This window comes from Streptomyces sp. NPDC050211 (assembly GCF_040656035.1).
Classification (GTDB): domain Bacteria; phylum Actinomycetota; class Actinomycetes; order Streptomycetales; family Streptomycetaceae; genus Streptomyces.
Window position 1 is genome coordinate 170,413 of sequence record NZ_JBFALC010000005.1, and the last position, 57,542, is coordinate 227,954.

The following is a 57,542-nucleotide window of genomic DNA, read 5'->3' on the forward strand; positions in this document are numbered from 1 at the left end:
CGTTGAGGGCCGAGTTGAGGCGTCCCGCGAGGGTGTCGACGGAGATCTGGCCGTTCATCGCGGCCGGCATGACCTGGTTGATCAGGGCTTCGAAGGCGTCCCACTTGGCGTAGGGGGTGAAAGGAGTCACCGAGAAGTGCTCCAACTCGGCCTGCTGCACCTGGAGGACCCGCTTCTGGTAGTCCTCCTTCTGCGGCATCAGCGGGCGCAGCGACTTGAGCGTCGGTATCCCCCAGCCGCCCTCCGCGCGCGCCTTGGCCGGCGCTTCGCCGAAGAACCACTCGAAGACCCGCCAGGCGGCGTCCTTGTTGCGCGCTTTCTGCGGCATCCACAGGCCGGTGCCGGACTGGCAGGCACTGACCCGTGGGCCGCCCTCGAAGACGGGAGCGGGGGCAAGGCGGGACACCGCCGCCACCTTCGGATCTTCGTTGATCATGCCGCCGAGCCAGTAGCCGCTGCCGGACATGGCCATGCGGCTCGCGACGTAGGTGGGACCGTCCCAGGCATCGGGGTTGGGCTGGATGAGAGTCGGCCCGACCCTGGTCTTGGCGTACTCCACGTACCAGGTCAGGGCCTTGCGGGCCTCGGGGGTGGTGAAGTCGACCCGGCTGAAGTCCGCGGAGAAGAGGCTGCCTCCGGCGGTGGCCGTCAGGCTCGTCAGGAGGCCGGTGAGGTTCACGCCGTTGTAGCTGCCGCCGTACACGGTCGTCTGGCCGTTCTTGCGCTGGACCAGGCGCTTGGCATTCTCCAGCCATTCCTCGTACGTGATCGGCTCGGTGTCGGAGGGGTGGTCGACGCCCCTCTTGTCGAAGAGCGCGGTGTTGTACCAGAACATCGAGTCCTGGGAGAAGTCCTTCGCCATGCCGTAGCGGGGGCCCTTGCCCTGGGTCGTGCCGTCGTACCGCCACACGTCGTTGGCCGGGTCCAGGTCGTCGGTCCTGAGGATGGTCGACTTGGCGAAGTACGGGTCCAGGTCCTCTGCCACACCCCGGGCGGCGAAGTACGGCGCGTCCAGGGCGCCGAGGCCGCGGACGAGGTCCGGCGGATTGCCGCTGGTGAGCATCGCGATCAGCCGGGTGATGTCGTTCTTCACCACGGTGATTCCGATGCCGAGTTCCTTCCGGGCCTGCTGGATCAACTCCGTGGAGATGTCGTCGAGTTCGACCATCATCGTGATGCTCTCGCCACCGCCGGGCGCGGCTCCCGCGGTCGACAGGGCGCAGCCGCTGAGGGCCGCCGCTCCGGCCGCGGCACCTCCTGCGGACAGGGCGAGGAATCGGCGGCGGCTCAGGGAGGCACCGGGACGTGGGTGCATGGGCGCACCACCTCTCGCGTTGTGTCGGTCGTTAGACAACCGGTTGTCGAGCAATGGGGCAGAGCTTCTTCCTGTCCGGAAACCGCGTCAAGACTCTGGGCGAACTTTCGAAAAGACTGTGTAACCTGGGCGACATGAGGTGGGGGGTCGGAGGGGCACTCCGGAGCGCTCAACTGCCGGGAAATGGGCAGGTCATAGCCCCTCTAGGGCGTTGAGGCCGTTGCCTTGAGCCAGGTTGGCGCGAGAGACGGGAGAGTGCCGCGCCGCTGTTCACTGGGTGACCGGAGAGTGCGCGCGGGACGGCTTGATCATCGTCGTCGGCGGGGTGCGGCAGGGTGATCTTCGATGGAGGTTCCGGGAACCGGTTGCCGTGAGCGGGTTCCGGTGCAGAAAATGGAGTAACCGATTTCTGCGTTTCTGCCGCCTCGTCCTGTTCTGCATGCGTGTACGCCGCAGAAACGTTCCGGAGGAAGTCCGTATCCTCCACTCCGTCCAACTGATTGACCCGCCGTTCTCGGCGGATCTACCGTAGAAGACGCTTTCTGAAAACGTTTCTACCAGCATGTCAGGAGAGCCATGCCCAGCCCGCACCCGCCGAGGGCCGTGTTCGCGATGGATCCGGTGCACCTCCCCCTGCTCTTCCCGCCGCCGCTGATGGCCCGGCTGAAGCAGGCGTCCGACATCGACCCCGCCCTCGTCGTGCAGGACCTCACCGACCCGAGGACCGCCGGCGCCCTCGCCCGGGCCGAGGTGCTGATCACCGGCTGGGGCTGCCCCCACCTGGACGCCGACGCGCTCGCGGCCGCACCCGAGCTGCGCACGGTCCTGCACGCCGCGGGCTCGGTCCGTTCGCTGATCGGTGACGCCCTGTGGAAGCACGGGGTCGCCGTCTCCAGCGCGGTGACCGGTAACGCGCTGCCGGTCGCGGAGTACACGCTCGCGATGATCCTGCTCGCCGGGAAGGACACCTTCACGCACCGCGAGCGCTTCCGCGCCACGCACACCTACCCGACCAACGAGGAGACCGCCTCCACCGGAAACGTCGGCCGCCGGATCGGCGTCATCGGCGCCTCGCGCGTGGGCAGACGGCTGCTGGAACTGCTGCGGCCGTTCGACTTCACCGTGCTGCTGCACGACCCCTACGTCAGCCCCGCCGAGGCCGCCGAACTCGGGGCCGAGCTGCTGTCGTTGGACGACCTCCTGCGGCACAGCGACATCGTCAGCCTGCACGCCCCCGACATCCCCGAGACCTACCGGATGCTCGACGGCGACCGGCTCGCCCTCATCCGGGACGGCGGCGTGCTGATCAATACCTCGCGCGGCGCCCTGGTCGACCCCGAGGCGCTCACCGACGAGCTGGTCTCCGGCCGGCTCCACGCCATCCTCGATGTCACGGAACCCGAGCCGCTGCCGGCCGGATCCCCGCTGTACCGACTGCCCAACGTGTTTCTCACGCCGCACATCGCCGGGTCGCTCGGGAACGAGTTGGAGCGGCTGGGGCGGATTGTGGTGGAGGAGATGGAGCGGGTGGTTGTGAGGGATGCGTTGGTGCATGAGGTGCGGGTGGGGGATTTGGGGCGGGTGGCTTGAGGGTGGGGGGCCTTGCGGGGGGCGGTGCTTTGGTGCCGAGGAGTCTCGCGGGCGGCGGTGCATTGGGGCCGAGATGCCCTGCAGGCGGCGGTGCGTTGATGCCGAAAAGCCTTGCAGGCGGCGGTGCGTTCACGCTGAGAGGCTCTGCAGGCGACACGTTCACGCCGAAAAGCCCTGCAGCTGGCGTGCCGAATATCTGGCTCGGTCGCCTCCGGGGGCGCTCACTGCCGGTGTCGAGACGGCGATCGTGCTCGACGCTTCGCGCCTCCGCGCGTTCGCCGTCTCGACACCGGCGCGCCCCCTGCGGCTCCCTCGCGGCCGGCGCGTTGGACCAGTGGAGGTTGGTGGGCCCTTGCCCGGGGTTGGGCGCTGGCTCGCTGGGCCAGAGTAGGCATGGGATACGGTTTCTGTACCGGCGTCTGGCAGGTGCTGGGCGTGGGTGGGACGGGGTTATGACGGTGAAGGAGCCGCAGGGGTGAGTCAGCGCAGGGCGTCTGCCGACGTCGGTCGGGCCACCATCCGGGACGTGGCGGAGCGTGCGGGTGTTTCGGTCGCGAGTGTGTCGCGCGTGCTGTCCGGCAACTACCCGGTGTCCGAGGATCTGCGTCGGCGTGTGATGAAGGTGGTCCGGGATCTGGACTACGTCACCAACGCCCATGCCCGTTCGCTGGCCGGCGGCGGTACGCCGACGGTGGCCATCCTGATCGACAACATCACCGGTGCCGCGTTCGCCCACGTGGCCAAGGGAGTCGAGGGCGCGGCCACTCTGCGCGGCTGGCTCTCGCTGGTCGGCACCACAGGGAACGACCCCGAGCGGGAACTTGCCCTGGTCAACCTCATGCGCCAGCAGGGCGTCGCCGCGGTGGTCCTGCTCGGCGGTGCCTACGATCACGACGAGTACCAGCTGCGCATGGCCCGTTTCGCCCGCTCCCTCGACGCGGCCGGCTCCCACCTCGTCCTGGTGGGCCGACCGTCCCTGGAGGGCGACGTGCCGGCGACGACGGTCGACTACGACAACGAGGGCGGCGCCTATGCGATGGCGAGCCATCTGCTGTCGGCCGGTCACCGCAAGGTCCTCGTCCTGCCCGGCGACGCCGAGTTCAGCACCGCCCGGGGACGGTTGAGGGGGGCCCAGCGCGCCTTTGAGTCGTACGGCGTGCCCTTCGACCCGGGCATGGTGCGGCACGGCCCGTACGACTACCAGCACGGGTACGGGGCCGTGGAGGCAAGCCTGCGGGAAGGACTGGACTTCACGGCCGTGCTCGCCGGGACCGATGTGGTCGCCGCGGGCGCGATGCAGGCCCTGCGCGCGGCCGGGCTCAGGGTTCCCGAGGACGTGTCTATCGTCGGCTACGACGACATCCCGCTCGCCTCCCAGCTCACACCCCAGCTGACCACCGTGCACGTGCCGTACGAGGAGATGGGCCGCGTCGCGCTACGGGCGGTGGCCGACCGGCGCGAGGGCAACGCGAGCCGCGGCAAGGGCAGCGACGGCGACCATCTGGTGCTGGGCACCCATGTCGTCGTACGCAACTCCGTACAGCCGCCTGCCCGGCGCGACTGACAGACGTTACGTAAACGTTTTCCGTAGCTTTTGCCGAGTCGTGTCCGGGGCCTCGAAAACGCTCTCAATGGTCGCCCCAGGGCGGGGCTTAGTGCCTCTGAGCTGGACGGATGTCCTCTTGTCCGCGATCACCCCGCGCGCGTCCAGGCATAACTTCCCGGACCAACCGGCGTAACAAAATTGCCGCACCCCTCTTGCTATGTGCGCAGGCGTCGGCCTACCGTCCCTGCAACCGCTTACTACAGCTTCCGCTTGGCCGACCCCCCGCAACCGCGAGCCGCTGGTTTCCGGCCGCCGTTCCTGGCCAGCCCCACCGAGCCGCCGCCGTTCTGCAAGAACGCCCTCATCCGAAGGATCACGGTCAGATGAACTTCACCATCCCCCGGAGAAGGTTCGCCTCCGCCGCCGTCGCGGGAATCGCCCTCACAGGTCTGCTCGCCGCCTGCGGCGGGTCCGGCTCCGGGGAGGACTCCTCGGACTCCTCCGGTCCGGTCACCCTCGACTTCTGGGGCTGGGCCAACGGCCAGGAGGCCATGGTCAAGGCGTTCAACGCCAGTCACAAGGACGTCCAGCTCAAGTACACCAAGGTCACCGACCAGCTGACCATGCAGAAGCAGCTGACCAACGCGGTCAAGGCGGGCAACGCGCCCTGTCTGGTGCAGAACACCGGTGAGTACGTGACGAGCTGGGTGTCCCAGGGCGCGCTCGCCGACATCACGGAGTACGTCGAGGGCGAGAAGGACAAGTTCAATCCTGGGTCCTGGACGACCGCGCAGGTGCAGGGCAAGTTCTACGGCGTCCCCACCAGCTCCTCGCCGAACTTCACGATCTACCGGACCGACATCTTCGAGAAGTACGGCATCGAGCCCCCGGCGACCTGGGACGACTTCATCGCCGCGGGCAAGGAGCTGAAGAAGCACAACGTCAAGATCACCAACTACGCCGGTGAGGACCCGAGCACCCTGGAGGTGCTGGCCATGCAGGCCGGGGCGCACTGGTACTCGATCGACGGCGACGCCTGGAAGGTGGACTTCCAGGACGAGGGCACGCTCAAGGCCGCGAAGGTGATCCAGGAGGTCATCGACAACGACCTCAACTCGAAGCTGTCGTTCGCCGACTACGCGGCCGTGCAGCGCAATTACGACAATGGCGGCACCGCCACCCGGCAGATCTCGACGTGGCAGATGGCCGGCATGGTGCAGAACTTCACCAAGTCGTTCGGTGACTGGGCGCTCTCGCCGTGGCCGACGTTCAAGGGCGAGGCGGCCAAGACCCCGGCGGGCACCAACCTGACCGCCAGCGTGACCCTGGTGACCGAGGACTGCAAGAGCCGCCAGCAGGCCGCGGAGGCGGCGCTGTGGATGTCCACCGACACCACCGCGGTCAAGACGATGGCGAGCCCGGAGACCGGCAACGGCGTGATGCCGGCGCTGGCCGACAGTGACACGTACGTTCCCGAAGCGATCTCCGAGAAGCTGCTCGGCAAGAACTACGAGCCTGCGCAGACGGTCGTCAAGGACAGCCTGGGCGCCGTCACCACCGACTGGACCTTCGGCCCGAACTGGACCGCCATGTTCACGGAGATGCAGGCCGGCTGGGCCAAGGTCGTCAGCAAGGAGCAGAAGGTCACCGACCTGCTCGCGCACATGCAGGAGTGGACGGTCAACGACCTGAAGTCCCGCGGTATCAGCGTCAAGGGCTGAGGCACTTCCACATGATTCGCTCCCAGCGCTGGAAGGGTGCCGCGTTCACGGTGCCCTTCCAGCTCGGCTTCGTCTTCCTGTACCTGCTCCCCATCGGTTACGCCGTCTACCAGTCGCTCTATCGCGAGCAGCAGTCCGGGCTCGGACTCGGCGGCGCCACCGAGCAGTTCGCCGGCTTCGACAACTACCGGCAGGGTCTGACCGACTCGGCGTTCATGGGATCCGTCCTGCGGGTGGTGCTGTTCGCCTGCGTACAGATCCCGGTGATGCTGCTGATCAGCCTGGTGCTGGCGCTGCTTCTGGACGCGCTCACCTCGAAGGTGGCCGGCCGGTTCCGGATCGTGCTGCTCGTGCCGTACATGATCCCCGGCGTGGTCGCGGCCATCGTCTGGATCAACCTCTACAGCCCCGAGGTCGGCCCGCTGACCCCGCTCGGCGAACTCTTCGGCTTCGACTGGAACTTCTTCGCCCCGTCGATGGTCTGGCCGGCCATCGGCAACCTGCTGACCTGGCACGGCATCGGCTACAACATGGTGATCATCTACTCGGCGCTCCAGGGCGTGCCCCGTGAACTGTTCGAGGCGGCGCGGCTCGACGGCGCCTCCGAGTGGCGGATCGCGAGCAGCATCAAGATCCCGTTCGTGCGGGGCGCGCTGGTCCTGACCGGCATGCTGTCGATCATCCAGATGCTGCAGATCTTCAACGAGCCCGCGCTGTTCCGGAACGTCACCCCGCAGACGGTGAGCGACACCTTCACCCCGATCATGATCATCTACAACCAGGCGTTCAACGCCGGTAACTACCACTACGCCGCGACGCTGTCGGTGCTGCTCGCCCTGATCCTCGGTGTCGCCTCCTTCCTCTTCTACAAGCTCACTTCGAGGGAGGTGGACTGATGGTGCTGACTGACAAGGCCACGAAGGACACGAAGGAGTCGACGGGCCGTCCCGTCCGGCGCCTGAACCGCCCGGACTCCGCCGCCCGCACCCGCGGCGGCCAGCGGTTCCTGCTCGTCGGGCTGATCATGGCCAGCATGTACAGCCTGTTCCCGGTGTGGTGGCTGATCGTCGCCTCGACGAAGGACCGCACGGGCCTGTACCAGTCGAACGGCCTGTGGTTCTCGGGCTGGCACCTGTGGGACAACCTGGAGCAGCTGTTCACCTACGAGGATGGCATCTTCCTGCGCTGGACGGCCAACTCGTTCCTGTACGCGGGCCTCGGCTCGCTCGGCGGCACGCTGCTCGCCCTGGCGACGGGCTACGGGCTGGCCCGCTTCGAGTTCCCCGGGCGCAATCTGGTGTTCGCGGCGGTGGTCGGCTCGTTCCTGATCCCGATCGCCCTGCTCACCCTGCCGCTGTACCTGCTGTTCTCGGAGATCGGGCTGGTCGACACGCCCTGGGCGATGCTGATCCCCTGCCTGATCAACCCCTTCAGCGTCTATCTGGCCAAGGTGTACACCGAAGCGACCATCCCGTACGAACTCCTCGAAGCCGCCCGCATCGACGGCGCCGGCGAGCTGCGGATCTTCTTCAGCATCGTGCTGCGCATGATGACGACGGGCGGGGCCACGGTGTTCCTGCTCGCCTTCGTGAACACCTGGAACGCCTTCTTCCTCCCCCTCACCGTGCTGCGCGGCGAGGAGAACTGGACCCTCAACCTGGGCCTGTACAACTGGTCCGGGAAACGCCTGGAGTCCGGCGTCGACCTGACCAGCCTGGTGCTGACCGGCGCGCTGCTGTCCATCGTTCCGATGGCGATCATGATGGTCGCGATGCGCCGCTACTGGCGGACCGGCGTCACCTTGGGAGCCCTCAAGTGACCCTGCTGCACAACCCGGTGATCCGCGGTTTCGCTCCCGACCCGTCACTTGTGCGCGTCGGCGACTGGTACTACGTGGCCACCAGTTCCTTCGAATGGTTCCCGACCATCCCCCTCCACCGCTCCCGGGACCTGGCGCACTGGCAGTACGCGGGCCATGTCCGGGGCGCGGTCCCCGGCGACTCACTGGCCGGGGTGCCCGACTCGGGCGGCGTCTGGGCGCCGTCCCTGAGCTGGGACGGGGAACGGTTCTGGATGACGTATGCGATCGTCCGGTCGGTCGGGACGCCCTACTTCGACCTGGACACGTACATCACCACGGCCGCGGAGATCGGCGGCCCGTGGACGGCACCGCGCCGGGTGGCGAGCCACGGTTTCGATCCGGCGCTCTTCCATGACGAGGGGCGGCTGTGGCTGCTCAACCTGCAGAGTGACCATCGCCCCGGCGGCAGGCGCTTCGCGGGCATCGTCCTGACCGAGCTGGACCGGGACACCCTGGCGCCCGTCGGCGGTACACATCTGCTGCTCCAGCACGAACGGCTGGTCGAGGGGCCGAAGTTGCTCAGGCGCGACGGCTGGTACTACCTCGTGCTCGCCGAGGGCGGCACCGGGTTCGAGCACGGGGTGCTGGTGGCGCGCAGCCGTTCCGTGACCGGGCCGTACGAGCTGGACGACCGGCCGCTGCTGACGTCACGGGACGATCCGTCGCTGCCGTTGCAGAAGGCCGGACATGGGGAGCTGGTGCAAACGCCGGGCGGGGACTGGGTGTTGAGCCATCTCGCCGCGCGTCCGTTGCGGACGCCGGACGGGCTGCGCTGTCCCCTCGGCCGCGAGACGGCGATCCAGCCGGTGACGTGGGACGCGAAAGGCTGGCCGAGGCTGCGGCACGGGGGGCATCATCCGGCGGTCGAGGTCGATGTGCCGACACTCGCGGACGAGGCCGAACCCTCCGTGCCCGCGCAGCCGGTCCTCGATCCCCAACTCGCCGCTGGCGACGAGCCGTTGGGCTGGCCCTGGAGCTCTCCGCGTGGATACCCCGATCCGTCCTGGGCCGACACCGCCGTACGCCCCGGCTGGATCCGGCTGCGCGGACGGCATGGTCCCGAGTCGCGGTGGGCGCACAGCCTGCTGGCCCAGCGGGTCACCGAGCACCGCGCGGAGGCCGAAGTCACGCTGGAGGCACGGCCGTCGAGTTTCACGCAGGGCGCCGGGCTGGTGCTCTGGTACGACGCCGAGGCCTATGTCGCCCTCGACCTGACCTGGGCGGAACCGGAGGGTGAGGGGCAGCACGGCCAGCAGTGGCGGGACGGGGGCCGGACGGTCCTGCGTCTGGTGGAGCGGGATGAGGACGGTATCGAGCAGAAGGCCGTTGTCGACGCGACGACGCCCGTCACTCTGGGAGTGACCGTCGAGGGAGCCGAGGCCCGCTTCTGGTACGCACGCGACGGCAACCGCATTCCGATCGGGCCGCCACTGGACTTCGGCAAGCTCTCCGACGATCACGGTGCGCGGCTGCGTTTCACCGGCGTGATGGCCGGGATCCACGCGTGGGACCTCGTGGACGCGGAGTTCACCGCCGACTTCACGGGTTTCCGACTGGCCTGCACGCCCGACTGACCCCTCGCTGCCCTCCGTTCGAAGTTTCGAAAGCCCTTGCCCTCAGATCCCGCCGAAGTCCGGCCTCTTCCCGCAGAACTGTGGTGAACCTAGGGTAGGAAGCGCTTACTGTTTCGCGCTGACTGTTTCTGCGCTGGTCGAAACTTTCATGGCCCGCGGGCGGGCCGGAGAGGCGGATCCCGATGGGCCGTACAGGGAGTGCGAGCGTGGCGGCCGGGCCGACGCTGGCCGTGGTCGCCCGGGAGGCGGGCGTGTCCGTGCCGACCGCTTCCAAGGTCGTCAACGGCCGGGAGGACGTGGCACCCGAGACCCGCCGCCGGGTCACCGAGGCGCTGGACCGGCTCGGTTATGTGCGCAGACCGAGGTTCGACACGGCGAGGGTGTCCGGGATGGTCGACCTGGTGCTGCACTCGCTGGAGAGTTCCTGGTCGGGTGCGGTGCTGCACGGGGTGGAGGCGGCGGCCCACGACGCCGGTCTGGAGGTGGTCGTGTCGGCCGGTCCGAACCGGACACGCGGCGGCCGTCCGGAGCGCGGCTGGCTGGACAAGCTCACCGCACGCGGTTCGTCGGGAGTGCTGTTCAACCTGGCCGAGCTGACGCCGTCCCAGCACGCGTGGCTGGAGCAGCACCGCATCCCGTATGTGCTGATCGACCCGGTCCTCGATCCGCCGCCCGGCGTGGTGTCGGTGGGCGCGGCGAACTGGCACGGCGGGGTGACGGCGACCGAGCATCTGCTGTCGCTGGGTCACGAGCGCATCGCCGTGGTCGCCGGCAGCACGCACACGATGTGCAGCAGCGCGCGGATCGCCGGCTATCGCTCGGCGCTCGTGACGGCGGGGATACGGCAGCGGCCCGAGTACGTCCGGCACGCCGGCTTCGACCAGGGCGCGGCCCGCCGCCGCATGCTGGAACTCCTCGACCTGCCCGAGCCGCCCACCGCGGTCTTCGTCTGCTCGGACCGGATGGCCCTGGGCGTCTACGAGGCCCTGGCCGAGCGGGGGTTGAGCGTGCCGTACGACCTGAGCGTCGTCGGTTTCGACGACCTGCCCGAGGCCCGCTGGACCACTCCGGCCCTCACCACGGTTCGCCAGCCGCTGTCGGAGATGGCGGCGACGGCCCTGCGGCTGCTGGTCCGCATGATGGAGGGCGACCGGCCGGAGAGCACCCGCACGGAGCTGTCCACACGGTTGGTGCAGCGGGCGAGCACGGCCCCGGTCCGGTGAGTCAACCATCACGGTTGTTGCATCGGAACGGCCTCTGCGCACACCTACCGACCGCGACAATGCGTTTATGGCCGATGACTGGCAGCAACGTATCGACGCCCTCCAGGAGGAGTTGGTCCGTCGTGACGACCCCGCCGCCTGGGTGCGGGAGGCCGACGCGATGGAGGCCACGGTGCGGTATCCCCGCATCGCCCTGCGCGGGCCGGTGTTCGGGATCGCGGCGCAGGACCCGGCGGTGGGGCCCCAGTGGCGGGTGGTGAAGCCGGTGGTGGACGGGATGCCGCAGGTGGCGCGGGACGGGCTGCAGTCGCATCTGTTCTTCACCGCGAAGGACGACACCGACGATCCGGCCGTACGGCGTGAACTGCTGGCGGCAGTGGAGGTGTTGGAGCGGGAGCCGGCGGACGAGGTGACGGCCTGCGGGGTGCGGTACCGGGTGGTGCGCGGTGACGAGTTCGCGCGGATGGGGGACGACGGTCTGGAGCCGCCCCGGCCCACCGACCGGGAGCCGGTGGAGCGGTCGTGGGATCGGCAGACCCGCCACGCGCCCCTGGACGTGGAGTTCGTACTCGATCCGGAGCACCTGGACGGGCCGTCCGCGGGCGCGCTGACACTGGGGCTGCGGGACTTCGCGTACCGGGGCTCCCGCTTCCCCGCCGACGTGCGCGCGGATTCCGAGCGGGCGGTCGCCACGCATCCCGAACTCGTGCTGCTGCCCACCGGTTTCGGTGTGGTCGAGCGCGGCGGTGACGGCTGGCGTCCGCGCAGTACGCTCCAGCCCACGCCGCATGATGCCCGGCGCGTGCTCTATGACGGGATGGCCGAGATCTGGGCCATGCTGTACCAGTTCGACGACACCAAGAAGGCCCGGTACGCACGGGCGGCCGAGGAGTACCGGGCGCTCGGCCACGCCGACGAGTTCGAGGTGGACGGCCAGGTCTTCCGGATCTGCCGGGTAGAGCGTCTGCTCCGCACGGGGCCCGACGGGCCGGAGACGCCGCGGCCCTCGGACGTCGATGAGTACGGGCCGATGAAGATGCACCCGAGGATGGACCCCTTGGACGGCAGCCTCACCCATGAGTGACATTCAGAACGCAGGTGTCCGATTCCTTCAAGACCCACCGCCGCTGCGCTGCCTACGGTGGCCGCATGACTCCACGATTCGATGCGATCGGCCTGATCGTCGCCGACATGGCCGCCTCTGTCGCCTTCTACCGCCGAGTCGGCTTCGCCTTCCCCGAGGGGGCCGAGAACGAACCGCACGCCGAGGCCCAACTGCCCGGCGGACTACGCCTGATGCTGGACACCGAGGAGATGGTCCGCTCGATCGTCGCCGGGTGGCAGCCTCCGGCCGGTGGCGGCCGGCATTCACTGGCGCTGCTCTGCGACAGCCCGGGTGAGGTGGACCGGGTGTACGAGGACCTGGTAGCCGCCGGATACCAGGGCGGACACAAGCCGTGGGACGCCGAATGGGGCCAGCGGTATGCGGTGGTGCATGACCCGGACGGCCACGGGGTGGATCTGTTCGCCCCGATAGGCGGCCCTGGTGAAGTGAGCTGACTTCAACGCGCCCCAAAGGGGCGCGGGGAACTGCGCGACCAGCCACAACGCACCCGCAGACAATGCACCGGGCTTCCAGCAGAGCGCTTAACGTCCCAGTAGCTCCGTAAGCCGCATGCCCGCCAACTCCCGTACATCCCGCGCGAGATGTGCCTGGTCGGCAAAGCCCGCCCGTACCGCCGTCTCAGAGAGGGGCAGGCCATCGCGCGCCAGCGCCAAGGCGCGTTGCAGGCGCAGGACCCGGGCAAGCGTCTTGGGGCCGTAGCCGAAGGCGACCAAAGCGCGGCGGTGCAACTGGCGGGCGCCGAGCCCGAGTTCGTCCGCCGTGGCGGCGACCGGGCGGCCCGTGTCGAGTGCCGCGACGACCCGCAGCAGCAAGGGGTCGGGCGGCTCGGTGTCGGCGGCCCGCTCCAGCGCCACGTCCTCCAGCGCGGTCACAGGGTCCGCGGCCGCCTCGATACGGCCGCGCAGGCGTCGTACCTCCGCGGCGGGCCACAGATCGGCCAACTCCACGCGCCGGTCGCGCAGTTCGTGTGCGGGTACGCCGAGGAACGCGGGCGCGGTGCCGGGATAGAAGCGGACGCCCGCCCAGTGGCGCGGGCCGCCCTGGGGAACGTATGCCTGGGTGTCGGGTCCCGCGACGAGCAGCCGGCCCTCGTTCCAGAGCAGGTCCATGCAGCCGTCGGGCAGTACGGGCCGGACGACGGGGTCGTCGATGGTCCGGCGCCACACGACCGCGCCCGGCAGCCTGGACGCCCGCTCGGTGTACACGTACGAAAGGCTACGACGGCGCCCGCGGCAAGGGCACTCGCGTCGTCCTACCCCACCCGCGTCCGATGCTCCTGCGGACTGACGCCGTACACCCGCTTGAAGGCGCTGGACAGGGCGAACGCGCTGCCGTAGCCGACGTGGCGGGCGATGGCGGCGATGGTGTCGTCGGTGGTGCGGAGGCGGTCGGCGGCGAGGGCGAGGCGCCAGCCGGTGAGGTAGGACATCGGGGGCTCGCCCACGAGGTCGGTGAAGCGGCGGGCGAGGGCGGCCCGGGAGACGCCGGCCTTGGCGGCGAGGGAGGCGACCGTCCAGGGGTGGGCCGGGTCGTCCTGGACGAGACGCAGGACGCGGCCGACGACGGGGTCGGCCAGGGCCCGGTACCAGGCGGGGGCCTCCGCGTCGGGGCGGGCGAACCAGGCCCGCAGCGCGGCGATGACCAGCAGGTCGAGAAGCCGGTCCAGGACGACCTCCTGGCCCGGTTCGTCGCGGACGATCTCCTCCATGAGCAGCGGAGTGAGCGGGCACTGCCACACGTCGGAGGTGAGGGTGATCAGCGGCGGCAGCGCGTCCAGCAACCGGCCGCTGATCTCGCCCTGCATCGGGTAGGTGCCGATCAGCATCACCGCGGAGCCGTCGAGCCGGTCGCCCCAGGTGCGGACGCCGAGGTCCATCGAGCCGTTCAGCGCGCGGCCGTCGGGGTAGCGGCACTCCTGGCCCGGCAGGATGAGAGCCTGCGGGGCGGTGCCGGGGTCGTCGGCGCAGGTGTAGGGGTCCGGGCCGCGGGCGATCGCCAGGTCGCCGGGCGTCAGCCGCAGCCTCTCCCCCGTGTCCGGCAGGATCCAGGCGGCGCCGCGGACCATCAGCATCACCGTGAGCGGGGCGCGGTCCTCGATGCGAATCGCCCACGGCGGCTCGAAGCACGCACGGATCATGAAGGCGCCACGCGCGCGTGGACCCTCGAGAAGGCCTGCGAGAGCGTCCATGGGGCCAGCGTAGACGCGCTCGTATGGGAATGAGCCGTTCAGCGATGGGCTGTTGGGGCGCGCGGCCGTTGACTGGAGGCATGACGGAGAACACGCGGAACATGACGGTTGTGGTGACCGGCGCCTCCGGGCGGACCGGCAGCCGGGTCGCCGACTCCCTGCGGGGCGCCGGCCTGAGCGTGCGCGCGGCCTCGCGCGCCCGGGGTTTCGACTGGGAGGACCCGACGACGTGGGCGGACACCCTGCGCGACGCCGACGCGGCGTATCTGATGTACCCGTCCGACGTCGGCTCCCCGGCGGCGGCCGAGGGCATCGGCGCGCTCGCCCGGGAGGCGGTGGGGCTCGGCGTACGGCACCTGGTGCTGCTGTCGGCGCGCGGCGAGGATCAGGCACGGGCGACCGAGGAGGCGCTGACGTCGTCCGGGGCGGACTGGACGATCCTGCGGTGCACGTGGTTCGCGCAGAACTTCAGCGAGGGGCTGCTCGCGGAGGGGCTGGTGCAGACGGGCGAGTTTGTCTTCCCGGCCGGTGAGGTGCCCGAGCCTTTCCTGGACGTGCGGGACATCGGGGACGTGGTCGCGGCCGTGCTGACGTCCGGGGAGCGGTATGTGGGGCGGACGCTGGAGCTGACCGGGCCGCGGCTGCTGAGCTTCCGGGAGGCGGTGGCGGAGATCGCCGCGGCCACCGGGATCGAGCTGAGGTACACGCCGGTTCCGGCGCGGGCGTACGGGGAGTTCCTGACCGGCTTCGGTGTCCCGGCCGAGGAGGCGGACTTCCTGGTGGAGGTCTTCGAGGGGCTGCTGGACGGGCGCAACGCCCATGTCACGGACGGGGTGCGGCAGGTGCTGGGGCGGGAGCCGCGGGACTTCGCGGAGTTCGTACGGGAATCAGCGGCGGCCGGGGCCTGGAAACGCTGACCGGGGCCGAGAGGACCTCAGCGGACCTCACTGCCCCTCCGGCGTCCCCGCCTCCTCCCCCTTCGGCGCGCTCTTCGCGTGGGTGCGCAGGCGTGATGTGACGTCTTCCGGGGGGAGGAAGCGGGACCAGCGTTCGGGGAACTCGGACGGCATGTCCGGGTCGTCGGGGTCGGTGTCGCCGCGGTGGGCGGCGGCGCGGGCGACGTACTCGGCGACCTGGGCCTCGCGCATCCGCTCGTTGGCGGCGCGGGCCGCGGCGGTGGCGGCGGCCGGCCAGACCCGGTCGATGGCGGCGTTGACGGCGGCCCCGACGAGGACGGCGAAGGCGGACACGCCGATCCACAGCATCACGGCGACGGCGGCGGCCAGCGAGCCGTAGATGGTGGCGCCCTCGACCGTGTTGGTGAGGTAGATCCGCAGCAGGAAGCTGCCCAGCACCCACATCCCGAGGGCCACCAGGGCGCCCGGCACGTCCTCGATCCACGGCGAGCGCACCGGCACGGACACGTGGTACAGCGTCGTCAGGAACGCGATGGACAGCACCATGACGACGGGCCAGTACAGCACCTGCACAAGGGTCTCCGACCACGGCAGGATGTTCAGCACCGCGTCCGGCCCCGCCACCATCAGCGGCAGCGCGACCGAGCCGATCACCAGGGCCACCAGGAAGAGCACGAAGGCGACCAGCCGTGTCTTGACGATGCCGCGGACGCCGTCGAGGCCGTACATCACGGTGATCGTGTCTATGAAGACGTTGACCGCGCGCGATCCCGACCACAGCGCGAACAGGAACCCTATGGAGATGACGTCGGGTCGGCCGCCCTTCATCACGTCGTCCAGGATCGGCTGGGCGATCTCCGAGACCCCCTTGTCCGACAGGACCGTGCGGGAGGCCTCCAGGAGGTTCGTCTCCAGGCTGCTGATGGTGTCGGTACCGGTCCAGTCGTCGACGTAGCCGAGCAGTCCGATCATGCTCAGCAGCAGCGGGGGGACGGAAAGCAGCGTGAAGAACGCCGCCTCCGCCGCGAGACCCAGGATCCGGTACTCGATGCACGAGTTGACGGTGTCCTTGAGCAACAGCCAGGCGGTCCGGCGCTTGGAGACGTTCCGGTAGAGGGCACGAGCCCGGTGGAGACGGCCTGAGGGGGGCGTCTCGGGGGATTCACTTGCTGGCTGCACGAACTAAAGGTATCCGCCGCGGGAGGCTCGGCTCATCCCCCGGTGGCGCGGCCGGGTCACCGCTTCCGTCCCATGTGAGGCGTGGCGTGCCAGTGTGGTGACCTGCGCCGTACCGAGGGGTAGGTTCGCAGACATGTCCGGCAATACCCATACCGTGACCAACCAGACCCCACCGCTGGTCGGATACGACGTCTACAGCGCCGACAGGGCCCTGACCGAGGCCGTCGAACGGCACCTCGACCCCGCCCTCCTCGACGAGGTCCGCGGCGAGCTGGCGGCGCTCGGCCGCACCTCCGGCTCGGCGCAGGTGCAGGAGTGGGGCGTCCAGGCGAACGAGTATCCGCCCCGGCTGCGCACCCATGACCGCTACGGCCGTCGAATCGACGAGGTCGACTTCCATCCCGCCTGGCACCGGCTGCTCGGCAAGGGCGTCTCGGCGGGCCTGACCGCGGCCTGGGGCCGGCCCGGCGGACATCTGCGGCGGGCGGCGGCGTTCCTCGTGTGGACGCAGGTCGACGCCGGCAACTGCTGCCCGCTGTCCATGACCCACGCGGCGGTGCCCGCACTGCGCACCGACCCGGCACTGGCCGCCGAGTGGGAGCCGCGGCTGACGTCCATGATCTACGACCGTGAGCTGCGCCCGGCGCCGTTGAAGGCCGGGGCGCTGTTCGGGATGGGCATGACGGAGAAGCAGGGCGGCAGCGACGTACGCGCGAACACGACGTCCGCCGTGCCGCTGGCCGAGGACGGGACGTATGCGCTGACCGGGCACAAGTGGTTCTGCTCGGCACCGATGTCCGACGGTTTCCTGGTGCTGGCGCAGGCCCCGGAGGGCCTGACCTGCTTCCTCGTACCCCGCGTGCTGGAAGACGGCACCCGCAATGTGTTTCTCCTCCAGCGCCTCAAGGACAAGCTGGGCAACCGGTCGAACGCCTCCAGCGAGGTCGAGTTCGACGGGACCTGGGCACGCCGGGTCGGCGACGAGGGGCGCGGAGTGCGCACCATCATCGACATGGTGGCCGCGACCCGGCTCGACTGCGTGCTCGGCTCGGCGGGCCTGATGCGGCAGGCCGTCGTACAGGCGGTGCATCACTGCACCCACCGCGAGGCGTTCGGCGGGAAGCTCCTCGACAAGCCGCTCATGCGCAACGTACTGGCCGATCTTGCCCTGGAGTCGGAGGCGGCGACCACCCTCGCGCTCCGGCTCGCAGCCGCCTACGACGACGGCGGCGAACAGGAGCAGGCACTGCTGCGGTTGGCGGTGCCTGCCGCCAAGTACTGGGTGACGAAACGCTGTACGCCGGTGACGGTGGAGGCTGCCGAGTGCCTGGGCGGAAACGGTTACGTCGAGGAATCGGGCCTGCCGCGGCTGGTACGCGAGTCACCCCTCAACTCGATCTGGGAGGGCGCCGGCAACGTCCAGGCCCTCGACGTCCTCCGCGCCCTGCGCCGCGAGCCCCACGCCCTCAACGCCTACCTCCAGGAGGTCGGCCAAGCACGCGGAGCCGACCACCGCCTGGACGCAGCGATCAAAGACCTCCTGACCGACCTGGCCGACATGGGCGGCATCGAGGCAAGGGCCCGCCGCCTCACCGAACGCCTGGCCCTGGTCCTCCAGGGCTCCCTGCTGGTCCGCTACGCCCCACCGGAAGTCGCGGACGCCTTCTGCGCGTCCCGCCTGGGCACAGACGGCGGAGCGGCTTTCGGCACACTGCCGCCAACCTTGGACCTGGCGTCAGTCGTCGAGCGAGCCCGCCCGGCCTGACCTCGCAGGCCGGGCGCTCACTCCGGAAGGCCCGGTCCGCGTGGACCGGGCCTTCGGGGTGAGCGGTTGTGCCGGGTCAGTCGGTGATCGCTGCCTTCAGGGTCGACGTCGTGCCGCTGGGCCGTTTGAAGGTGCCGGTGGCGTAGTACTCGGTGGTGCCGACGGGGTTGGGCGTGGTCCGGGTCACCGTCGCGGAGTAGGCGCTCGTCCGCTTGGTGCACGACGGGTCGCAGAGATCGAGGGTCTTGGACGTGCTGACGCCGTCGATGATGGATCCGATCTTGATCGACCGCGGGATTATGTAGCCGCCGCTGGCCGGCGTGTAGGTGAGGCGGCTGCGCTCCTGGTGGATCTCGCGGTAGCCGCGTGACTGGTACTGCACGCACACCTTGCCGGCCGCGTACGTGGCGCACTTCTCGGCCCCCGTGCTCCACCTGCTCCAGGAGGCGTGGAGGTCCCAGACACTGCCGTCGTTGAACTCGCCCCGTACCTTGTACGGCCCGGAGTTGAGGGTCTGGACAGGGGACCAGGCGGAGGTCCACGCGGCGGTCTTCATGGTGCAGCCGCCCGCGCAGACCTGGGCGAGGGGCTCGCCGGTGGACCAGTGATAGGTGGTCGGCTTCATCCCATAGCCGTTGAGGGGAGAGAGGATCACCCTTCCCCTCCAGCCGGTGACCGAGCCGGAGTCGGTGACGCGCTTCTGCACCTCGGCGCAGATCTGCCCCTTCTGAGTAACGCCGTCGAGGGCGGTGTACGACTTGCAGACCTTGTCCATCGCCTGCCAGGTGGTGGCGGCCGAGGCGCTGGAGGCGCCGGCGACGGTCCCCGCGCCGACGAGAGCGGCGGTCACGGCGAAGGCCGCCAGGTTCTTCCTGGTCCTTCGCGTTGTGGCGATGATGCGCACAGATTCCCCGATTCATCTCTGTGGTTACCGAGGCAACTGTGTGACGACAGCCGACTCGTGTGGCGACATGGCCGGTGTCAGCCCTGCACGACGGGCACAGTAGCCCGGCCCGGTCACTGAGTGTGCCGGTCGTTTGCCCCACACCTTGAACCCCGGCCTGACCTCGCCGGCCGCGCTGTCCCACCTAAGGGGCGCGGGGCTGTATCTATATGCGGCTCCGCCGCGTGGGCGCGACCAGCCACAACGAACCCGCAGACGCCAACGCACAGCAGGCCCACCCGCCGCCGCGAAACCCGGCCCAACCGCCGGAGGCGGGGGTGGTGCTGCGCCGACACGGCACCACCCCCGCCATTGGCCCATTCGAGGCCACGAACGCCGCCCGAAAGCGACGCGCTGCTCAAGTTTCAGTCAGGCCGCGCGCAGACCACCAGGGTTGCAAGGGGTTGCAACTTGTTGGCGTCTGTGTGCGGAGGGTGTCCCTCCGCTCGCCGCGAACGGCACTATAAAGACGAACATTCAACAAGGGACCGGAGGCGAACTCGCCGATGAACGTGACGCAACTCGCCGCCGTCGACGCGGCGCAGGCGGCGCGGGTACTCAGCGAGGTCCGGGACGCGACCCTCGCCGGGCAGCGCACCCGTCTGCCTCCGCGCCCGGTGATCGGGGAGTCGTGGGGACGCATGCTGCGCAGCGGTGTCGACCCGGACCACGACTTCAGGTCCGGGCTGCTGAACACCGAGGAGATCCAGCGGCGCCGGGAGGACTCGCCGCTCAGACATGTGCTGCCGGTGCTGCGGGAAGGGCTGTTGTCGGTCGCGGACGTCGCGCACCACATCATGGTGGTCGCGGACGCCGAGGGCAGGGTGCTGTGGCGCGAGGGGTCTTCGCCGGTGCTCCGCAAGGCCGACGGGCTCGGCTTCGAACTCGGCGCCGACTGGCGCGAGGACGTCGTCGGCACCAACGGCGTGGGCACAGCGGCGGTGGTGCGCCGGCCCGTACAGGTCTTCGCCGCGGAGCACTTCGTACGGTCCCACGCCTCCTGGACGTGCACGGGCGCCCCGATCACCGACCCCAGGGACGGCCGCCCGATCGGAGTCGTCGACCTGAGCGGCCCCTTGGAGACCATGCATCCGGCCACGCTCGCCTGGGTCGACTCGGTGGCCAAGCTCGCCGAGGCCAGGCTGCGCGAACTGCACCTGGTGTCACTGGAGCGGCTGCGCGCGGTCGGGGCGCCGGCGCTGGCCCGGATCGCCGGCCGGGCCCTGGTGGTGGACCGGGACGGCTGGACGGCGGCGGTGACGGGGATGCCGTACACGGACCGGATCGCGCTGCCCAAGTCCCTGTCGCCGGGCCGCCGGTGGATGCCCGCGCTGGGCTTCTGCTCGGTGGAGCCGCTGGCCGAGGGCTGGCTGGTGCGGGCCGACGACGAGCCGGTGGCGCACGGCGGCGCTCGGATCGCGCTGGATCTGACGCAGCCGCGCCGCTGGTCGGTGACGGTGACGGCGTCGGGCGGCGCGGGCTCCTGGACCCATGAACTGAGCCCCCGGCATGCCGAGTTGCTCTACCTGCTGGCCCTGCACCGCACCGGCCGCAGCGCGGCCGGGCTGGCCGAGGACCTGTTCGGCGATCCGGGCCGCACGGTGACGGTGCGCGCCGAGATGTCGCGGGTACGCCGCTATCTCGGCGGATTCCTGGAGCACCGCCCCTACCGCTTCCGCGAGGACGCCGAGGTCGACATCGTGCTGCCGGACGACCCGCATGCGGTGCTGCCGCACTCCACGGCTCCGGCGGTGGCCAAGGGACGGATGTCGATTCATGTGCCCTGAGGGGGACAAGAGGTGGCATCTTCCGCATAATTGCAGGGTCTTCATCATGGGCGGCCACGGACTGCCGTAGCATCCCTGTACGGGCCACACCCCACCTGCTCCTCGGTCAACGCAAGGACCAACAGGCGCAGTTGGCTCGCGTCTGGAGGTTGGATGATGAGTCGCGGCCGACACCGCCGACGCAATCGGGGCAGGGCGCTGCGCGCCGCCCTCGCCGGAACCGCCCTCGCGCTGACCGCGGCCGCCACCATTGTCAGCGCCTCGCAGGCCAACGTCGGCAAGGAGACCGGAGCGCTGAAGCCGCTCGCCTCCGCCGCGGACATCGACCCGCTCCGGCTCCAGGAAGACCTCGTGCCCGCGCGCACGCTCGACCGGCTCGCCGACGAGATGGGCAAGCCCGTCGGTGTCGGAACCGTCCTCGACAGCGCCGACCACACCCTGCGCACGGCCTCGGGCTGCACGGCCGCCGAGCGCACGGCACTGCCCGTCGAACCGACGGCCACGCGCGCGTACTGCTGGGACGAGGCCGACACCCTGGGCTGGCAGCCCGGTGCGGTCACCTCCTCCGGGGACGCCGACGACGACGGCTGGTGGGGCGGGAACCGGGCGATCCTCTCCGGCTGGAGCGGATCCGACGCCTCAGGCGCGAGCGCGGCCGGCGCCCAGGGTCTCGCCCGGGTCGCCTTCGTCGACGCGAACGACCTCGGCCGGCTCAGTTACACCTGGGCGCTGCTCGCCGTGCCGGTCGACGACGGACGTGACTACCGCGCCCTCGGCTCGCGGGTGTCCGGCATGGTCTGGTACCAGGACAAGCTGCTGGTCACCGCGGACGGCGGGGACGGCACCGCGCTGTATGTGTACGACATGGACCGCGTCCAGCGCGCCACCGTCACCAGTGCCGCGGTCGGCCGGGTGCGCGGCGGCTCGTCGGCGCACGGCAACCCGTGGGTGCTGCCCGCCGTCGCCTCGTACCGCCTGACCGGCGGGGCCTGCGACCCGGCCTCGGACACCGGCGTGCCCTGCCTCGGCGGCATCTCCCTCGACCGCAGCTCCACGCCCGACAGCCTGGCCGTGAGCGAACGGGCCGGCCCGGACGGCGACCGGCCCACCCGCCTGTGGCGCTACTCCTTCAGCACCGACCCCGACCGCACCGGCCTGCTCGCCACCGACCCGGCCGGGCGCGTACGCGCGGACGAGGCGTACCGGACGAAGACGCCCGGCATAGGGGGCGTCCTCTCCCACCAGGAGGTCGGCGCCACCCGCGCCGACTGGTACCTGGCCGGTACGGGAGCCGGGCGCGGCACGCTGTGGCGACAGAACGGCGAAGACGCCCGGGCCACGGAGTGCGGGACCGACGAGACCCACCGCTGCTGGAGCGCGAGCACCGCGTCCCTCTCCTACTGGGAGGCACTGGGGGAAGTCTGGTCGCAATCGGGCCGGGTACTGTTCGCACTGCCGCTGGCCTCGGTGGACAGATCGCTAGGCTGAAGCGCCTCCTTCTGAGGCGCCCCAGCTGAAGCGCCCCGAAGGGGCGCGGGGAACTGCGCGACCAGCCACAACGAACCCGCAGCCGATCGACAGACCCCTCACCCGGATGATTCCCTGGCGGTCATGACGAACATCCCCGTGACCACCTGGTCCCTGGAGCAGACCGACCCGGCCGACCTCCTCCCCGCCGCCGCGCCCGAGGGCGACATGAAAGTCGTCCGCGCCGAAGTCCCCTCCCCCGAGTTCAGCCGCTTCCTGTACACGTCCGTCGGCGGGGACATCCGCTGGACCGACCTGCTCAGCTGGACGTACGCGCAGTGGCAGGAGCACCTGGACCGGCCGGGTGTGGAGACCTGGGTCGCCTACGACCGGGGCACGCCGGCGGGGTACGTGGAGCTGATCCCGCAGGACGACGGGGTCGTCGAGATCGAGCACTTCGGGCTGCTCCCGGCCTTCCGCGGACGGCGGATCGGCGGGTATCTGCTGTCGTACGGCACCGCCCGCGCGTGGGATCTCGCGGACCGCTGGCCCGGGCGGGCGCCGACGAAGCGGGTGTGGCTGCACACTTGCAGCAAGGACGGCGAGTTCGCGATGGACAACTATCAGCGCCGGGGCTTCAAGCTCTTCGACACCAAGGTCGAGGAGGAGCCGAAGGTGGCCGCACCGGGCCCCTGGCCTGGGGCGCACCCCGCCTGAGGGCTTCGGCTTACCCTGTCTGGCCTGGGCAGACACCGGCTGTTTCGGGCCATGTGACCGACGACACCCTTGTCCCACGATGCGGGACAAGGGCGTCCGCATGATGGACGAAGCTGGACTGTGTCCAGATCGCCGTGACACGCTTCCGTCATGTCTGGAACTGGAATTGCCTTGGTGAGTCGGCGGCACGTCGACCTCGGCCGCATGTCCAGCGCCATCTGTCCGGCCCGCTGAGAGCCCAGCCGCGCCGACATCCCCCAGTTCCATCCGATTTTCCGCGCAATGTCGCGCACGTATGCCCATGCGCCGTACGCGCAGGTCAGAGCCGCTTCCCGCCTGTCCCGAAGGACGAACCACCATGGCCGCCACCCCGGAGAACCCTGCCGCCGCGACTCCCCGCCGCAAGGTGAGCCGTCACCGCGGTGAGGGCCAGTGGGCCGCGGGGCACTTCACCCCGCTCAACGGCAACGAACAGTTCAAGAAGGACGACGACGGTCTCAATGTGCGGACACGCATTGAGACGATCTACTCCAAGCGCGGCTTCGACTCGATCGACCCCAACGACCTGCGCGGCCGGATGCGCTGGTGGGGCCTGTACACCCAGCGCAAGCCCGGGATCGACGGCGGCAAGACCGCGATCCTGGAGCCGGAGGAGCTGGACGACGAGTACTTCATGCTGCGCGTCCGCATCGACGGCGGCCGGCTCACCACCGAGCAGCTGCGGGTGGTCGGTGAGATCTCGCAGGAGTTCGCGCGGGGCACCGCCGACATCACCGACCGGCAGAACGTCCAGTACCACTGGATCCGGATCGAGGACGTGCCGGAGATCTGGGAGCGGCTGGAGTCGGTCGGCCTGTCCACCACCGAGGCCTGCGGTGACACGCCCCGTGTGATCCTCGGTTCGCCCGTCGCCGGTATCGCCGAGGACGAGATCATCGACGGCACCCCGGCGATCGAGGAGATCCACCGCCGGATCGTCGGCAACAAGGACTTCTCGAACCTGCCCCGCAAGTTCAAGTCCGCGGTCTCCGGCTCGCCGCTCCTCGACGTGGCGCACGAGATCAACGACATCGCCTTCGTCGGCGTCAACCACCCCGAACACGGCCCCGGCTTCGACGTCTGGGTCGGCGGCGGGCTGTCCACCAACCCGAAGATCGGCCAGCGCCTCGGCGCCTGGGTCCCGCTCGACGAGGTCCCGGACGTCTACGAGGGCGTCGTCTCGATCTTCCGCGACTACGGCTACCGGCGGCTGCGCACCCGCGCCCGGCTGAAGTTCCTGCTCGCCGACTGGGGCGTGGAGAAGTTCCGCCAGGTCCTGGAGGACGAGTACCTGAAGCGCAAGCTGATCGACGGCCCGGCGCCCGCCCAGCCCGTGGAGCGCTGGCGCGACCACGTCGGTGTGCACCGGCAGAAGGACGGCCGTTTCTACGTCGGTTTCGCCCCGCGCGTGGGCCGCGTGGACGGCACCACCCTCACGAAGATCGCCGAGCTGGCCGAGGCCCACGGCTCGGGCCGGGTGCGGACCACCGCCGAGCAGAAGATGCTCGTCCTCGATGTCGCCGAGGAGCAGGTCGAGTCGCTGGTCGAGGGCCTGCAGGCGCTGGACCTCACGGTGAAGCCCTCGCCGTTCCGGCGCGGCACCATGGCCTGCACCGGCATCGAGTACTGCAAGCTCGCCATCGTCGAGACCAAGGCGCGCGGCTCCGCGCTGATCGACGAACTGGAGCGCCGTATCCCGGACTTCGACGAGCCGATCACCATCAACATCAACGGCTGCCCGAACGCCTGCGCCCGTATCCAGGTGGCGGACATCGGTCTCAAGGGGCAGCTGGTCCTCAACGACCAGGGTGAGCAGGTCGAGGGCTTCCAGGTGCACTTGGGCGGCGCGCTCGGTCTGGAGGCCGGCTTCGGCCGCAAGGTGCGCGGTCTGAAGGTGACGTCGGACGAGCTGCCGGACTACGTGGAGCGTGTGCTCAAGCGTTTCGAGGCGGAGCGCGAGGAGGGCGAGCGGTTCGCCGCCTGGGCCTCGCGGGCCAGTGAGGAGTCCCTCTCATGAGCGAGCGCGCGGCCCCCTTCTACTGCCCCTACTGCGGCGACGAGGACCTTCGGCCGAGTGAAGCCTCGGAAGGCAGTCACGGCGCGTGGGAATGCGCGGCGTGCAACCGCGCATTCCAGTTGAAGTTCCTCGGGCTGCTGACCCGGGGTCTTCGACCGACCGACGCAGGGGGCAAACAGATATGAACACCGTTCAGGAAGAGCGCACGACCGACGATCTCAAGGCGCTCGCCGAGCAGGCGGGCCGTGACCTGGAGGACGCCTCGGCGCTGGAGATTCTCCAGTGGGCCGCCCGCACCTTCGGGAACCGTTTCTGCGTTACCTCTTCCATGGAGGACGCGGTCGTCGCGCACCTCGCCTCCCGTGCATTGCCCGGTGTTGACGTGGTGTTCCTCGACACCGGCTATCACTTCCCGGAGACGATCGGGACCAGGGACGCGGTGGAGGCGGTGATGGACGTCAACGTCATCACGCTGACCCCGCGTCAGACGGTCGCGGAGCAGGACGCCCAGTACGGCCCGAAGCTGCACGACCGCGACCCCGACCTGTGCTGCAAGCTGCGCAAGGTCCAGCCGCTGGAGGAAGGCCTCAAGGACTACGCGGCCTGGGCGACCGGACTGCGCCGCGACGAGTCCGAGAGCCGCGCCGACACCCCCGTCGTCGGCTGGGACGAGAAGCGCCAGAAGGTCAAGATCTCGCCGATCGCCCGCTGGAGTCAGGACGACGTCGACGCCTATGTCGCCGAACACGGCGTTCTGACCAACCCGCTGCTGATGGACGGCTACTCCTCCGTCGGCTGCGCCCCCTGCACCCGCCGCGTTCTGGAGGGCGAGGACGCACGCGCCGGCCGCTGGGCGGGCCGCGCCAAGACCGAGTGCGGGCTGCACCTGTGACCATCAACCCGACCCTGGAGATGCAAGTGACGACCGGAGCCACCGTCTGGCTCACGGGTCTGCCGAGCGCCGGCAAGACCACGATCGCGTACGAGCTGGCCGGCCGGCTGCGCGAGGAGGGCCACCGTGTCGAGGTGCTCGACGGCGACGAGATCCGCGAGTTCATCTCGGCCGGCCTCGGCTTCTCCCGCGAGGACCGGCACACCAATGTGCAGCGCATCGGCTTCCTCGCCGAACTGCTGGCCCGCAACGGCGTCAAGGCCCTGGTCCCGGTGATCGCGCCGTACGCCGACAGCCGCGAGGCGGTGCGCAAGCGCCACCAGGACAGCGGGGCGCCGTACCTGGAGGTGCATGTGGCCACCCCGGTCGAGGTGTGCTCCGTACGCGATGTGAAGGGTCTGTACGCCAAGCAGGCGGCGGGCGAGCTGACCGGGCTGACCGGGGTCGACGACCCGTACGAGGAGCCCGAGTCGCCCGACCTGCGGATCGAGTCGCACAACCAGACCGTGCAGGAGTCCGCGGCCGCGCTTTACGGCCTGCTCACCGAAAGGGGACTGGCATGACGACGACCGTGGTCACGGCGCAGGAGGGTACGGACACCCCGTACGCCCTGTCCCACCTCGACGCCCTGGAGTCCGAGGGCGTGCACATCTTCCGTGAGGTGGCGGGTGAGTTCGAGCGGCCGGTGATCCTCTTCTCCGGCGGCAAGGACTCCATCGTCATGCTGCACTTGGCGCTGAAGGCGTTCGCCCCCGCGGCGATCCCCTTCTCGCTGCTGCACGTGGACACCGGGCACAACTTCCCCGAGGTGCTGGAGTACCGGGACCGTACGGTCGCCCAGCACGGCCTGCGGCTGCATGTCGCGTCCGTGCAGGACTACATCGACCGCGGTGTCCTCAAGGATCGCCCGGACGGGACGCGGAATCCGCTGCAGACACTGCCGCTGACCGAGAAGATCCAGGCGGAGAAGTTCGATGCCGTCTTCGGCGGCGGGCGGCGGGACGAGGAGAAGGCCCGCGCCAAGGAGCGGGTGTTCTCGCTGCGGGACGAGTTCTCGCAGTGGGACCCGCGCCGCCAGCGCCCCGAGCTGTGGAACCTCTACAACGGCCGCCACGCACCCGGCGAACACGTGCGCGTCTTCCCGCTGTCCAACTGGACCGAGCTGGACGTGTGGCAGTACATCGCCCGCGAGGAGATCGAGCTGCCAGAGATCTACTTCGCGCACGAGCGGGAGGTGTTCCAGCGGGCCGGCATGTGGCTGACCGCCGGCGAGTGGGGCGGGCCGAAGGCGACAGAGACGGTGGAGAAGCGGCAAGTGCGCTACCGCACCGTCGGCGACATGTCCTGCACCGGCGCCGTCGACTCCGACGCGACGACTCTGGAGGCCGTGATCGCCGAGATCGCCGCGTCCCGGCTCACCGAGCGCGGCGCCACCCGCGCCGACGACAAGATGTCCGAGGCCGCGATGGAAGACCGTAAGCGCGAGGGGTACTTCTAACGATGACCAGCACCACGGAACCCACCGAGCCGCTGTCGGTCGAGCAGTTGTCGGAGACCACCCTGCTGCGTTTCGCGACGGCGGGCTCGGTCGACGACGGCAAGTCCACGCTCGTCGGACGGCTGCTGCACGACTCCAAGTCGATCCTCACGGACCAGCTGGAGGCCGTCGAGCACGCCTCCCGCAACCGCGGCCAGGACGCCCCCGACCTCGCCCTCCTCACCGACGGTCTGCGCGCCGAGCGCGAGCAGGGCATCACCATCGACGTCGCCTACCGCTACTTCGCCACCCCCAAGCGCCGCTTCATCCTCGCCGACACCCCCGGCCATGTGCAGTACACCCGCAACATGGTCACCGGCGCCTCCACCGCCGAGCTGACGGTCATCCTGATCGACGCGCGCAACGGCGTCGTCGAGCAGACCCGCCGGCACGCGGCGCTGGCCGCGCTGCTGCGCGTCCCGCACGTGGTCCTCGCCGTCAACAAGATGGACCTCGTCGACTACAAGGAAGCCGTGTTCGCCGCGATCGCCGAGGAGTTCACGGCGTACGCGACCGAGCTGGGCGTCCCCGAGGTCACCGCGATCCCGATCTCGGCGCTCGCGGGCGACAACGTGGTGGAGCCGTCCGCGGTCATGGACTGGTACGGCGGCCCGACGGTGCTGGAGCACCTGGAGACGGTGCCCGTCGCCCACGACCTGAGCCACTGCCACGCCCGGCTGCCCGTGCAGTACGTGATCCGGCCGCAGACCGCCGAGCACCCGGACTACCGGGGCTACGCGGGCCAGATCGCCGCCGGTTCGTTCCGCGTCGGCGAGCAGGTCTCGGTGCTGCCGTCCGGCCGCTCGACGAAGATCAGCGGTATCGACCTGCTCGGCAAGCCCGTCGACGTCGCCTGGACCACCCAGTCGGTGACGCTCCTGCTCGAGGACGACATCGACATCTCGCGCGGCGACCTCATCGTGCCCAGCAAGGACGCGCCGCCCACCACGCAGGACATCGAGGCGACCGTCTGCCATGTCGCGGACGCCCCGCTGACCGTCGGCCACCGGGTGCTGCTCAAGCACGGCACCCGCACGGTCAAGGCGATCGTCAAGGACATCCCGTCCCGGCTCACGCTCGCCGACCTGTCCCTGCACCCGCACCCGGGACAGCTCGTCGCCAACGACATCGGCCGGGTGAAGATCCGCACCGCCGAGCCGCTGCCGGTCGACTCCTACGCCGACTCGCGCCGCACCGGCTCGTTCATCCTGATCGACCCGAACGACGGCACCACGCTCACCGCGGGCATGGTCGGCGAGTCGTTCGCCTCCCCGGAGCCGGTCCGGGACGAGGGCGACGACGACGGGTGGGACTTCTGACCATGGACTCTCCCGATGTCTACTCCACGTTCGCGAAGGAGGGCGGCCGCGTCGGCAGCGGCGCCCTCGGCAGCGGGCAGGGCGGAGTGGCGCGATGTGCGTGCTGACGTACGCGCACCGCTCGCGCGCCCTCACCCCCCACCGCCGTAGACGAAAACCTGCCGACCTCCCGGCCACGACCTGAGAGACCGTGACCGCCGGGCCTCCGAGAGGAACCCCTCCCGTGCCTGCCACATTCGCCGTACGTCGCACCCTCGCGGTCATCGCCGCGCTCCCCCTCCTCACCCTCGCCGCCTGCGGCTACGGCTCTCAGGCCGAGGACGACGACACCGCCAAGGTGGCCGCGGGGGCGGAGAAGACCGACGGTCTCGACTCCGTCCGGATCGGCTACTTCGGGAACCTGACCCACGGCACCGCTCTCGTGGGGGCGAACAAGGGCTACTTCCAGAAGGCGCTCGGCGCGACCAAGGCCCAGTACCAGATCTTCAACGCCGGTCCCTCCGAGATCGAGGCGCTGAACTCCGACTCCATCGACATCGGCTGGATCGGCCCCTCCCCGGCGATCAACGGCTACACCGCGTCCGGCGGCAAGAATCTGCGCATCATCGGCGGTTCGGCGTCCGGCGGTGTGAAGCTCGTCGTCAACCCGGACAAGATCAAGTCCCTGAAGGACGTCAAGGGCAAGAAGATCGCGACCCCGCAGCTGGGCAACACGCAGGACGTGGCGTTCCTCAACTGGATCTCGGAGCAGGGCTGGAAGGTCGACGCGGAGAGCGGCAAGGGCGACGTCTCGGTGGTCCGCACCGACAACAAGGTGACCCCGGACGCCTACAAGTCGGGTTCCGTCGACGGCGCCTGGGTGCCGGAGCCGACCGCGTCCAAGCTCGTCGCCGAGGGCGGCAAGGTGCTGCTGGACGAGGCGGACCTGTGGCCGGACAAGAAGTTCGTGATCACGAACATCATCGTGCGACAGGAATTCCTCAAGGAGCACCCGAAGGCCGTCGAGGCGGTGCTGAAGGCCTCGGTCGAGGCCAACAAGTGGATCAACGCCAACCCGGACGAGGCCAAGGCGGCGGCGAACAAGCAGCTCGAGGCGGACTCGGGCAAGGCGCTGCCCGCCGATGTCCTCGACCCGGCCTGGTCGTCGATCCAGTTCACCGACGACCCGCTGGCCGCCACCCTGAACACCGAGGCGGAGCACGCGGTCAAGGCCGGCCTGCTGGAGAAGCCGGACCTGACCGGCATCTACGACCTCACGCTGCTCAACAAGGTCCTCAAGGCCGAGGGCGAGAGCACCGTCGACGACGCCGGTCTCGGCGCGAGCTGACCGAACGACCCGATGAGTTCCCAGGAGGTGACGACCATGGCCACGACCACGACCCTCGCCAAGGCCGCCGACGGCGCCGCGACGGACGAACACGCCGCCCGGATCGAGCACGTCTCGAAGTCGTTCGCGGGCCCCGCCGGACAGCAGCTCGTGCTGGACGACATCAGCATCGATGTCGCGCCCGGCGAGTTCGTCACGCTCCTGGGGGCCTCGGGCTGCGGCAAGTCCACGCTGCTGAACCTGGTGGCGGGGCTCGACGCGCCCACCGCCGGGTCCATCACGACGGACGGGCGCCCGGCCCTGATGTTCCAGGAGCACGCCCTCTTCCCGTGGCTGACCGCGGGCAAGAACATCGAACTCGCCCTCAAGCTCAGGGGGGTCGCGAAGAACGAGCGGCGCGACAAGGCCGAGGAACTGCTCGAACTCGTACGGCTCAAGGGCGCGCACGGCAAGCGGGTGCACGAGCTGTCCGGCGGTATGCGCCAGCGTGTCGCCCTCGCCCGCGCGCTCGCGCAGGAGAGCCGGCTGCTGCTGATGGACGAGCCGTTCGCGGCGCTGGACGCCATCACGCGGGACGTGCTGCACGACGAGCTGACGCGGATCTGGGCGGAGACCGGGGTGTCCGTTCTCTTCGTCACGCACAACGTGCGCGAGGCGGTGCGGCTGGCGCAGCGCGTCATCCTGCTGTCGTCCCGGCCCGGCCGGATCGCCCGCGAGTGGACGGTCGGCATCCCGCAGCCCCGCCGCATCGAGGACGCCCCGGTCGCCGAACTGTCCCTTGAGATCACCGATGTACTGCGTGGGGAGATCCGCCGTCATGGCCAGCACTGACACGAAGACGACGGAGGACCCCGGGAGCATCGAGGCGGGCCTCGACGCGCTGGAGACCTCGGTCAGCGGCCGGCCGCCCTTCCGGCAGACCCTCCGCGAGAAGATCCTGCCGCCCATCATCGCGATCGCCGTGGTCCTCGTCGTCTGGCAGGGACTGATCTCCCTGAAGATCGTCGACGACCCCGCGAAGCTGCCCTCCCCCGGTGCCGTGTGGGCCGAGGTCGAGGACGCGTGGCTGAAGGGCACGCTGCTCGACTACATCTGGACGAGCGTCTCGCGGGGCCTGTTCGGCTTCGCGCTCGCCCTCGTCATCGGCACACCGCTCGGCCTGCTCGTGGCCCGGGTGAAGTTCGTGCGCGCGGCCATCGGCCCGATCCTGTCCGGTCTGCAGTCGCTGCCGTCGGTGGCGTGGGTGCCGGCCGCCGTGATCTGGCTGGGCCTGAAGCCCGAGATGATGTACGCGGTGATCCTGCTCGGCGCGGTGCCGTCGATCGCCAACGGTCTGGTGTCCGGCGTCGACCAGGTGCCGCCGCTGATCCTGCGCGCGGGGCGGACGCTGGGGGCGACCGGACTGCGCGGTACCTGGCACATCGTGATGCCCGCGGCGCTGCCCGGCTATGTGGCGGGGCTGAAGCAGGGGTGGGCCTTCTCCTGGCGCTCGCTGATGGCCGCGGAGATCATCGCGCAGGCCCCGGACCTGGGCGTGGGCCTCGGCCAGCTGCTGGAGGTGGGCCGCACCAACAGCAGCATGGCGACGGTCTTCCTCGCCATCCTGCTCATCCTGTTCGTCGGTATCGCCATCGATCTGCTGATCTTCAGCCCGCTGGAGCGGTGGGTACTGCGCACCCGCGGTCTGCTGGTGAAGAGCTGAGTCCCATGAACAAGAAGCCGGTCCTTCTCGTCATCGCCCACGGCAGCCGCGACCCGCGGCACGCCGCGACCGTCCATGCCCTGGTGCGCCGGGTACGGTCGCGGCGGCCGGGGCTGCGCGTGGAGACCGGCTTCCTGGACTTCAACGTCCCGTCCGTACAGGGCGTGCTGGAGTCCCTGGCGGCGGAGGGCGTCCAGGACGTCGTAGCCCTGCCGCTGCTGCTGACCCGCGCCTTCCACGCGAAGGCCGACATCCCCGCCGTACTGCGAGACGCCCCGCCGCGGCTGCGGATCCGCCAGGCGGAGGTGCTGGGCCCGTCCCCGCTGCTCCTCCAGGCCCTTGAACGGCGGTTGTACGAGGCGGGACTGACGCCCGCCGACAAGTCCTCGACCGGGGTCGTGCTGGCCTCGGCGGGGTCCACCGACCCGGAGGCGATCGCGGTGATCGCCGACATCGCGCGGGAGTGGTGGCACACCGGTTGGTGCGCCGTGCGACCCGCGTTCGCCTCCGCGGCCCTGCCCCGCACCGAGGACGCGGTGCGGGAGCTCAGGTCCCTGGGCTGCTCGAAGATCGCCGTCGCCCCGTACGTCCTGGCCCCCGGCTTCCTGCCGGACCGCATCGCCCGCGGCGCGGCCGAGGCGGACGTACTGGCCGATGTGCTGGGCCCGGCACCGGAGGTGGCGCGGGTACTGCTGGAGCGCTACGACGCGGCACGCACGCCGATGCTGACGGCGGTCGGCGCCTGACGGACCCGACGGGGGTTGACTTTGCCCCTGGGGCAGAGCCAAGTGTCCGGGCATGGACATCCACCTGAAGCAGACGGTGTACAGCGACCCGGGTGACCTCGACACGAGCGGGCTGCCGCGTGATCCCGGTGAACTCGCCCGCGTCGTACGGGATCTGATCATCCATCGGGGCGAGGGAGAGCAGTTCGGATACGTCGTCCCCGAGCGGCGGCTGCACGACGATGCCGAGGCGCGGTACGTCACCGAACTCCTGCAGATTCTGCGTGAGCGCGGGGACACGCCGCTGACCGAGCCCCGGGAGCCGGCGCGACGGTTCGTGGGGACGTGCCGGGACTTCGCGTTGCTGCACTGCTCGCTGCTGCGGGCGACAGGGACGGCGGCGCGGATCCGGTGCGGCTTCGCCACGTACTTCGACGAGGGCTTCCACTCCGACCACTGGGTCACCGAGTACCGCCTTCCGGACGGGAGTTGGCGGCTGGCCGACCCGCAGGTCCACCACGAGCACGACGTTCCCTTCGACCCCCTCGACGTGCCCCGCGATCAGTTCGTGGTGGCCGCGGACGCCTGGCGGGCGTGTCGCGAGGGGCGGGCGGACCCGCAGGGCTTCGGTCTGATCGACCTCAATGGGATCGAGGGGCTGTCGTACACGGGTCTGTGGTTCGTACGGGCCAACGTCCGCCGCGATCTGGCCGCGCTGAACGGCGTGGAACTCCTCCCCTGGGACAGCTGGGGCCCCGAGATCGAGAACGACGCGCTGCTCACCGATGAGGACCTCGCGCTGACCGACGCGGTGGCCGCGGCCCGGTCGGAGGAGGAACTGCGCCGGCTGTACGCGAGCCCGCCGCTGACGGTGCCGGACGAGATCACCTCGTACACCACCTACAACGGCGTACGGAAGGTCACTCTGCGTCGGAGGTGAACGGCGTGGCCTGGTGGAAGTAGAGGAGCCAGCCCCTGTGGGTGAGCCGCCACAGGGAACTGCGGTGTGCGCGGCGGCCGTTGTTGTCCGTGTCGAAGGTGAGGTGGACGAGGTCGGGCGCGAGCTGGACGCCCTTCATACGAGAGGTGCCGATCGGCCGGGCACCGGGCTCGGTCGTCGCGGCCAGCGAGGCGATGATCGAGGCCCGGTCCCAGACCCGGCCGGAAGCGCCGATCTCATGGAAGTCGGGGTGCAGCAGCGCCCCGAGCAGCTCGGGCGAGCGGCGGACCTCGGGGGTGAGCAGCCTCAACTCGCCCTCGATGGCTGCCTTCACGGCGGAATCGTCCTCAGTCACCGGTCATTTCCACGAGCTTGACGACCGTGTTCCAGTTGCGGGACGTGGCGATCACGCCCTTGTTCAGCCGGGGCTTGGAGAGGTGCTCGGCGAGCTTGGAGCGGCCCAGGCCGTTCGGCGCGTACAGGTACAGCGCGCGGTCGCCGAGGCGGAACTCCTCGGGAAGGTATGCGGCCTGGTCGATCTCGGCGAAGCGGTCGGGGTCGACCGGCGCGGAGAAGTAGATGACGTGCAGTTGCTTGGCCTCGAGGTCGGCGGCCGGGAACGGACAGGCCTCGGCGATCGCCTTCAGATAGGCGTGGTCGCGCACGATCACGTCGACGCCGAAGCCGAAGTGCTTCTCGATCGCCCGTGTCAGCTCCGCGGCGAGGGATTCCGCGTCGCCGTGGCCGCTGGAGAACACGGCCTGGCCGCTCTGCAGATAGGTGCGTACGCCGTCGTGGCCGAGGCCCTCCATGAGCGTGCGCAGCTCGGCCATCGGGACCTTCCTGCTGCCGCCCACGTTGATTCCGCGCAGCAGCGCCGCATACATCGTCATCAGCCCAGCTTATGCGCACCCTGGTCCCCGCCCCCGAGGACTCCGAGTAGATGTAAGGGACCACGGTCCTCCCCAGTGGTGAGACCTCGGTACCCGAAGGGATGACTCGCGGCCAGGGCACCTCACCGGGCAGCACGACGAGATGGCTTTATCCGGCCCATACCTTCGAAACTAAAGGTGACGGCAGGGGGCCGGCACCGTTGACGAGGGGGCAAGCCCGTCATGGGGAACGGAGATATACGGGTGCGGGGCATCGCCGCCCGGGCCGGCGGCTGGAGCGCCCGGCACCGATGGGCTGCCGTCGGTATCTGGGTGCTGTTCGTCGTCCTGGCGATGGGGCTCGGGTCGGCCGCGGGCCGGGTCGACGTCAAGGACAGCGATCAGCTCAAGGGCGAGACACACACCGCCGCCAGGATCATCGAGGACGCCGGGATCGACGAGCCGGCCGGTGAGACCGTCCTGATCCAGTCGAAGGACGGCGGCGTCAAGGCCACGGACGCCGACTTCCGGGCCGCGGTCGAGTCCGTGGTCAAGGCGGTCGAGGGGACCGGTGAGGTCACGGACGTGACGTCGCCGTACGAGAGCGACACGATCTCGAAGGACGGCCGCAGCGCGCTCGTGCAGTTCGACATCCGCGGGGACGCGGAGACCGCGGGCGAGCGGGTCGAGCCGGTCCTCAAGGCCGTCGAGGACGTGCAGAAGGACCATGGGGCGCTGCGGATCGAGGAGATCGGCTCCGCCAGCATGATGAAGACGTTCGACGACGCGTTCGGGGACGACTTCCAGAAGGCCGAGTTCTCGGCGGTGCCGGTGGCCCTCGGCATTCTGCTGATCGCCTTCGGCGCGCTGGTCGCGGCGCTGCTGCCGGTGCTGCTGGCGATCACCGCGATCATGGCGACGATGGGTCTGATGGGCATCGTCAGCCATGTGATGCCGATGAGTGAGACCGCGAACTCCGTGATGCTGCTGGTCGGTCTGGCCGTCGGCGTCGACTACTGCCTGTTCTATCTGCGCCGCGAGCGCGAGGAGCGGGAGGCCGGCCGGGATGCGCAGACCGCTCTGCGGATCGCCGCCGCCACCAGTGGGCGCGCGATCATCGTCTCGGGTGTCACGGTGTGCGTGGCGATGGCGGGCATGCTGTTCACCGGGCTCGCCGAGTTCGAGGCGATGGGCCTGGCCTCGCTGATGGTCGTGGCCGTCGCCATGGTCGGCTCCGTGACCGTCCTGCCCGCGCTCCTTTCGCTGCTCGGCGGGCGGGTGGAGAAGGGGCGGATTCTGTTCCTGCGCCGCCGTCAGCGCAAGGGTGGCGGCTCGGACAGCCGGTTCTGGACCGCCGTCCTCAAGGGCGTGCTCGCGAAGCCCCTCGCCTCCGTCGTCGTGGCGGCCGGCGTGCTGCTGGCGATCGCGGCTCCGGCGGTGGGCATGAAGACGCAGAACCTCACGCTGGACCAGGAGTTCGGCGACTCGCTGCCGATCGTGCAGACGTACAACCGCGTCAACGACGCCTTCCCCGGCGGCTCCGAGCCGGCCGAGGTGGTCGTCAAGGCCGACGACATCAACGCTCCCCAGGTGCAGGCCGCGCTCACGGACTTCCGTGAGCAGGCGATCAGTTCGGGTGCCTCGCGCGGCCCGGTGGACATCAAGCTGCACGACGCGCAGAACGTCGCCTTCGTCTACGTCCCGCTGGTCGGCGGCTCCGACCTGGACAAAGCGGGCGCGAGCCTGGACAAGCTGCGCGACGAGGTACGGCCGGCCACGCTCGGCAAGGTCGACGGCGTCGACGCGCCGATCACCGGGCAGGTCGCCGGCTCGAAGGACTTCAACGACCAGCTGGCCGGAGCGGTCGTCCCGGTCTTCGCGTTCGTCGTGGTCTTCGCCTTCCTGCTGATGCTGCTGTGCTTCCGCTCGCTGACCATCGCGATCACCTCGATCGTGCTGAACCTGCTGTCGGTGGGAGCGGCGTACGGCATCCTCGTCGCCGTCTTCCAGCACGGCTGGGGCGCGTCCCTGGTGGGCGCGGAGGGCGTCGGCGCCATCATCACCTGGCTGCCGCTGTTCCTCTTCGTGATCCTGTTCGGCCTGTCGATGGACTACCACGTGTTCGTGGTCTCGCGGATCCGCGAGGCGCGACTGCGCGGCCGGACGACGAAGGACGCGATCGCCCACGGTGTGGTCACCACGGCCGGTGTCGTCACCAGCGCCGCGGTCATCATGGTCGCCGTGTTCGCGATCTTCGGAACGCTGTCGATGCAGTCCATGAAGCAGATGGGCGTGGGCCTCGCGGCCGCGGTGCTCATCGACGCGACGATCATCCGGGGCGTGCTGCTCCCGGCGGTGATGGCGCTGCTGGGCGAGCGCAACTGGTATCTGCCGAAGTGGCTGAACCGGATGCCGGACCTCACGCACGACGAGGCGCCCAAGGCCGTGACGCGGGAAACGCAGTCGCGGGACGACGAGGGTGAGCCGGTGAGGGTCTGACCTCACCCCCGAACGGAGGGCCCGTTGGCTACAGGGGAGCCAACGGGCCCTCTCCTGCTCACACCTTCCGGGGCAGTTCCGCCTCGATGAGGTCCGCCGCCCGCTGCGTGCCGCCCTCCTGGGCCATCTCGGCCCGGAGGCCCCGCAGCCGCCGGGCGACCTCGGGATCGTCGACGAGCGCGAGGGCGGCGGTGCGCAGCGCCTCGGCGGTCGCCTCCTCCATCGGAAGGTGACGGGCCACACCGAGCGCCTGGAGCATGTCCGCGTTGCCGAACTGGTCCACCATCTGCGGTACGGCGATCATCGGCGTGGCCGTCGCCATTCCCTCCTGGCTGCCGCCCGCCCCGGCGTGCGTGACGAACAGATCGGCCTGCTTGAGGACCGCCAACTGCGGGATCCAGGACCGTACTTCGACGTTGTCCGGTACGGCACCCAGCTCGGCGGGGTCCACGTGCCTGCCGATCTGCAGGACCAGGTGCCAGCCCGGCAGCTCGCCGAACGCCTTGACGCACTCGCGGTAGAACCCGGGCTGCTTGGTGAAGGACGATCCCAGCGACACCAGGGCCACCTTCTGGGCGCCGGCCGGCCGCTGCCAGTCGCCCTCGTGCGAGCGGTCGCCCTGGCAGGCGCCGACGAAGGTGTACACGCTCTCGTCGACCCGGTCGGCGTTGGGCTGGAGGGCCTTCGGGATGAGGACCAGGGAGCGGGCGGGGCGGCCGACGAAGGGGTCGGGGTGCTGGGTGATCCCGTTCTCCCGCAGCCAGTTGTGGAACTTGGCGTAGTAGGCACGCCCGCGATCGGTCTTCTTCGGCTCCTCCCACATGGGCTCGGCGACCTCCTGCTCATAGCCCTCCCAGGCGACCATGGTCGGGGAGAGCGAGATCGCGGGCACGCCCCAGCGGTGGGCCAGGACGCGGGCCGGGTAGGCGGTGATGTCCTGGAGCACGAGGTCCGGCTCGTCGCCCTCGTACGCGGCGATCAACTGGGGCAGCGCCTGGATCGCGTCGTCGAGGAACGGCTCGACATGGTCCAGCAGGGTGCTCCCCCACTCCTCCGGGTCGTCGTCGGGCGAGGGCAGCGTCGAGTTCCACGGCTTGGGCTCGGCGCCGGTCTCGGCGACCTTCTCCGCGAACACCGGAGGGATCGCGTACGTCACCCGGTGCCCGCGCGCGACGAGCTCGCGGATCACTTCGAGGCTGGGGTTCACGTGGCCGTGGGCGGCGATGGAGAACATGGCGATGTGGGCGGGGGCGGTCATGCGAGCGACAGTATTCGAGACGAGACGTCTCGTGCAAACGGAATGGTGGGCCGTCAGCGTTGGTAGCGCGCCAGCACCAGATTGCCGTCCTCCTCCAGGCGTCTGCGCAGGTCGTCGATGTCGATCGCCCCGCTGTAGTACTCCTGGAACGCCGGGGTGGCCACCTTGTCCTTCCACTCGGGATAGCCGCGGACGGACTGCGCGGGTGCCGAGCGCAGCTGGGCGGCGAGGGCGGTGCCGGTGACCCAGTCGTGCTCGGCGGTGTGCAGGGCGGGGTCTTTCAGTGCCTGTGTGCCGGTGGGGAGCATCCAGTCGCCCAGGGCCAGCCGGACCATGTTCTCCGGCCGGAGCAGGAAGTCGATGAACTCGGCGGCCTCCTTCTTGTGCGGGCTGTCCTCGGCGATGGACAGCGTCTGCGGGCTGACTCCCTGGGCGAGCCCGTCGGCTCCGGCGGGGGCGGGCAGCACCTGCCAGTCGAAGCCCTTGGGAGCCTGCTGCACGATCTGCTGGCGGTACGAGAAGCCGAGCGGGACCATCGCGTACTTCCCGCCGAAGAAGCCCGGCAGGGTGTCCGAGCCGCCACTGCCGAGGGTGGTGGGCGAGGCGCTGCGGTCGGTGTTGACCTGGTCGTGGATGGTGTCCGGCACCACCTGGTCGGCCGCCCCGAAGCGGATGGCGACCTTGCCGTCCTGGTTCCGGTGGAACAGCTGTCCTCCGGTGGACAGGGACAGGTTGAGCGTGGCGGAGACGGGTTCCTTGAGCGGCCAGGCCACGCCGTACTTCCCCTCTCCGCTCAGCTCCTCGGTGACCTGCCGGAACTCGGTCCAGCTCCAGGGCTTTTCGGGCGTGGGGATCCGCACGCCGGACTGCCGCAGCCAGGTGGCGTTGGCGATGAGCACGCGAGGCTCCTGGAGGAACGGCACGCCGTAGATCCCGTCCCCGAAGGTCGTCGTGCGCCAACTGCGCTGCGGGATGTCGGACTTCAGCCGCTGCGGCAGCAGGTCCGTGAGGTCGGCCAGATAGCCGCCGTACGCGAAGTCCGCGAGGTCGTCCGAGGCGTCGTGGATGATGTCCGGCGCCTCACCGCCCTCGAAGGAGGTGAGCAGCTGGTCGTGGACGCTGTCCCAACTCCCCTGCACGTACTCGACTTTGACCTCGGGATGGGACACGTTCCACTGCGCCACCAGCTCCTTGTTGGCGACGACGGATTCCTCCTGCCAGGCGAGGGACTGGAAGCGCAGCGTGATACGGCCGTCCTGGGCCACGTCGTCGTTGGTGCAGCCGGTCAGCAGCATGGTGAGGGCCAGCGCCAGGGCCGGGATCCATCGGGGCCGCAGACCGCGCCAGATGATGCGCATCAGCTCTTCACCGCCCCGGCGAGCATGCCGCCCGTGATCCGTCGCTGGATGATCGCGAAGACGACCAGCGAGGGCAGGGTGGCGAGGAACGCGGCGGCGGCGAGCGGGCCGAGGTCGGCGACGCCCTCCGCCCCGATGAAGTGGGTGAGCACGACCGGCAGCGTCTGTTTCTCCGGTGTCTTGAGCAGCACCAGCGCGAAGAAGAACTCGTTCCACGCGGTGATGAACGCGAACAGCGCCGTCGCCACGATCCCCGGTGCGAGCAGCGGCGCGACCACCGAGACAAGGGTGCGCAGCCGCCCGGCACCGTCGACGGCCGCCGCCTCCTCCAACTCGGCCGGCACCGCGCGTACGTACCCCACGAGCATCCACAGCGCGAACGGCAGTGCCCACACCACGTACACCATGACCAGTCCGGGCACGGAGTTGATCAGCCGCAGGTTCTTCAGCACCAGGAACAGCGGGATGATCACCAGCACCAGCGGGAACGCCTGGCTGACGACCACCCAGCCGGTCGCGGCCCTCGCGAGCCGGGTGCGGTGCCGGGCCATGACGTACGCCATCGGTGTCGCGATCAGTACGGCGATCACCGCGGCCCCGAGCGCCGCGACGAGGGAGTTGAACGCGGCGTGCAGCAGCGGCTGTTCGTCGAAGGCCTGGTGGAAGTTGGCCAGGGTGGGGTTCTCCGGGATCCAGGTGGGGTGCAGGCTGCCCAGCTCGCGTGGCGGTTTGAACGCGGTGGAGATCAGCCAGAGGAAGGGAAAGGCGAGGAAGACGAGATACCCGAGCAGCGCCACGTACTGGCCCGCGCGGGCCGCCTGGCTGGTCCTCATGTGTCCTGTCCTCCCCTCAGACGGCCGGCGAGGAAGACGGCGAGGAGCACCGAGATCACCGCGACCATCACGCATCCCATCGCCGCCGCATAGCCGAACTGCCCGTAGCGGAAGGCCTCTTCGTAGGCGAACAGCATGGGCAGGCGGGTGCGGCCGCCGGGTCCGCCGCTGGTCAGCACATAGACCAGGGCGAACGAATTGAAGTTCCAAATAAAGTTGAGGGCGGTGATCGCCAGCGCGACCGGTCTGAGGGCGGGCCAGGTGACCGTACGGAACCGGCGCCAGGCGCCCGCGCCGTCCATGGCGGCCGCCTCGTGGAGTTCGCGCGGGGTGTTCTGCAGCCCGGCGAGCAGGGCGACGGTCGTCTGCGGCATGCCCGCCCAGACGCCGACGACGATCACCGCGGGCAGGGCGGTCGCCAGGCCGCTGAGCCAGTCCCGGCCGTCGCCGAGGCCGAGGTCGCGCAGGGTCTCGTTGAGGATGCCCGCGTCCGGGTTGTAGACGAGCCGCCACATCACGCCGACGACCACCTCGGGCATCGCCCACGGGATGATGGCCAGCGCACGGGCCAGCCATCTCAGGCGCAGCTCCTGGTTGAGCAGCAGGGCGAGACCGAGGGCGAGCAGGAACTGCGGCACGGTCACGCCGACGGCCCAGACCAACCCGATCCGGAACGACTCCCAGAACAGCGTGTCGTGCAGCAGATCCCGGAAGTTGAGCGTGCCGATCCACTCCGTGGGCTCGGTGCGGCCCGACTGGGCGTCGGTGAACGCCAGCAGGATCCCGTACAGCAGCGGTCCGACGCTCAGCAGCAGGATCGGGATCAGGGCGGGTAACACCAGGAACCAGGCGCCGTGGTCGGCGGCAGGGCGTTTCCGGCCGGTGCTCGGCGCGCGTTTCGCGGCGTCCTCCCCTCGCACCTCGGTCACCAATGTCACGGAATCAGCCCCTTTGCGCGGCTCGGACGGGCCCCGTCATGGTCGTGAAGGCGGTCGGTGTCGTCAAGACACCGCGCGCCCGGCGCGACCTGTGCGAATGCGACACTGACCGGCGGATGGCGGGAAGGTGACGCCCTACGCGGACGCACAGGGATCACTCAGGATCACTCGGAGGTGGACGATGGACGAGGCACGGGCGCGGGACGTGCTGGCCGCGGCAGGGGTGCTGCCGGGGCCGGTACGGGATGCGCGGTTGCTCGCCCTGGGTGAGAACGCCGTGTTCGCCGCCGGTGACCTGGTCGTCAAGGTGGGCCGCGACGCCGAACTGCTGGACCGTGCCCGGAGGGAGTTGGACATCGCGCTGTGGCTCGAGGCGGCGGGTGTGCCGGCGGTGCGTGCGGCCGAGCCGAAGGCACTCCTGGTCGAGGGGCATCCGGTGACCGTGTGGCATCGGATGCCCGATCCCGTACGGCCCGCGGAGCCACGGGATTTGGCCGAACTGCTACGGGTCGTCCACGCACTGCCCTCCCCCTCCTTCGAACTGCCGCCCCGCGATCTGCTGGGCGGTGTGGAACGCTGGCTGCGGCTTGCGGGTGACGCGATCTCTCCGGCCGACGCGGACTATCTGCGTGAGCGGCGGGACGGATTCGCGACGGCCGCGGCTGCCCTGGTTCCTCATCTGGCGCCCGGGCCGATCCATGGCGACGCGCTGCCCCGCAATGTGCATGTCGGGCCGGACGGGCCGGTGTTGGTCGATCTGGAGACGTTCTCGGCGGATCTGCGTGAGCACGATCTGGTGGTCATGGCGCTCTCCCGCGACCGTTACGGGCTTCCTGCGGCGGCGTATGACTCCTTCACCGACGCGTATGGCTGGGATGTGCGGGAGTGGGACGGGTGTTCTGTGCTGCGCGGTGCCCGGGAGACCGCCAGTTGCGCGTGGGTCGCGCAGCATGCGCCGAGCAATCCTGCTGCGTTGACCGAGTTTCAGCGACGGGTGGGGTCTTTGCGGGACGGGGATGAGACGGTGCGGTGGTTTTCGTTCTGAGGGGCGTTGCGGTGACCGGTGCTGACTTCGTACCCGGCGCTGGTGCGGGGCGGGGGCGTCGCGCAGCCCGGCGCTGACGGGTGCCGCCCGCGCCCACCCGTGCCGCCCCAGGCGGCACGACTGCCCGCGGCTTGGGCATACTGCCCCCGGCTGTCATCCGCGACGAGACGTCAGACCGGCTCGTCCGCCGGTTCCCGTAGGGGCCATGTTCCGTCGATCACCGCGTCCGCCTCGCCCTTGCTGCGCAGGAAGTTTTGGAAGTCGGCGGCTCTTTCGGCGTACCACTCGATTTGGCGGCGGTGGAGTTCGGCGGGGCCGAGGGAGGCGATCTTGGGGTGGCGGGTGGCTATGGCGCAGGCCAGTTCCGCTGCGGCGAGGGCGTCGGAGGTGGCGTCGTGGGCGGAGTCGAGGGCGACGCCGTATTCGGCGCAGACCGCTTCGAGGTTGCGCTTGCCGCGGCGGTAGCGGTCGACGGACCGGTCGATGGTGTACGGGTCGATGACCGGGGCGGGGTCGACGCCGCCCAGGCGGTCACGCAGCGACGGAAGGCCGTGCCGCCGTAGCTCCGCCGCCAGCAGGGTCAGGTCGAAGGCCGCGTTGTAGGCGACGACCGGGACGCCCGTCTTCCAGTACGTCGCCAGGACGTCCGCGATGGCGTCGGCGACTTGGTCGGCCGGCCTGCCCTCGGCGGTGGCGCGCTCATTGCTGATGCCGTGTACCGCCACCGCGTCCGCCGGGATCTCCACCCCGGGATCGGCCAGCCACTCCCGGCGCCCTATGGGCTGCCCGGCCCTGACCTCGATCACGGCCCCCGTGACGATCCGCGCCTTGCGCGGGTCCGTGCCCGTCGTCTCCAGGTCGAAGCCGATCAGCAGCTCTCGGTGCCAGCCCATGCCTGGCCCCCCTTCTCGGTGGTGCTTTCCCCCAGTGGTCTCCACCTTCCCATGAGCCACTGACAATCAGAGGACCGCATTCCGCTTACCCGGCGGGGGACTTGTCAGGACACCGGCCGCGAATCGGCCCAAGCCTGCTCGAACTCCTCGCGGTACGTCGGAAACAGCCCGCTCTCATCGACTTCGCCCGGCTTGACCACCTTGCTGCCGTTGCGCAGCACTAGCACCGGCGCCTCCATGCCCCGCGCCCGCCGCAGATAGGACTGCACGACGGCGATCCCGTCCGAGCCGTCGCCGTCGACGAGGTAGGCGGTGAAGCGCGGCGTCTCGTCGTAGACCTGGATCTCGAAGGCGCCCGGGTCGCGCAGCCTGGACCGCACCCGCCGCATGTGCAGGATGTTCATCTCGACCGCGCGGCTCAACTCCCCGCGTTTGATGCCCAGTTCGCGTTCGCGGCGCTTGACCGCGCTGGAGGCCGGGTTGAGGAACAGCAGCCGTACCCGGCAGCCCGACTCGGCCAGCCGGACCAGCCGTCGTCCGGAGAAGTTCTGCACGAGCAGGTTGAGGCCGATACCGATGGCGTCGAGCCGACGGGCGCCGCCGAAGATGTCCTCGGCGGGGAACTGCCGCAGCAGCCGCACCCGGTCGGGGTGCACGGCGACCACGTCCGCGTACCGTTCGCCGACGAGGTCCTCGACCGCGTCGACGGGCAGCCGGCGCGCGGACGGTACGTCGCCGCCCGTGCCGAGGATGTCGAGGAGGCGGGCGGAGGCCCGCTCGGCCTGATTGAGGACCGCTTCCGAGAGGGCCCGGTTGCGGGAGACGACATTCCGCGTGACTTCCAGCTCGTCCAGGGCGAGCTCGACGTCCCGGCGCTCGTCGAAATAGGGCTCGAAGCAGGGCCAGTGCTGCACCATCAGCTCGCGCAGCTGCGGCAGGGTGAGGAAGCTGAGCACGTTGTCGTCGGCCGGGTCGAGCAAGTAGCCCTTGCGGCGGCTGACTTCGCGTACCGCGACCGCGCGCTGCACCCACTCCTGCCCGGCGGGTCCGGCCGCGGCGACCACCCATTCGTCGCCGTGGACGGGTTCGTAGATGGGACGCAGAACAGCGGCCACGACCGCGCGCAGCCGCTGTTCGACGAGATTCAGCCAGATGTAGGCCCGGCCGGCTCGCTGGGCGCGCGTACGTACCTCGCGCCAGGCGTCGGCGTCCCAGTCCAGCTCCGGTCCAATGGAACCCGTGTCCATCGGACGGGCCAAGGACACCGTGCCGGGCGGGACGTCTGCGGAGTTCCCCTCGTGACCCTCGTCACCAGGGGGCAACTCCAGCCCTCCCGAGCCCACCCGCGCACCGCCTTCCGCTCCCCCGAGCACTCCCCGTGTCAACGATCAAGGAAGGGTACTCCGGTAGCGGCCCGAGGTGCAGCCGGATGGACGGACCGTTTCTCAACTACCGTCCATGGGATTGCCGTTCTGATCGGCCAGCTCAGCCGGAGTGAGCGGATTCATGGCGGTGACATCGCGCGGGGCGATGGAGAATCCCTGCCAGTGGACCGGCATGGGCTGCTGGTCCTCGTCCCGGGCTATGTGGTGGAAGCCCACATTGACCCAGGCCACGGGGTGCGTGAGGGTCTGTCCGCCTACCCACTTGTCGACGGACTTGGGGTGGGAGCCCGCACAGCCCGGATTGTTGCTGGCGAAGAGCTCGCACTTGTTGTACTGGGTGAAGTACATGTCGTGCTTGGTGAAACTGCGGCCCGGGTACTTGGTGCTCGGGCCGGGGACGAACTCGTACGAGCGCGCGTGGCCGTCCTTGTTCTTGCCGGTCGCGCTGACCATCCGCCACCAGCGATAGCCCTTGGCGTCGCCCGCGAGTTCCTTGGTGACCTTGGTGCTGGTGGTCTTGGTCGTCGGGGCGAACTGCTGGCCGCGGGGCGGGGAGACGGTCGAGTCGTACTGCTCGACCCGGTTCTTGGTGGAGCCGTCGAGGGCGAAGTCGAGCCGCCAGAAGGCGTTGTGGCTGTGGCTGGTGGCCTTGGCCTTGGGACCCTTGCCGATGGGCCAGCCGCGTCCGTCACCCGCGTCGTAGTCGACCGGGGAGAGGCTGCCGGTGGCGCCGACGTTCATGTTGATCGTGCCGTCGTCCTGGAAACGCCATTCGGTCATGTACTCGTACCAGCCGACCTGGTTGACCGTGTAGACGAGCAGGTCCTTGCCCTGGGCCTGGTAGACCTTGTTCGCGGTGTCGCCCTGCATCCGATAGGCGTGGCCCCGCGCGCGGGTGGTGGTGCACAGGCCCTTGACGTTCGGGTTCTCGCCCTCGTGCGGGTCCGGGATCTTGACGGTCTTGATGGTGCCGCCGGGGCACTCGCCGGGCGCCAGGGGCATCAGGTCCTTGGCGAAGTCCTGGCCCGTCAGGTCGTCGTACTCCGCGCCTCCGTCGTCGTACGGGACGTGGATCTGGCCGAGCCGGCCGCTGTTCAGGACCTTGATCGGCTTGGCCTCGCCCTTGGGCTGGTAGGAGACGTCGTCCAGGACGAGACCGGCCTTGCTGTGGTAGTGCCAGCACATCCGCCAGGTCGTACCGCCGGCGAGCTTCTGCTCGATGCGGTAGGCGGCGCTGCAGTCGGCGGCGGCCGCGGCGGCGGTCTTCGGCTGGGCGGCGGCCGGTCCGGTCCCGGTCGTCAGACCGGTGGCCAGCGCGGCCACGGCGACACCGAGGGCCGCCGTCCGGCGGTGGGCACGGCTGATTCTGTTGTGCACGCGCATGAAGAAGTGACTCCCTGCAGGAGGTGCGGGTTGGAAAAGTGGACGGAGGTCCGGCTCAGCCGTCGAGGTCGGCGACCTTGCGGGTACTCAGGTCGATCACCAGGGACATGGTGTCGATCCACGACCCGTTCTTGACCTTGGTGAACAGCCGTACGCAGCGGTGCTCGCCGCACTTGTCCAGTACGGCGGGCTGGGCGCCCGGCGTGGCCCGGTAGATGCCTCCGCTCAGCCGCAGCTGGTCCGGTGAGGTGAGTTCCTTGCCGGTCGCGTCCTTGTAGTCCGCCTTGAGGTCCGCGCCCAGCGGGTCGGCGATCAGCAGGCTCGCCGCCTCGATGCTCTCGGCGCGGCTGGGCGGCGGCTGGACGCCCTGCCGGTTGGTGGTCTCCACGACCTTGCCGGTGTCGAGGTCGACGGTCCTGGTGACGAGGGTGTCGTCCCGGTAGTCGTAGAACGTCACGTCGGCACGCCGGGGCCCGTCCGCGCCGGCGCCGGAGTCGGCCTCCGGCTCGGCCAGGTCGATGCTCACGCGCTGCGGGCCGCGTTCACCCTCGACGTCCTCGCTGGCGTTGAACAACTGCCGGTTGACCGCGAGCTGTTCGGCCCGCTTCATCTCGTCGTCGGTCAGCGGGTCATTGCCCTTGCCCTTCTCGCCCTCGGCCGGTGCCTCCTCGACGACACCGGGTGCGACGGCCTCGCCCTGCCCCGGTACCGCCTGCTGTCCGGCCCCGCCGGCCTTCTGCCGGCCATCCGATTCGTCGGCCCCCGCCGACCCCGGCAGGGTGACGGCGACCATCACGGCGGTCGAAGCCACCGCGATGGCGGCCCCGGCCACCACCTTGCCGAGATGACGGTGCACTGCACTGCGCACGTTGTTGCCCCCTACTCCCCCAACAACCCTGGGAGTACCTGTTGCCCCACTGGTTCGGCATACCGTGTGTATGCACTGGTCGTGAGGTAAGAGGGACGTAAGTCATAGGAGGTTCCCTCACTTTCGGGGAGACTCGGGGCCAAGGCGCCCCCAGCGGCGAGGCACACCTGAAAGAGTCGTATCCATGCAGGTCTGGCCTGGAGAGGCGTATCCACTCGGTGCCACGTACGACGGCGCCGGGACCAACTTCGCGGTCTTCACGGAGGCCGCGGACCGAGTAGAGCTGTGTCTGCTGCACGACGACGGCTCGGAGACGGCGGTGGAACTGCGGGAGAGCGACGCGTTCGTGCGGCACGCGTACCTGCCCGGCGTCATGCCGGGCCAGCGGTACGGCTTCCGGGCGCACGGCCCGTACGCCCCCGAGCGCGGCCTGCGCTGCAACTCCGCGAAGCTGTTGCTCGACCCGTACGCGCGCGCGATCAGCGGTTCCATCGAGTGGGGCGAGGAGGTGTACGGCTATCACTTCGGCGCGCCCGACGGGCGCAACGACCTCGACTCCGCCCCGCACACGATGACGTCGGTCGTGGTCAACCCGTACTTCGACTGGGGCGACGACCGGCGCCCGCGCACCGAGTACCACCACACGGTCATCTACGAGGCGCATGTCAAGGGCCTCACGATGCGGCACCCGGGGCTGCCGGAGGAGCTGCGCGGCACCTACGCGGCCCTGGCGCATCCGGCGATCATCGAGCACCTCACCGAGCTGGGCGTCACCGCGCTGGAGCTGATGCCGGTCCACCAGTTCGTGAACGACCACCGGCTGGTGGACATGGGCCTGAACAACTACTGGGGCTACAACACCATCGGTTTCTTCGCCCCGCACAACGCGTACGCCTCCTGGGGCGACCGCGGCCAGCAGGTCCTGGAGTTCAAGTCGGCGGTGCGGGCGCTGCACGAGGCCGGTATCGAGGTCATCCTGGACGTGGTCTACAACCACACGGCCGAGGGCAACCATCTGGGCCCCACGCTGTCCTTCCGGGGCCTGGACAATCCGCAGTACTACCGGCTGGCGAGCGACCCGCGCTACTACATGGACACCACGGGCACCGGCAACTCCCTGCTGATGCGGTCCCCGCACGTCCTTCAGCTGATCATGGACTCGCTGCGCTACTGGGTCACCGAGATGCATGTCGACGGCTTCCGCTTCGACCTCGCGGCGACGCTGGCCCGGCAGTTCCACGAGGTGGACCGGCTGTCGTCGTTCTTCGACCTGGTCCAGCAGGACCCGGTGGTCTCGCAGGTGAAGCTGATCGCCGAGCCGTGGGACGTGGGCGAGGGCGGCTACCAGGTGGGCAACTTCCCGCCGCTGTGGACCGAGTGGAACGGCAAGTACCGCGACACGGTACGGGACGTGTGGCGGGGCGAACCGCGCACGCTGGCGGAGTTCGCCTCCCGGCTCACGGGCTCCTCGGACCTGTACCAGGACGACGGCCGGCGTCCGCTCGCCTCGATCAACTTCGTGACCTGTCACGACGGGTTCACGATGCACGACCTGGTGTCGTACAACGACAAGCACAACCATGCCAACGGCGAGGACAACCGGGACGGCGAGAGCCACAACCGGTCGTGGAACTGCGGGGCCGAGGGCGAGACCGACGATCCAGCCGTGCTGGAGCTGCGGCAGCGGCAGATGCGCAACTTCATCGCGACGTTGATGCTGTCCCAGGGTGTGCCGATGATCAGCCACGGGGATGAGTTCGCGCGCACGCAGGGCGGCAACAACAACGCCTACTGCCAGGACAACGAGCTGGCCTGGGTGCCCTGGCCCGAGAATCCCGAGGACGGCGGTGAGCTGCTCGCGTTCACGCGCGCGATGGTGTGGCTGCGCAAGGACCATCCGGTCTTCCGCAGGCGCCGCTTCTTCCACGGCCGGCCCGTGGAGGGCACCCACGACGAGCTGTCGGACATCGCCTGGTTCACCCCCGAGGGCAAGGAGATGGTCCAGCGGGACTGGGACTCGGCGCAGGCGTCGGCGCTGACGGCGTTCCTCAACGGGAACGCGATCTCGGAGCCCGGCTCGCGCGGCGAGCGCATCAGCGACGACTCGTTCCTGCTGATGTTCAACGCCTCGCACAAGTCACTGGACTTCGTGGTGCCGGTCAATCACGGCCGCCAGTGGGAGGTGGTCGTCGACACCGCCCGCGCGGACGGCGTCCCGCCGGGCACGGGAGCGAAGGTGCAGGCCGGGGACCGGCTGACGCTGGTGGACCGGAGCATGACGGTGTTGCAGCGGCCCGTCTAGGAGGACGGACTCGTCCAGGGGAGTCGATGACACGAAAGGGTGCAGGGCGGGTACGTAGGTTTCCATGACACCTGAGCGTCCTGACCCGGTGGTGCCGACGGCCACCTACCGGCTGCAGCTGCAGCCCGACTTTCCGTTCGAGGCCGCCGCGAGGGCCGTGCCGTACCTGGCGTCGCTCGGCGTCTCGCATCTGCATCTGTCCCCCGTCCTGGAGGCCGTCCCGGGCTCCGCGCACGGCTACGACGTCGTGGACCACGCGCGCGTGCGCGGCGAGCTGGGCGGCGAGGAGGGGCTGCGCCTGCTGGCGCGCACCGCGCGGGAGCACGGTCTCGGTCTGATCGCCGACATCGTCCCCAACCACATGGCGATGGCCCCGCGCCACAACCGCGCCCTGTGGGAGGTGCTCCGGGAGGGCCCCAAGTCGCCGTACGCGCGCTGGTTCGACATCGACTGGGAGGCGCAGGGCGGCCGGCTGCTGCTGCCGGTGCTCGGGCATCGCGTCGGCGCGGAGATGGACGCCCTGGCGGTCGACGGCGACGTCCTGCGCTACTACGACCATGTGTTCCCGTTGCGTGAGGGCACCGAGGAGCTGCCGCTGCCGCGGCTCCTGGACGCGCAGTGGTATCGCCCGGTGTGGTGGCGGCTGGCCCGTACGGAGCTGAACTACCGGCGGTTCTTCAGCATCTCGGAGCTCATCGGGGTGCGGGTGGAGGACCCGGAGGTCTTCGAGGCCACGCACGCCAAGATCCTGCAGCTGCTGCACGAGGGCGTGTTCGACGGGCTGCGGATCGACCACCCCGACGGACTCGCCGACCCGGACGCGTATCTGCGGCGCCTCCACGAGGCCACCGGCGGCCGCTGGACGGTGGTGGAGAAGATCCTGTCGGACGGTGAGCACCTGCCGGCCTCCTGGCCGGTCGCGGGCACCACTGGGTACGACGCCCTGCGGCACGTGGACGGCCTCTTCACGGATCCGGCGGGGTGCGGGGAACTCCTCGGCCAGTACCGGCGTTTCGCGGCCCCGCAGACCGACCGTGGCGGGCAGTGGGAGGCGACCGTACGGCGGGCGGCGTACAAGGTGCTCACGCATGAGCTGGCCACCGAGGTCGAGCGGCTGACCCGGGTCGCGAGCCGTCTGTGCGACACGTCGCCGGACCCCGCGCTGCGCGACCGGGCACCCTGGGCGCTGCGCACCGCCCTGCAAGAACTCCTGGTCCGTCTGGAGGTCTACCGGCCGTACGAGTCCGGGGACGCCGCCGCGGTCGTCACCGAGGAGGCCGCGGCCGAGTCCCGGCAGGCCTTCGTCGTCCCCGAGGAGGCCGGTGCCGTCGACGTCGTACGCGACCTGGTACTCGGGCGGGCCGGTGACGGGCCCGGCCACGCGGAGTTCCGGGCCCGGTTCGCCCAGACCGCGTCCGCGCTGCGCGCCAAGTCCGTGGAGGACACCGCGTTCTACCGCTATGTGCCGCTGCTGTCGGCCACCGAGGTGGGCGGCAACCCGGGCAGCCCGGCGGTCTCTCCGGAGGACTTTCACGCGTACTGCGCGCGCGTGCAGCGCGACTGGCCGGCGACCGGGACGGTCGCCTCGACGCACGACACCAAACGCAGCGCCGACGTACGGGCCGCGCTGGCCGTGCTCACCGAGTCTCCGCAGCGCTGGGCGGACGTCCTGGCCGAGGTGACCCGCACCGGCGAGGGCGTCCCGGACGCGCAGATGGCGTGGGCGGCCTGGCAGACCGTGTTCGGGCTCGGCGCGGCGGACGCGGACCGGGTGCAGGGGGCGCTGCTGAAGCATGTGCGCGAGGCCGGGCTGTACACGAGCTGGACGGAACAGGAGCCTCCGTACGAGGACGCGGTGGCCGCGTTCGTCGCGGCGGGGCCGTGCGGGGCCCCTGGCGGACACGTGACCGAGTTCCGCGCCACCCTGGAGCCCCACATCCGGGCGAACGTGCTGGGCACCGCCCTGGTCCAGCTGACGATGCCGGGCGTGCCCGATCTCTACCAGGGCACGGAGGGCGAGTACCGGGCGCTGGTGGACCCGGACAACCGGCGGCCCGTGTCCTTCCCTCCGGAGGATCCCGGCGACAAGGGCGCGGTGACCGCGGCGGCCCTGCGGCTGCGCAGGCGACGCGCCGACGTCTTCGGTGACTCGGCGACGTACGCGCCGCTGGCCGCGGAGGGTCCGGGCGCCGCGCACTGTGTGGCGTTCGTGCGGTCGGGCGAGGTGGTGACCGTCGTGACACGGCTGTCCCTGCGGCTCGCCGAGGCGGGCGGCTGGCACGACACGCTGCTGCCGCTGCCGCCGGGGCGGTGGGCCGATGTGCTGGCTCCGGAACGGGAGTTCACCGGGCACGCGCGCGTGGACGAGCTGTTTGAGCGGCTGCCGGTGGCGCTGCTGGAGCGGGTGGGCTAGCGCATCGGCGAGCGATGGACGAGTCGCTCCATCAGGGGCGCGCGTGTCCGGTCGTCCACGCCGTGGTGCACGCCGTATGAGCGGGGAGCTGGTCGTCCGTGCCCGGCGCACGGATGGTTGCCGTGCCCAAGCGGCCACCGTGCCCGCCCAGCGGCAGTCCCATACACCCATTCGGGTGATTTCGAGGTGAGCGCGGAGAGCGCCGGGACCATGCATCGGCGGCGTACGGGACCCGGCAACCCTGCTGGCACCAACGGCCGTTCCGGGTGCCGGTAAATGCATCTGGGCGCCCCCTGGAGCCTCCCCCGCCACCGCCTTGACACTGCACGGCGACCGTGGGGTACTGCGGATTGCGAAGCCGGGCGGATGTGACGGGGGTGAGTCTCCTGCCGGAGCTGCGCTACCCCACCGTTTCCGAACTTGTCTCCTCCGCCCGGACGTTGGCCGCTCACCGGCCCGGTCTCTGTGCCCTCAGACAAGTGGGGGTCTCCCGCGCGGGCAGACCCCTCCACCTGCTGTCGATGGGCCACGCCCGCCGCGCCGTCCTGGTCGTCGCCGGCGCCCACGCCAATGAACCGACCGGGGGCTCGACGACCCTCGCCCTCGCGGAACGGGTGCTGCACGAGCGGCAGTTGCGGGCCGACACCTCCTGGCACTTCCTGCTGTGCGCCGACCCCGACGGGGCGAGCCTGCATGTGACCCCGGCGCCGCGCAGCCTCCACGACTACCACCGCGGCTTCTTCCGGCCCGCCGCACCCGAGCAGCCGGAATGGGCGCCGTCCGCACTGCCGCCGGACCGGCTGCCGCCGGAGACCCGCGCCCTGACCCGCGTCATCGACGAGCTGCGCCCCTTCCTCCAGGTGACCCTGCACGGCACCGACCTGGGCGGCAGCTGGGTGCAGCTGACGAAGGACATCCCCGGTCTCGCCGAGCCGTTCGCCAAGTCCGCGGCGGAGCTGCACATCCCGGTGGAGACCGGCGCCTCCGACGCCGCGGGCTGGCCCGCCTCCGGACCCGGCGTGCATGTGATGCCCGGCCCCGGCGCGGGCGCCGCGTACCCGAGCATGCCGGACGACGCGCGGCACAGCACCTGGTACCACGTGCACCGGTACGGCGGCCTGACCGCGGTCGTCGAGGTGCCGATGTGGGCGAGCGACCTGGTGGACGACCCGGCGCCGCATCCGGCGCCGGCGGCCGAGATACGGCGGCTGGCGGAGCGGCTGCTGCGCGACTCGCTGGAAGTGGAGCGGGTGCTCACCGAGGCGCTGCCGCGGCTCACCGACGTCGACGGGCCCCTGCTGCGCGCGGCCAGATGGGCGCTGGAGCTGGTTCCGGGGCTGGCCGAGGACTGGATGCGGACACAGCCCGCCGACGATTCCATGGCGTACGTCGGCAGCGTGGACGCGTTCGCGCGCCGGCTGCCGTTGCGGGCGGCGGCCATGCTGATGCGGGTCCTGCAAGAGAACGGCGACCGTGCGGCGCCCCGGCTGGAGCGCCTCGTCGCGACCTGGAGCGACGCGTTCGCGGAACGCTTCCGCGCCCGCTGGGTGCCGCTGGAGCACCAGGTGGAGCACCAGTCCCGCACGGTCGTCGCGGCGGTACGGCACGCACGCGACCGGGCGGCGTGACGCACCGAGTGACTCGCTGAGCGTTCACGCGCGCGTGCCGGTGATTCCGCTGATTCCGTCACGCGCGCGTACCGGCCGGGCCCGCCCGACGGTCAGGTGGGACGCGCGAACACCGATCCCGTGGACGCCGCCATCACGCACCGGTTCGAGAACGTCTTCGTGTACGTGACCGGCCGTCCGTTCCACTCCCCGCGCGCGTGTACGGTAACCGGCGCGTAGATCATCGTGCAGAAGGTGTCCTTCTGCACGATGCCGTCGATGTCGCCGCCCGCGGCCTCCAGTTCCGCGCAGGCCTCGGCCGCGCGCGCGGGCCCCTGGGGCGGGTCGCACAGGAGCAGTTTGCCGGGCGTCTCGCCGGCCCGGGCGTCGCCCTGGGTGACGGTGAGGTAGAGCCAGTTGTCCGGGGGAGCCTGCCGGGGCGCCGCCTGCGCCGGGGTCGCGGAGGCGACGAGGAGGGCGACCGCCGCGAGCAGGCCGCCCCGTACCGCTTTCGCTGTGGTGAAGTACGTCATTCCCGATGCATCGGCACGGCGGCCTGTGAGCCCCACCCCGACTCACCCGAACGGGAGGGCACCGGCCCGTGCCGTCCGGCCAGTTCGAAGGCGGCGAGCACCACCCGAGCCTGGTACTCCACCTGGCGGGCGACCGGGATCCAGCGAGCCCCGCAGCCGTCGCGGTAGTCCGCGCACCACGCGTCGACCAACCGGTCCAGTTCCGGCAGCACCCCGGCCGGGTCTCCGCCCGCGCCCGCGACGAGCTGGTGCAGCAGTCCCGCCGTGCGCAGCGCGAGCCGGCGTCCGGCGATGCGCAGGGTGGCCAGGTGGGCGGTGCTGAGCGGGGGCAGCGGGCGCGCGCCGCCAGGGCCCTCGATGTCCGGGTCCCATGCGTCGGCGAGGCCGGGGCAGACCAGTAAATAGTCGTCGACCGGGGCGAGCAGGCGCGCCGCGTCCGGTGCGCCCGCGTGGTGGAGCCGGATCCGCGCCAGCAGCCGCTGCAGGGCCTCGGTGTCGTGGCGCAGCGTGTGGCTGACGGTCCGCAGCACTCCGGCCGGGTCGGCGGGCTCGGTGGCGTCCTCCACGGCGGCCACGCTCCACATGGGCGCCTCGACGACCGCGGTCACGGTGCCGTACGGGTGCGGGTGGAACCACGTCGACTCGACGGCGGCCTCGGTGATGGCGGCGGCCAGGTCGCCCCGCCGCGGCGGCGGTATCCGGTAGACGGCGGGTCCCAGGCCGGGCCAGTACAGGGTGTCGTACGGGCCGAGTTCGCGCGGTATGCCGAGGCGGGCCGCGGTGTGCGCGACGCGTCCGGCGAGGCCGGGGAGGTCGCGGGTGAGTTCGACGAAGCCGCCGCCCACGTCGACGCCGTGCAGGGAGCACTGGAGGAACGGCCGCAGTTCGTCCTGGAGGTCGAGCAGGGCGCGGGTCTCCGGCAGTACGGCGGCTGCCGCGCCGTCGGGCAGCCATTCGGGCTGCTCGAGGAAGCCGGGCCGAAAGAAGTGCCGGAAGTAGTGGCCCAGGGTGTACGGGCCGTGCAGCCAGCCCTCGTTGCGGCGCAGGCCGTCGGGGTCGAGGCAGAGCAGCAGGTTCCAGGTGGCGTCGGCTCCTTCGGTGAGCCGGGGGTCGGCGAGCGCCCGCTCGGCGAGGCGCAGGGCGGTGGCGCCGCCCACGGGTTCGTTGGCGTGCGGGCCGGCGACGACGAGGGCCTGGCGGCTGCCGTGGCCGACGGACAGCAGCCACAGGGGTGTGCCCGCGCGGGAGCTTCCGACACGGCGCAGCCGGGCGTCCCGGGGATGCCGGGCGACAAGCGTCGCCGCCCGGGCGTGCAGCTCGTCGACGGTCGGATAGCGGAGGAGTGGCGGCAGGGCACACCTCCACAATGTGGTGCCGTCGGTTCACCTGGTGTGCATGGTGTACGCACAGTCAGTCACGAGATGACGGGTACGTCAACACTGTGAGAGGCAAAGGCATTTCGGCCACCGGGGCGCGATCCCGACCGGGGCCGGACTCAGTTCGAGGCGAGCCGGAACGACATCCGCCCGAAGCCGACCTGATCCCCGTCACGGACGACGGCGGCACCGATGACACGTCGCCCGTTGACCGTCGTCCCGTTGGTCGAGCCGAGGTCCCGCAGGACCCACATGCCGCCCTGCCGGCTGAGTTCGGCGTGCACCCGGGACACCGTCTCGTGGGTCAGCCGGAGCCCGTTGGCGGGGTCGCGCCCTATGCGCAGCGCATGGCTGCTCCCCGGGTGGGGCAGCAGCAGCTTGGGCAGCCGCTCCGCCTGCCAGGCCCTGCGCAGCCGTACCGTGAAGCCGGAGACGGCCTCGACGGTGCCGAACACCAGCCGCGACAGCCGGCTCTGAGTGGGCAGGTCGGCGGTGAGGAGCGCGAGGTCCTCGGACCGGCGGGCGGTCAGGGCCAGCTCCATGCGCCGGATGAATGTGTCGTGCGACAGGCGGCCCATGGCGACGCCGTCCCGGAGCACCTTCAGCGCCCTGTCGCGCTCCGCGTCGGAGAGCCGCGCGGGGTACGTGTTGAACTCGAAAAACGGCGTCACGCTCGTGATTGTCGGGCAGTGAACGCCGGGTGTCCAGAAAAGGTGAGAACAGCCGCCACGCGCGCGTACTTCCGACGACACCCGCCGCAAAGGGGAAGATTCAAAAGCGGATTGATCTCGTTTGAAGCACCATGGACGGGCTACATCACGGTGAGCAGACGAAGGGGAACCGTCCGTGCAGTTCGAGGTGTGGGCACCGCAGGCAGACCGTGTGACGCTCCAGTGCGAGGGCGCCACGCGCGCGTTGGAGCGCGATCCTGAGCGAGCGGGCTGGTGGAAGGGGGAGGCTGATGCGGACGACGGCTCGCGGTACGGGTTCGCGCTGGACGACGGCCCCGTGCTGCCCGACCCGTGCTCGCGCCGGCAACCGGACGGCCCGGACGGGCTGAGCGCGGTCGTCGACCACGAGCGGTACACGTGGCGCAGTGAGTGGGCCGGGCGACCGCTGCCCGGCGCGGTCCTGTACGAGCTGCATGTGGGCACGTACACCCGCGAGGGCACCCTGGACGCGGCCGCCGAGCGGCTCGGGCATCTCGTCGAACTGGGCGTCACGCACGTCGAGTTGATGCCGGTGTGCCCGTTTCCCGGGCGGCACGGCTGGGGGTACGAGGGGGTGTCGCTGTGGGCGGTGCACGAGCCGTACGGCGGCCCCGAGGCGCTGAAACGGTTCGTCGACCGGGCGCACGAACTGGGCCTGGGCGTGGTCCTCGACGTGGTGCACAACCACCTGGGTCCGTCCGGGAACTACCTGCCTCAGTTCGGCCCGTACTTCACCGACACGCACCACACGCCCTGGGGTTCCGCCGTCAACCTGGACGCGCCCGGTTCGGACGAGGTGCGCGCGTATCTGCTGGGCAGCTCGCTGGCGTGGCTGCGGGACTACCGGATCGACGGGCTGCGCCTGGACGCGGTGCACGCGCTGGCCGACACGCGCGCGTGCCACTTCCTGGAGGAGCTGTCGACGGCCGTGGACGCGCTGACCACCGACCTGGGCCGGCCGCTCTTCCTCGTCGCCGAGGCCGATCTGAACGACCCCCGGCTGGTCACCCCGCGCCAGGAGGGCGGCCTGGGCGTGCACGCGCAGTGGAACGACGACTTCCACCACGCCCTGCACACGGCGCTCACCGGCGAGTCCCAGGGCTACTACGCCGACTTCGCGCGTGCCCCGTTCGCGGCGCTCGCCAAGACGCTCACGGGCGGCTACTTCCACGACGGCACGTACTCGAGCTTCCGGGGCCGGTCCCACGGCCGGCCCCTGGACCGTACGCGCGTGGCCGCGCACCGGCTCCTCGGCTACGCCCAGACCCACGACCAGGTGGGCAACCGCGCCCTGGGAGACCGGCTTTCGGCGTCCCTCTCCCCTGGGCTGCTGGCCTGCGCGGCGACACTGACGCTGACCGCGCCGTTCACGCCCATGCTGTTCATGGGCGAGGAGTGGGCCGCGGGCACGCCCTGGCAGTTCTTCACCGACCACACCGACCCCGAGCTCGCCGAGTCCGTACGGCGGGGCAGACGGCGGGAGTTCGCCGCACACGGGTGGGCCGAGGAGGACGTGCCCGACCCGCAGGACCCGGCGACCCGCGACCGTTCCTGCCTCGACTGGTCCGAGCCGGAGAACGAGCCCCACGCGCGCGTGCTGGCCTGGTACCGCCGCCTCATCGCCCTGCGCCACGAGCAGGCCGACCTCACCGACCCCGACATCGCCGACACCAAGGTGGCCTACGACGAGGTGGGGCGCTGGCTCGCCTTCCGGCGCGGGGACGTCCGCGTGGCCGTCAACCTCGCCAAGGAGCCGGCGGCGATCCCCCTGGGCCCGCGTCCGGCGCAGGTGCTCGCCGCGTGGGAGCCGGTCGAAGCGCCGGGCGCGGACGGGATGCTGCATCTGCCCGGG

49 protein-coding genes and 1 pseudogene (2 of these 50 only partly in view) are annotated in these 57,542 nt (G+C 70.4%); 32 read left to right on the forward strand and 18 right to left on the reverse strand.

The genetic code is table 11. From position 1 onward, the window contains the following. On the reverse strand, positions 1–1,315 hold the 5' portion of the coding sequence (locus tag AB0I98_RS07955) for an extracellular solute-binding protein (protein ID WP_362936911.1). It extends 35 nt beyond the left edge of the window; the window shows 1,315 of its 1,350 coding nt (coding positions 1–1,315); the start codon lies at positions 1,313–1,315; its stop codon lies off the left edge, out of view. 576 nt (positions 1,316–1,891) lie between these two features. Here AB0I98_RS07955 and AB0I98_RS07960 point away from each other — a divergent pair. From AB0I98_RS07960 to AB0I98_RS08000, 9 genes are all read left to right on the forward strand, one after another. Further along, complete coding sequence (locus tag AB0I98_RS07960) at positions 1,892–2,905, forward strand: hydroxyacid dehydrogenase (RefSeq protein ID WP_362936914.1); 1,014 nt, start codon at positions 1,892–1,894, stop codon at positions 2,903–2,905. A gap of 475 nt (positions 2,906–3,380) precedes the next feature. Further along, on the forward strand, positions 3,381–4,469 hold the full coding sequence (locus AB0I98_RS07965) for a LacI family DNA-binding transcriptional regulator (RefSeq protein ID WP_362936917.1): 1,089 nt from the start codon (positions 3,381–3,383) through the stop codon (positions 4,467–4,469). Positions 4,470–4,834: 365 nt separating this feature from the next. Next, positions 4,835–6,172: an extracellular solute-binding protein gene (locus AB0I98_RS07970; protein ID WP_362936920.1), complete on the forward strand. Its 1,338-nt coding sequence runs from the start codon at positions 4,835–4,837 to the stop codon at positions 6,170–6,172. Between the two features lie 11 nt (positions 6,173–6,183). After that, entirely contained in the window at positions 6,184–7,068 is an 885-nt protein-coding gene (locus AB0I98_RS07975) for a sugar ABC transporter permease (protein ID WP_362936923.1), read from the forward strand. Next, a complete protein-coding gene (locus AB0I98_RS07980; RefSeq protein ID WP_362936926.1) occupies positions 7,068–7,991 on the forward strand; it encodes a carbohydrate ABC transporter permease in 924 nt (307 codons plus the stop codon). Before AB0I98_RS07975 ends, AB0I98_RS07980 begins: the two co-directional genes overlap by 1 nt. Beyond that, positions 7,988–9,607 (forward strand): family 43 glycosylhydrolase, encoded by a 1,620-nt coding sequence (locus AB0I98_RS07985; RefSeq protein ID WP_362936929.1) that lies wholly within the window; start codon positions 7,988–7,990, stop codon positions 9,605–9,607. Before AB0I98_RS07980 ends, AB0I98_RS07985 begins: the two co-directional genes overlap by 4 nt. A gap of 182 nt (positions 9,608–9,789) precedes the next feature. Next, positions 9,790–10,830 (forward strand): LacI family DNA-binding transcriptional regulator, encoded by a 1,041-nt coding sequence (locus tag AB0I98_RS07990; RefSeq protein WP_362936932.1) that lies wholly within the window; start codon positions 9,790–9,792, stop codon positions 10,828–10,830. A gap of 67 nt (positions 10,831–10,897) precedes the next feature. After that, entirely contained in the window at positions 10,898–11,914 is a 1,017-nt protein-coding gene (locus AB0I98_RS07995) for a DUF5954 family protein (RefSeq protein ID WP_362936935.1), read from the forward strand. A 65-nt stretch (positions 11,915–11,979) separates the two neighbouring features. Continuing rightward, positions 11,980–12,390, forward strand: coding sequence for a VOC family protein (locus AB0I98_RS08000; protein ID WP_362936938.1), 411 nt, complete (start codon positions 11,980–11,982; stop codon positions 12,388–12,390). Positions 12,391–12,477: 87 nt separating this feature from the next. On the opposite strand, the gene AB0I98_RS08005 is transcribed toward AB0I98_RS08000, so the two are convergent. Next, positions 12,478–13,161 (reverse strand): helix-turn-helix transcriptional regulator, encoded by a 684-nt coding sequence (locus AB0I98_RS08005; protein WP_362936941.1) that lies wholly within the window; start codon positions 13,159–13,161, stop codon positions 12,478–12,480. A gap of 47 nt (positions 13,162–13,208) precedes the next feature. Further along, positions 13,209–14,144, reverse strand: a complete 936-nt coding sequence (locus tag AB0I98_RS08010) for an AraC family transcriptional regulator (protein ID WP_362936944.1) — start codon at positions 14,142–14,144, stop codon at positions 13,209–13,211. Between the two features lie 80 nt (positions 14,145–14,224). On the opposite strand from AB0I98_RS08010, the gene AB0I98_RS08015 reads away from it, so the two are divergent. Next, positions 14,225–15,061: an NmrA family NAD(P)-binding protein gene (locus AB0I98_RS08015; protein WP_362936947.1), complete on the forward strand. Its 837-nt coding sequence runs from the start codon at positions 14,225–14,227 to the stop codon at positions 15,059–15,061. 27 nt (positions 15,062–15,088) lie between these two features. On the opposite strand, the gene AB0I98_RS08020 is transcribed toward AB0I98_RS08015, so the two are convergent. Continuing rightward, positions 15,089–16,240 carry a YihY/virulence factor BrkB family protein gene (locus AB0I98_RS08020; protein ID WP_362936950.1) on the reverse strand — a complete coding sequence of 384 codons (1,152 nt, stop codon included), beginning with the start codon at positions 16,238–16,240 and terminating at the stop codon, positions 15,089–15,091. A 133-nt stretch (positions 16,241–16,373) separates the two neighbouring features. Between AB0I98_RS08020 and AB0I98_RS08025 the strand changes: the two genes are divergently transcribed. Beyond that, the gene (locus tag AB0I98_RS08025) at positions 16,374–18,005 is read left to right on the forward strand and encodes an acyl-CoA dehydrogenase family protein (protein ID WP_362936953.1); all 1,632 of its coding nucleotides are present in this window, start codon (positions 16,374–16,376) and stop codon (positions 18,003–18,005) included. A gap of 76 nt (positions 18,006–18,081) precedes the next feature. On the opposite strand, the gene AB0I98_RS08030 is transcribed toward AB0I98_RS08025, so the two are convergent. Next, entirely contained in the window at positions 18,082–18,909 is an 828-nt protein-coding gene (locus AB0I98_RS08030) for a hypothetical protein (protein WP_362936956.1), read from the reverse strand. A gap of 545 nt (positions 18,910–19,454) precedes the next feature. Between AB0I98_RS08030 and AB0I98_RS08035 the strand changes: the two genes are divergently transcribed. The 15 genes from AB0I98_RS08035 (at position 19,455) to AB0I98_RS08105 (ending at position 33,417) form a co-directional block, all read left to right on the forward strand. Then, positions 19,455–20,735 (forward strand): GAF domain-containing protein, encoded by a 1,281-nt coding sequence (locus AB0I98_RS08035; protein WP_362936959.1) that lies wholly within the window; start codon positions 19,455–19,457, stop codon positions 20,733–20,735. A 153-nt stretch (positions 20,736–20,888) separates the two neighbouring features. Then, positions 20,889–22,223, forward strand: a complete 1,335-nt coding sequence (locus tag AB0I98_RS08040) for a hypothetical protein (protein WP_362936962.1) — start codon at positions 20,889–20,891, stop codon at positions 22,221–22,223. 123 nt (positions 22,224–22,346) lie between these two features. After that, a complete protein-coding gene (locus AB0I98_RS08045; RefSeq protein ID WP_362936965.1) occupies positions 22,347–22,919 on the forward strand; it encodes a GNAT family N-acetyltransferase in 573 nt (190 codons plus the stop codon). A 150-nt stretch (positions 22,920–23,069) separates the two neighbouring features. Continuing rightward, positions 23,070–23,153, forward strand: coding sequence for a putative leader peptide (locus AB0I98_RS08050; protein WP_310591794.1), 84 nt, complete (start codon positions 23,070–23,072; stop codon positions 23,151–23,153). 124 nt (positions 23,154–23,277) lie between these two features. Then, complete coding sequence (locus AB0I98_RS08055; RefSeq protein WP_362936968.1) at positions 23,278–24,975, forward strand: nitrite/sulfite reductase; 1,698 nt, start codon at positions 23,278–23,280, stop codon at positions 24,973–24,975. Beyond that, positions 24,972–25,160 carry a hypothetical protein gene (locus tag AB0I98_RS08060; RefSeq protein ID WP_362936971.1) on the forward strand — a complete coding sequence of 63 codons (189 nt, stop codon included), beginning with the start codon at positions 24,972–24,974 and terminating at the stop codon, positions 25,158–25,160. Before AB0I98_RS08055 ends, AB0I98_RS08060 begins: the two co-directional genes overlap by 4 nt. Continuing rightward, a complete protein-coding gene (locus AB0I98_RS08065; protein ID WP_362936974.1) occupies positions 25,157–25,867 on the forward strand; it encodes a phosphoadenylyl-sulfate reductase in 711 nt (236 codons plus the stop codon). Before AB0I98_RS08060 ends, AB0I98_RS08065 begins: the two co-directional genes overlap by 4 nt. Positions 25,868–25,893: 26 nt before the next feature. After that, on the forward strand, positions 25,894–26,430 hold the full coding sequence (gene cysC, locus AB0I98_RS08070; protein ID WP_362936976.1) for an adenylyl-sulfate kinase: 537 nt from the start codon (positions 25,894–25,896) through the stop codon (positions 26,428–26,430). Continuing rightward, positions 26,427–27,365, forward strand: coding sequence for a sulfate adenylyltransferase subunit CysD (gene cysD, locus AB0I98_RS08075; protein ID WP_362936979.1), 939 nt, complete (start codon positions 26,427–26,429; stop codon positions 27,363–27,365). The genes cysC and cysD overlap by 4 nt, the downstream gene beginning before the upstream one ends. Positions 27,366–27,367: 2 nt before the next feature. Further along, entirely contained in the window at positions 27,368–28,723 is a 1,356-nt protein-coding gene (locus AB0I98_RS08080; RefSeq protein WP_362936982.1) for a GTP-binding protein, read from the forward strand. A 223-nt stretch (positions 28,724–28,946) separates the two neighbouring features. Then, the gene (locus tag AB0I98_RS08085) at positions 28,947–30,050 is read left to right on the forward strand and encodes an aliphatic sulfonate ABC transporter substrate-binding protein (RefSeq protein WP_362936985.1); all 1,104 of its coding nucleotides are present in this window, start codon (positions 28,947–28,949) and stop codon (positions 30,048–30,050) included. A 12-nt stretch (positions 30,051–30,062) separates the two neighbouring features. Further along, complete coding sequence (locus AB0I98_RS08090; RefSeq protein ID WP_362936988.1) at positions 30,063–30,881, forward strand: ABC transporter ATP-binding protein; 819 nt, start codon at positions 30,063–30,065, stop codon at positions 30,879–30,881. Further along, positions 30,868–31,752, forward strand: coding sequence for an ABC transporter permease (locus tag AB0I98_RS08095; protein WP_362936991.1), 885 nt, complete (start codon positions 30,868–30,870; stop codon positions 31,750–31,752). The genes AB0I98_RS08090 and AB0I98_RS08095 overlap by 14 nt, the downstream gene beginning before the upstream one ends. 5 nt (positions 31,753–31,757) lie before the next feature. Further along, the gene (locus AB0I98_RS08100; protein ID WP_362936994.1) at positions 31,758–32,498 is read left to right on the forward strand and encodes a sirohydrochlorin chelatase; all 741 of its coding nucleotides are present in this window, start codon (positions 31,758–31,760) and stop codon (positions 32,496–32,498) included. A 52-nt stretch (positions 32,499–32,550) separates the two neighbouring features. Beyond that, positions 32,551–33,417 carry a transglutaminase-like domain-containing protein gene (locus AB0I98_RS08105; RefSeq protein WP_362936997.1) on the forward strand — a complete coding sequence of 289 codons (867 nt, stop codon included), beginning with the start codon at positions 32,551–32,553 and terminating at the stop codon, positions 33,415–33,417. Here AB0I98_RS08105 and AB0I98_RS08110 read toward each other — a convergent pair. Further along, the gene (locus AB0I98_RS08110; protein WP_362937000.1) at positions 33,398–33,772 is read right to left on the reverse strand and encodes a DUF4440 domain-containing protein; all 375 of its coding nucleotides are present in this window, start codon (positions 33,770–33,772) and stop codon (positions 33,398–33,400) included. The two genes, AB0I98_RS08105 and AB0I98_RS08110, sit on opposite strands and share 20 nt — an antisense overlap. After that, entirely contained in the window at positions 33,765–34,313 is a 549-nt protein-coding gene (locus AB0I98_RS08115; RefSeq protein ID WP_362937163.1) for a DUF1697 domain-containing protein, read from the reverse strand. The genes AB0I98_RS08110 and AB0I98_RS08115 overlap by 8 nt, the downstream gene beginning before the upstream one ends. Before the next feature lie 219 nt (positions 34,314–34,532). On the opposite strand from AB0I98_RS08115, the gene AB0I98_RS08120 reads away from it, so the two are divergent. Beyond that, complete coding sequence (locus tag AB0I98_RS08120; protein ID WP_362937003.1) at positions 34,533–36,788, forward strand: MMPL family transporter; 2,256 nt, start codon at positions 34,533–34,535, stop codon at positions 36,786–36,788. A gap of 58 nt (positions 36,789–36,846) precedes the next feature. Here AB0I98_RS08120 and mgt read toward each other — a convergent pair. The 4 genes and pseudogenes from mgt to AB0I98_RS08140 all read right to left on the reverse strand — a co-directional run bounded on the left by mgt (position 36,847) and on the right by AB0I98_RS08140 (position 41,157). After that, a pseudogene (gene mgt / locus AB0I98_RS08125) lies at positions 36,847–38,083 on the reverse strand (macrolide-inactivating glycosyltransferase). A 16-nt stretch (positions 38,084–38,099) separates the two neighbouring features. Continuing rightward, positions 38,100–39,404: a sugar ABC transporter substrate-binding protein gene (locus AB0I98_RS08130; RefSeq protein WP_362937006.1), complete on the reverse strand. Its 1,305-nt coding sequence runs from the start codon at positions 39,402–39,404 to the stop codon at positions 38,100–38,102. Next, entirely contained in the window at positions 39,404–40,237 is an 834-nt protein-coding gene (locus AB0I98_RS08135) for a carbohydrate ABC transporter permease (RefSeq protein ID WP_362937009.1), read from the reverse strand. Before AB0I98_RS08135 ends, AB0I98_RS08130 begins: the two co-directional genes overlap by 1 nt. Continuing rightward, positions 40,234–41,157 carry a sugar ABC transporter permease gene (locus AB0I98_RS08140; RefSeq protein WP_362937166.1) on the reverse strand — a complete coding sequence of 308 codons (924 nt, stop codon included), beginning with the start codon at positions 41,155–41,157 and terminating at the stop codon, positions 40,234–40,236. Before AB0I98_RS08140 ends, AB0I98_RS08135 begins: the two co-directional genes overlap by 4 nt. Positions 41,158–41,356: 199 nt before the next feature. Here AB0I98_RS08140 and AB0I98_RS08145 point away from each other — a divergent pair, with 199 nt between their 5' ends. Continuing rightward, positions 41,357–42,220 carry an aminoglycoside phosphotransferase family protein gene (locus tag AB0I98_RS08145; RefSeq protein WP_362937012.1) on the forward strand — a complete coding sequence of 288 codons (864 nt, stop codon included), beginning with the start codon at positions 41,357–41,359 and terminating at the stop codon, positions 42,218–42,220. A 170-nt stretch (positions 42,221–42,390) separates the two neighbouring features. On the opposite strand, the gene AB0I98_RS08150 is transcribed toward AB0I98_RS08145, so the two are convergent. The 4 genes from AB0I98_RS08150 to AB0I98_RS08165 all read right to left on the reverse strand — a co-directional run bounded on the left by AB0I98_RS08150 (position 42,391) and on the right by AB0I98_RS08165 (position 46,749). Continuing rightward, the gene (locus AB0I98_RS08150) at positions 42,391–43,113 is read right to left on the reverse strand and encodes a 3'-5' exonuclease (RefSeq protein WP_362937015.1); all 723 of its coding nucleotides are present in this window, start codon (positions 43,111–43,113) and stop codon (positions 42,391–42,393) included. A 104-nt stretch (positions 43,114–43,217) separates the two neighbouring features. Further along, complete coding sequence (locus tag AB0I98_RS08155; protein WP_362937169.1) at positions 43,218–44,456, reverse strand: SAV2148 family HEPN domain-containing protein; 1,239 nt, start codon at positions 44,454–44,456, stop codon at positions 43,218–43,220. A 102-nt stretch (positions 44,457–44,558) separates the two neighbouring features. Beyond that, positions 44,559–45,881: a copper amine oxidase gene (locus AB0I98_RS08160; RefSeq protein WP_362937018.1), complete on the reverse strand. Its 1,323-nt coding sequence runs from the start codon at positions 45,879–45,881 to the stop codon at positions 44,559–44,561. Between the two features lie 55 nt (positions 45,882–45,936). Then, on the reverse strand, positions 45,937–46,749 hold the full coding sequence (locus AB0I98_RS08165; protein WP_362937021.1) for a Tat pathway signal sequence domain protein: 813 nt from the start codon (positions 46,747–46,749) through the stop codon (positions 45,937–45,939). 184 nt (positions 46,750–46,933) lie between these two features. Here AB0I98_RS08165 and glgX point away from each other — a divergent pair, with 184 nt between their 5' ends. The 3 genes from glgX (at position 46,934) to AB0I98_RS08180 (ending at position 53,092) form a co-directional block, all read left to right on the forward strand. Further along, on the forward strand, positions 46,934–49,051 hold the full coding sequence (gene glgX, locus AB0I98_RS08170) for a glycogen debranching protein GlgX (protein WP_362937024.1): 2,118 nt from the start codon (positions 46,934–46,936) through the stop codon (positions 49,049–49,051). A 64-nt stretch (positions 49,052–49,115) separates the two neighbouring features. Continuing rightward, positions 49,116–51,464, forward strand: coding sequence for a malto-oligosyltrehalose synthase (gene treY, locus AB0I98_RS08175; RefSeq protein ID WP_362937027.1), 2,349 nt, complete (start codon positions 49,116–49,118; stop codon positions 51,462–51,464). Between the two features lie 377 nt (positions 51,465–51,841). Further along, positions 51,842–53,092 (forward strand): M14 family zinc carboxypeptidase, encoded by a 1,251-nt coding sequence (locus tag AB0I98_RS08180; protein WP_362937030.1) that lies wholly within the window; start codon positions 51,842–51,844, stop codon positions 53,090–53,092. A gap of 92 nt (positions 53,093–53,184) precedes the next feature. On the opposite strand, the gene AB0I98_RS08185 is transcribed toward AB0I98_RS08180, so the two are convergent. From AB0I98_RS08185 to AB0I98_RS08195, 3 genes are all read right to left on the reverse strand, one after another. Next, positions 53,185–53,604 (reverse strand): SSI family serine proteinase inhibitor, encoded by a 420-nt coding sequence (locus AB0I98_RS08185; protein WP_362937033.1) that lies wholly within the window; start codon positions 53,602–53,604, stop codon positions 53,185–53,187. Next, a complete protein-coding gene (locus tag AB0I98_RS08190; RefSeq protein ID WP_362937035.1) occupies positions 53,601–54,971 on the reverse strand; it encodes a M14 family zinc carboxypeptidase in 1,371 nt (456 codons plus the stop codon). The genes AB0I98_RS08185 and AB0I98_RS08190 overlap by 4 nt, the downstream gene beginning before the upstream one ends. Before the next feature lie 128 nt (positions 54,972–55,099). Next, entirely contained in the window at positions 55,100–55,651 is a 552-nt protein-coding gene (locus AB0I98_RS08195; protein ID WP_362937038.1) for a DUF1707 and FHA domain-containing protein, read from the reverse strand. Positions 55,652–55,826: 175 nt separating this feature from the next. Here AB0I98_RS08195 and treZ point away from each other — a divergent pair, with 175 nt between their 5' ends. Beyond that, positions 55,827–57,542, forward strand: partial view of a malto-oligosyltrehalose trehalohydrolase gene (gene treZ, locus AB0I98_RS08200; RefSeq protein WP_362937041.1) — the 5' portion only. It continues 30 nt past the right edge of the window; 1,716 of the gene's 1,746 nt are visible here — the first part of the coding sequence; its start codon is at positions 55,827–55,829; its stop codon lies beyond the right edge, outside the window.

Bases quoted from the DNA above. Each gene is read 5' to 3' on its own strand.
- AB0I98_RS07960 (WP_362936914.1), top strand. From the start codon at position 1,892: ATGCCCAGCCCGCACCCGCCGAGGGCCGTGTTCGCGATGGATCCGGTG.
- AB0I98_RS07970 (WP_362936920.1), top strand. From the start codon at position 4,835: ATGAACTTCACCATCCCCCGGAGAAGGTTCGCCTCCGCCGCCGTCGCG.
- AB0I98_RS07975 (WP_362936923.1), top strand. From the start codon at position 6,184: ATGATTCGCTCCCAGCGCTGGAAGGGTGCCGCGTTCACGGTGCCCTTC.
- AB0I98_RS07980 (WP_362936926.1), top strand. From the start codon at position 7,068: ATGGTGCTGACTGACAAGGCCACGAAGGACACGAAGGAGTCGACGGGC.
- AB0I98_RS07990 (WP_362936932.1), top strand. From the start codon at position 9,790: ATGGGCCGTACAGGGAGTGCGAGCGTGGCGGCCGGGCCGACGCTGGCC.
- AB0I98_RS07995 (WP_362936935.1), top strand. From the start codon at position 10,898: ATGGCCGATGACTGGCAGCAACGTATCGACGCCCTCCAGGAGGAGTTG.
- AB0I98_RS08000 (WP_362936938.1), top strand. From the start codon at position 11,980: ATGACTCCACGATTCGATGCGATCGGCCTGATCGTCGCCGACATGGCC.
- AB0I98_RS08010 (WP_362936944.1), bottom strand. From the start codon at position 14,144: ATGGACGCTCTCGCAGGCCTTCTCGAGGGTCCACGCGCGCGTGGCGCC.
- AB0I98_RS08015 (WP_362936947.1), top strand. From the start codon at position 14,225: ATGACGGAGAACACGCGGAACATGACGGTTGTGGTGACCGGCGCCTCC.
- AB0I98_RS08025 (WP_362936953.1), top strand. From the start codon at position 16,374: ATGTCCGGCAATACCCATACCGTGACCAACCAGACCCCACCGCTGGTC.
- AB0I98_RS08035 (WP_362936959.1), top strand. From the start codon at position 19,455: ATGAACGTGACGCAACTCGCCGCCGTCGACGCGGCGCAGGCGGCGCGG.
- AB0I98_RS08040 (WP_362936962.1), top strand. From the start codon at position 20,889: ATGATGAGTCGCGGCCGACACCGCCGACGCAATCGGGGCAGGGCGCTG.
- AB0I98_RS08045 (WP_362936965.1), top strand. From the start codon at position 22,347: ATGACGAACATCCCCGTGACCACCTGGTCCCTGGAGCAGACCGACCCG.
- AB0I98_RS08050 (WP_310591794.1), top strand. From the start codon at position 23,070: ATGTCTGGAACTGGAATTGCCTTGGTGAGTCGGCGGCACGTCGACCTC.
- AB0I98_RS08055 (WP_362936968.1), top strand. From the start codon at position 23,278: ATGGCCGCCACCCCGGAGAACCCTGCCGCCGCGACTCCCCGCCGCAAG.
- AB0I98_RS08060 (WP_362936971.1), top strand. From the start codon at position 24,972: ATGAGCGAGCGCGCGGCCCCCTTCTACTGCCCCTACTGCGGCGACGAG.
- AB0I98_RS08065 (WP_362936974.1), top strand. From the start codon at position 25,157: ATGAACACCGTTCAGGAAGAGCGCACGACCGACGATCTCAAGGCGCTC.
- cysD (WP_362936979.1), top strand. From the start codon at position 26,427: ATGACGACGACCGTGGTCACGGCGCAGGAGGGTACGGACACCCCGTAC.
- AB0I98_RS08080 (WP_362936982.1), top strand. From the start codon at position 27,368: ATGACCAGCACCACGGAACCCACCGAGCCGCTGTCGGTCGAGCAGTTG.
- AB0I98_RS08090 (WP_362936988.1), top strand. From the start codon at position 30,063: ATGAGTTCCCAGGAGGTGACGACCATGGCCACGACCACGACCCTCGCC.
- AB0I98_RS08095 (WP_362936991.1), top strand. From the start codon at position 30,868: ATGGCCAGCACTGACACGAAGACGACGGAGGACCCCGGGAGCATCGAG.
- AB0I98_RS08100 (WP_362936994.1), top strand. From the start codon at position 31,758: ATGAACAAGAAGCCGGTCCTTCTCGTCATCGCCCACGGCAGCCGCGAC.
- AB0I98_RS08105 (WP_362936997.1), top strand. From the start codon at position 32,551: ATGGACATCCACCTGAAGCAGACGGTGTACAGCGACCCGGGTGACCTC.
- AB0I98_RS08120 (WP_362937003.1), top strand. From the start codon at position 34,533: ATGGGGAACGGAGATATACGGGTGCGGGGCATCGCCGCCCGGGCCGGC.
- AB0I98_RS08130 (WP_362937006.1), bottom strand. From the start codon at position 39,404: ATGCGCATCATCTGGCGCGGTCTGCGGCCCCGATGGATCCCGGCCCTG.
- AB0I98_RS08135 (WP_362937009.1), bottom strand. From the start codon at position 40,237: ATGAGGACCAGCCAGGCGGCCCGCGCGGGCCAGTACGTGGCGCTGCTC.
- AB0I98_RS08145 (WP_362937012.1), top strand. From the start codon at position 41,357: ATGGACGAGGCACGGGCGCGGGACGTGCTGGCCGCGGCAGGGGTGCTG.
- AB0I98_RS08150 (WP_362937015.1), bottom strand. From the start codon at position 43,113: ATGGGCTGGCACCGAGAGCTGCTGATCGGCTTCGACCTGGAGACGACG.
- AB0I98_RS08160 (WP_362937018.1), bottom strand. From the start codon at position 45,881: ATGCGCGTGCACAACAGAATCAGCCGTGCCCACCGCCGGACGGCGGCC.
- glgX (WP_362937024.1), top strand. From the start codon at position 46,934: ATGCAGGTCTGGCCTGGAGAGGCGTATCCACTCGGTGCCACGTACGAC.
- treY (WP_362937027.1), top strand. From the start codon at position 49,116: ATGACACCTGAGCGTCCTGACCCGGTGGTGCCGACGGCCACCTACCGG.
- AB0I98_RS08185 (WP_362937033.1), bottom strand. From the start codon at position 53,604: ATGACGTACTTCACCACAGCGAAAGCGGTACGGGGCGGCCTGCTCGCG.